Source organism: Streptomyces sp. NPDC026377 (assembly GCF_055567715.1).
In genome coordinates, this window is the sequence record NZ_JBVHPV010000001.1 from 888,516 (window position 1) to 944,783 (window position 56,268).

The following is a 56,268-nucleotide window of genomic DNA, read 5'->3' on the forward strand; positions in this document are numbered from 1 at the left end:
TTCTCACGTGTCTGACGTGCGGCGATCCCGGCCTACCGGCTGTTTTGGACTCATGCTGTTTCTCTCGGGTTTCCCCCGAGAAGCCTTTGTACAGCGGCGGGCATTGCATCGTGAAGCCCGGCCAATTGCGTCCGCGTGTCCGATCGTCGGGTACGTGGGCTGTTTTTTCCCGGGTTTTCCCGGGTTTTCCCGGGATTTTTTCCCACGTCCGGTCGGGGCCGAAACCGGAACGTGATCGGGCCTCTCCGATATCTACTCGCGTAGATTTTCCGGCCGGGTACTCTGAGGGAACCGCCTTCGCACCACACCACCACGGGAGTGCCAGTGGCACGCGTCGTAGTCGACGTCATGCTCAAGCCGGAGATCCTCGACCCGCAGGGACAGGCGGTGCAGCGCGCACTGCCCCGTCTCGGCTTCGAGGGGATCGCCGACGTCCGCCAGGGGAAGCGTTTCGAGCTGGATGTGGAAGGGCCCCTCGACGAGGCCGCCCTCGCCCGCATCCACAAGATGGCCGAAACGTTCCTCGCCAACACCGTCATCGAGGACTTCACCGTGAAGGTCGAGGAGTCCAGGTGACCGCTCGCATCGGTGTCGTCACCTTCCCCGGGACGCTCGACGACCGCGACAGCCTGCGGGCCGTGCGGATCGCGGGTGCCGAGCCGGTGTCGCTGTGGCACCGCGACAAGGACCTCAAGCAGGTCGACGCGGTCGTCCTGGCCGGCGGCTTCTCCTACGGCGACTACCTGCGGGCCGGAGCCATCTCCCGCTTCTCGCCGGTGATGGAGACGGTCATCGACCAGGCGAAGGCCGGCATGCCGGTGCTCGGCATCTGCAACGGCTTCCAGATCCTCACCGAGTCCCACCTGCTGCCGGGCGCCATGCTCCGCAACAACCACCTGCACTTCATCTGCCGCGAGCAGAAGCTGCGGGTGGAGAACGCGCGGACCGCGTGGACCGCCGACTACGAGGCGGGCCAGGAGATCCAGGTCCCGCTCAAGAACATGGACGGCCGGTACGTCGCCGACGAGCGCACGCTCGACGAGCTGGAGGCCGAGGGCCGCGTCGCCTTTCGCTACCTGGCCCACGGCGCGGCCGCCGATGGATACGGCAACCCCAACGGCTCGCTCCGCGACATCGCCGGCATCACCAACGCCGCCGGCAACGTCGTCGGCCTGATGCCGCACCCCGAGCACGCCGTGGAGCCGCTGATCGGTACGGGTCGTACCGATGGTCTCGGATTCTTCACTTCGATCCTCAAGAAGCTGGTCAACGCCTCATGAGCCTCGACACCGTCAAGCACGCCGCCGAGACGCCCGACGTCGAGCAGCCGTGGAAGGAGCTCGGCCTCAAGGAGGACGAGTACGCGCGCATCCGGGAGATCCTCGGCCGCCGCCCCACCGGCGCCGAGCTCGCCATGTACTCCGTGATGTGGTCGGAGCACTGCTCGTACAAGAGCAGCAAGGTCCACCTGCGCCAGTTCGGCGAGAAGGTCCCCCAGAACGACGCGATGCTGGTGGGCATCGGTGAGAACGCGGGCGTCGTCGACGTCGGCCAGGGCTACGCGGTCACCTTCAAGGTGGAGTCCCACAACCACCCCAGCTACATCGAGCCGTACCAGGGCGCGGCCACCGGTGTCGGCGGCATCGTCCGCGACATCCTGGCGATGGGCGCCCGCCCGGTCGCGGTCGTCGACCCGCTGCGCTTCGGCGCGGCCGAGCACCCCGACACCAAGCGCGTCCTGCCGGGCGTGGTCGCGGGCATCGGCGGCTACGGCAACTGCCTCGGTCTGCCCAACATCGGCGGCGAGGTCGTCTTCGACGAGTGCTACCAGGGCAACCCGCTGGTCAACGCCGGCTGCATCGGTGTGATGAAGCACGAGGACATCCACCTCGCCAAGGCGTCCGGTCCCGGCAACAAGGTGATCCTGTACGGCGCCCGTACCGGCGGCGACGGCATCGGCGGCGTCTCGGTCCTGGCCTCGGAGACCTTCGAGTCGACCGGCCCGGCCAAGCGCCCGGCCGTCCAGGTCGGCGACCCCTTCCAGGAGAAGCTCCTCATCGAGTGCACCCTGGAGATCTTCAAGGAGAAGCTGGTCGCGGGCATCCAGGACCTGGGCGGCGCGGGCCTGTCCTGCGCCACCTCGGAGCTGGCCAGCGCCGGTTCCGGCGGTATGCGCGTGGACCTGGAGACGGTCCCGCTGCGCGACGCCACGCTCTCGCCCGAGGAAATCCTCATGAGCGAGTCCCAGGAGCGCATGTGCGCGGTGGTCGAGCCGCGTCACGTGGACCGCTTCATGGAGATCTGCGAGAAGTGGGACGTCATCGCCACGGTCATCGGTGAGGTGACGGACGGCGAGCGCCTGGAGATCTTCTGGCACGGCGAGCAGATCGTGGACGTACCGCCGCGGACCGTGGCGCACGAGGGCCCGGTGTACGAGCGCCCGTACGCCCGTCCGTCCTGGCAGGACGCGCTCCAGGCGGACGACGCGGGCAGGCTGCCGCGGCCGCGCTCGGGCGAGGAGCTGCGCGAGCAGGTCCTGAAGCTGGTCGGCTCCCCGAACCAGGCGTCCAAGGCCTGGATCACGGACCAGTACGACCGTTTCGTGCAGGGCAACACCATCCTGGCGCAGCCCGAGGACGCGGGCATGGTCCGCATCGACGAGGAGTCGAACCTCGGTGTCGCGATGGCGACGGACGGCAACGGCCGGTACGCGAAGCTCGACCCGTACACGGGCGCCCAGCTCGCGCTGGCCGAGGCGTACCGCAACGTGGCCGCCTCGGGCGCCAGGCCGCTGGCCATCTCGGACTGCCTGAACTTCGGCTCCCCCGAGGACCCGGACGTGATGTGGCAGTTCGCCGAGGCCACCCGCGGTCTCGCGGACGGCTGCCTCCAGCTGGGCACCCCGGTGACCGGCGGCAACGTCTCGCTCTACAACCAGACCGGCGACACCGCCATCCACCCGACGCCGGTGGTCGCGGTCCTCGGTGTGATCGACGACGTCACGCGCCGTACGCCGATCGCCTTCGCGGAGCAGGGCCAGTTGCTGTACCTCCTCGGTGACACCCGTGAGGAGTTCGGCGGTTCGGCGTGGTCCCAGGTGGTCCACGACCACCTGGGCGGGCTGCCGCCGCGGGTGGACCTGGACCGGGAGAAGCTGCTCGGCGAGATCCTGATCTCGGCCTCGCGCGACGGGATGATCGACGCGGCGCACGACCTGTCCGACGGCGGTCTCGTCCAGGCCGTGGTCGAGTCCTGCCTGCGCGGCGGGAACGGGGCGCGGCTGGTGGTGCCGGACGGTCTGTCCGCGTTCACCTTCCTCTTCAGCGAGTCCGCCGGGCGGGCGGTCGTCGCGGTGCCGCGCAGCGAGGAGCTCCGCTTCACGGACATGTGCGGGGCGCGGGGGCTGCCGGCGACCCGTATCGGTGTCGTCGACGGGGACGCGGTCGAGGTGCAGGGCGAGTTCGTCGTGGGGCTGGCGGAGTTGCGTGAGGCTCACGAGGCGACGATTCCGGGGTTGTTCGCGTGAGGTGACCTGTCGGTGACCTGTCCCCCCACCCGGGGGAGGGGCCCAGGGGCTCGGGGGGTTCTGCCCTCCGGGCCCTTTTTGCTCTGGCTGCTGCTTTGTCTGCGGACCGTGGTGGGTTGTTCGCGCAGTTCCCCGCGCCCCCGGACAGTGGGGGCGCGGAGGACTGCGCGCTCGGCGCGCCACGGGTTGTAGCCGGACTGCGGGCGGTCGTAGCCGGGGCCGCGGGCCGCGGGGGATCAGCCCACCTGGCGCGGCAAGCGGGTTGCCAGGAGTGCTGCCACCGCCATCAGCGCCGCCCCCACCACGAACACCACGTCCATCCCGGTCGTGAGCGCCTGGACCCCTGACGCGTGTGACGGTCCCCGCAGAGTGCCGAGCGCGCTCGTGGAACCGCCCGGGCCCTTCGCCTCGTACACCCGGCTCAGCAGGGTGCCGAACAGGGCCGCGCCCAGGGCGTTTCCGAGGGTCTGGAAGAAGCGGGTGCCCGTCGTCGCGACGCCCAGCTGCCGGGGCGGGGCGGCCTGCTGGACGACGAGGACGAGCTGGCCGATGAGTAGGCCGAACCCGACGCCCATCAGGAGCAGTTCGGCCCGGAGCTGCCACAGGCCGGTGGACACCCCGGTGGTCGCCAGTAGGGCCAGGGCCGCCGTCGCCGCCGCCGAACCGGCCAGGACGAACGACTTCTGGGACCAGCCGCGCGCCGCGAGCCGCTCCGAGGCGAGGCCGACCGCGGTCATGCCGATCGCCATCGGGATGAGATAGAGGCCCGCCGAGGTGGCCTCGATGCCCCGGACGACCTGGAGGTAGATCATCACGTACACCAGGGTGCCCATCATGGCGGCCCCCACCAGCCCCTGGATGGCGAAGCCGAGCCGCACCGCGGGGACCTTGAACATCGACAGCGGCAGGATCGGTTCGGCCGCCGTGGTCTGGCGGCGCAGGAACAGCGCCAGGGACACCGCGCTCGTCGCCGCGAGGCCGAGGATCTGCGGCGAGGACCAGGCGTAGTCCTTGCCGCCCCACTCCGTCATCAGCAGCAGGGACACCGAGAACGCCGCCGCGAGCACCGCGCCCGCGTAGTCGATCCGGTGGCGTACCGGCGTGACCGGCAGCCGGAGCACCACGGCCGCCGCGACCAGTACGGCGATGCCGACCGGCAGGTTGACGTAGAAGATCCAGCGCCAGTCGGCGTGGTCCGCGAGCGTGCCGCCGAGCCACGGGCCGAGCGCCATCCCGGCCCCGGCCACGATCCCGCCGATGCTGCCGCCCTTGCCGCGCCCGCCGCCCGCGCCGCCGTTGCCAGGGGTCTGGAGCTGGGCGAGGACCACTATGGTCACGCTCATCAGGCCGCCGCCGCCGACGCCCTGCACGGCGCGGGCCGCGATGAGTTGGCCCATGGACTGCGCGGCCCCGCACAGCGCCGAGCCGAGCAGGAAGGTGGCGATGGCGCCGACGAACACCTTCTTGGCGCCGATGGTGTCGCACAGCTTCCCGTACAGCGGCAGCACCGCCGCCGAGGCGAGCGCGAACGCGCTGATCAGCCACGGGATCTTGTCCACCCCGTGCACCGGGTCCAGGTCCCGGACGATCGGGACGGTCGCGGCCGACACGATGTTGGTGTCGAGCACCGCGAGCAGGATCGTCACCAGGCAGACGGCGGACGCGATCTTCGTACGGGCCGGGGACATCGGGGTGGCGGTGGCGGGGTCCGGGCTGCGGGTCGGCGGGACCGTTCGCGCCGGTTCGGGCATGGCGTCGGGCATGGCTTCAGGCATGGCTGTGCTCGGGGTTCTGGACATGGTGGCTCCCCCTCCGGGGCGTCGGTCGGGCGGTCGGCCGGTACGGGCCGAACGCCTGGTCGTCGTCTCCGGCACCACTGTGGAGCACTTACCTATACTCAGTCAACATTTAATCCGGGATAAAATTTCATCCTGATACAGTGATGGGTATGGCGGAGTACGAGGAGTCGTCCGCGCCGGCCGGTCTCGGCCTGCGGGAGCGCAAGAAGTGGCAGACCCGGAACCGGCTCATGGCCACGGCCGTGGAGCTCTTCACCGAGCGGGGGTTCGACAAGGTCTCGGTGGCGGAGATCGCCGATGCGGCAGACGTGTCGAAGATGACCGTCTTCAACCACTTCGGCAGCAAGGAGGACCTGGCGCTGGGGCCGGTGGAGGAGCACACCGACGACGTGGTGCGCGCTGTCCGCGAGCGGGCCCCCGGGGACTCCGTGACCACGGCGGTGCGCCGCCACTACCTGGCGGCGGTGGAGGCCCGCGACCCCGCCGTGGGCCTCTGCGACCAGCCGCTGGTCGTCAAGCTGCTGCGGCTCATCATGGAGACCCCGGTGCTGTTGACCCGGGCCCACGCGGCACTCGTACGCAGCTCCGACCTGGTGGCGGAGGCGCTCCACGAGGAGACCGGGGATCCGGTGCTCGCGCGGGTCGCGGCGGCCCAGCTGATGGGGACGCGCGCGACGCTGATCAGCGAGAATCATCGGCGGCTGTTGTCCGGTGAACCGGCCGAACGGATCGTCCCGGACGCGGTGCGGTTGGCTGGGCGGGCGTTCGACCTGGTGGAGTTCGGCCTGGGCGACTACGCGACGAGGCCGAACCCGACGTAACGGCTCCACCCGGTGCGCTCCCGGGCCGGCGGCCGCCCATGCGTCTTCCCCGCGCCACTTCTCTGCCCGGTGTTCGTCTGCGGCCCGGCGGTCGGCTGGTCGCGCAGTTCCCCGCGCCCCTGACCCCCTGTTCGTCTGCGGGCCGTGGTGGGCTGGTCGCGCAGTTCCCCGCGCCCCTAGGTAGTTAGGGGCGCGGGGAACTGCGCGCTCAGCCACAGACAACCCGCAGACAACATCCGGCCCCGAAGGGGCGCGAGGAACTGCGCGACCAGCCACCCACCGTCCCGCAGTCGAAGTCCGGGCCGATAGGGGCGCGGGGAACTGCGCGAGCAACCCACCACCGGCCCGCACACGAACCCCGGGCCGAACAGGGGCGCGGGGAACTGCGCGAGCAACCCACCACCGGCCCGCACACAACCCCCGGGCCCCACACCCCCCGCCCCCGCCCCCCCCATAAGCTCCCCCCATGCCCCCCGCCAAAAAGCGCCCCCGCACCTACGACCCGGTGAAGATCCGCCCCGCCGTCCTCGGGCAGTTCGCGCACGTGCGGCGCGCCGTGGCGGCGCTCGGGCCCGATGTCCTGGCGCGGCCGACCCGGCTCGCGGGCTGGACCGTGCACGACCTCGCCGCCCACCTCGCGGAAGCCGTGGACGTGGTCGCCCGCACCCTGGCCGAGCCGCAGCCGGCCCCCGCCCGCCCGGATCTCTCCCTGCTGGAGTGGCCGTTCGCCGAGGCAGTACACCCCACCGGCCCCCCGAAGGACGCCCACCCGGACCTCGGCCCGCTCTACGACGACATCGCCGCCCGCACCGCGCGCCTCCTGCCCGAGGCTCAGGACGCCCGGCTCGTGACGACCCCCGTCGGCACCATGGCCCTCGCCGACTGCCTGGTCACCCGTACGGTCGAGCTCTGCGTCCACACCGATGACCTGAACGACGCCGTCCCCGGCCTCGGCATCCCGTACGAGCGACAGGCGCTCGCCGCCTGCACCCGGCTGCTCGCCGACGCGCTCGCGGTGAAGGCTCCGGGCGGCTCGGTGGAGGTGCGCGTCCCGCCGTACGCGGTGGTGCAGTGCGTCGAGGGGCCCCGCCACACCCGGGGCACGCCCCCGAACGTCGTCGAGACCGACCCCCTCACCTGGCTCCGGCTCGCCACCGGCCGCCGGACATGGGCGGAGGAGGTGGACGCGGCCCGGGTCTCGGCCAGCGGCGAGCGGGCGGACCTCTCCGGGCTCCTGCCGCTTCTCCCCCGGGACCGGGAGAAGAAGGAGTGAAGGCAGGCAGGGTCGAGTGAAGCAGCCATGAAGTGGGTCAGGAAGCGGCTCGCGCGCCGACGCGACCAGCAGGTCGAACTCCAGCGGGGCATCCAGCGGCCATGAAGCGGTCGTGAAGCGGTCGTGAAACGGCCATCAATCGGTCGTGGAGTGGTCGTGCAGGTGGTCGTATGGCTACGGCACGTGACACGCCCGGTCCCCCCGTCCCCGCCCCTCGCGCGACCTCCGTCACATTCCCCGGACGCCCCGCTTCCGGGGCATTTCCCGCCCTGCGGGGAAAACCCCTGCTCCACCCCGTCCGGCAGATGCCACAAACCGCCCACCACCCTCCTCTCGTCCGTATCCCCAATTCGGACCAGTGGTCGATCTCGCCTACACTCGAAGGCGTGCCACGTGGTGACGGTCGACTCAATCATGATCTGCTCCCCGGCGAGAAAGGCCCCCAGGACGCTTGCGGCGTCTTCGGCGTCTGGGCTCCGGGTGAAGAGGTCGCCAAGCTCACTTACTTCGGGCTTTACGCCCTCCAGCATCGGGGCCAGGAATCCGCGGGAATCGCGGTCAGCAACGGCTCCCAGATCCTCGTCTTCAAGGACATGGGACTGGTCTCCCAGGTCTTCGACGAGACCTCCCTCGGTTCCCTCCAGGGCCATATCGCGGTCGGTCACGCCCGCTACTCGACCACCGGTGCCTCCGTGTGGGAGAACGCGCAGCCGACGTTCCGGGCGACCGCCCACGGCTCGATCGCGCTCGGCCACAACGGCAACCTGGTGAACACCGCCCAGCTGGCGGAGATGGTCGCCGACCTGCCCAAGGAGAACGGTCGCGCGACCCAGGTCGCCGCCACCAACGACACCGACCTCGTCACCGCCCTGCTCGCGGGGCAGACCGACGACGACGGCAAGCCCCTGACCGTGGAGGAGGCGGCCGCCAAGGTCCTTCCCCAGGTGCAGGGCGCGTTCTCGCTGGTCTTCATGGATGAGCAGACGCTCTACTGCGCCCGTGACCCGCAGGGCATCCGCCCGCTGGTGATCGGCCGCCTGGAGCGCGGCTGGGTGGTCGCCTCGGAGACCGCCGCCCTCGACATCTGCGGCGCCAGCTTCGTCCGCGAGATCGAGCCGGGCGAGCTCGTCGCCATCGACGAGAACGGTCTGCGCACCTCTCGATTCGCAGAAGCGAAGCCCAAGGGCTGTGTCTTCGAGTACGTGTACCTGGCCCGCCCCGACACCGACATCGCCGGGCGGAACGTCTACCTCTCCCGCGTGGAGATGGGGCGGAAACTCGCCAAGGAAGCACCGGCCGAGGCCGACCTGGTGATAGCGACTCCCGAGTCCGGCACCCCCGCCGCCATCGGCTACGCGGAGGCCAGCGGCATTCCGTACGGCTCGGGCCTGGTCAAGAACGCCTACGTCGGGCGCACCTTCATCCAGCCCTCGCAGACCATCCGCCAGCTGGGCATCCGCCTCAAGCTGAACCCGCTGAAGGAAGTCATCCGCGGCAAGCGCCTGGTGGTCGTGGACGACTCGATCGTCCGCGGCAACACCCAGCGCGCGCTGGTGAAGATGCTCCGCGAGGCCGGGGCCGCCGAGGTCCACATCCGGATCTCCTCGCCGCCGGTCAAGTGGCCGTGCTTCTTCGGCATCGACTTCGCGACCCGCGCCGAGCTGATCGCCAACGGGATGACGATCGAGGAGATCGGCACCTCGCTCGGCGCCGACTCCCTCGCGTACATCTCCACGGACGCGATGATCGAGGCGACCACCATCCCCAAGGACAACCTCTGCCGCGCCTGCTTCGACGGGGTCTACCCGATGGAGCTCCCGGACCCCGAGCTGCTCGGCAAGCAGCTCCTGGAGACCGAGCTCGCGGCCGGTCCCGCCGCCACGGCCGCGGCCGACGCGCTGCGCCGCCCGTAGGCGCCCGCACGAACCCTGCAGTACGACACGAAAGTTCTCCAGAGCCATGTCATCTGCTGAATCCACTGGTGCCAGCTACGCAGCCGCGGGCGTCGACATCGAGGCGGGCGACCGCGCGGTCGAGCTGATGAAGGAGTGGGTGAAGAAGACCAAGCGCCCCGAGGTGCTCGGCGGCCTCGGCGGTTTCGCCGGACTCTTCGACGCCTCCGCCCTCAAGCGCTACGAGCGTCCGCTGCTCGCCTCGGCCACCGACGGCGTCGGTACCAAGGTCGACCTCGCCCGCCGCCTCGGCGTGTACGACACGATCGGGCACGACCTGGTCGGCATGGTCGTGGACGACCTCGTGGTCTGCGGCGCCGAGCCGCTGTTCATGACCGACTACATCTGCGTCGGCAAGGTGCACCCCGAGCGGGTCGCCGCCATCGTGAAGGGCATCGCCGAGGGCTGTGTCCTCGCGGGCTGCGCGCTGGTCGGCGGCGAGACCGCGGAGCACCCGGGCCTGCTGGGTCCGGACGACTTCGACGTCGCGGGCGCCGGCACCGGCGTGGTCGAGTACGACCAGCTGCTCGGCGCCGATCGCATCCGCACGGGTGACGTCGTCATCGCCATGGCGTCCTCCGGACTTCACTCGAACGGGTACTCACTCGTCCGGCACGTGCTCTTCGACCGGGCGAAGATGTCGCTGGAGAGCCACATCGAGGAGTTCGGCCGGACCCTGGGCGAGGAGCTCCTGGAGCCGACCAAGATCTACTCGCTGGACTGCCTGGCCCTCACCCGTACCACCGAGGTGCACGGTTTCAGCCATGTCACCGGTGGCGGCCTCGCCAACAACCTGGCTCGGGTCATCCCCGACCACCTGCACGCCGTGGTCGACCGCTCGACCTGGGCGCCGGGCGCGGTCTTCGACCTGGTGGGCACGGCCGGCAAGGTCGAGCGGCTGGAGCTGGAGAAGACGCTGAACATGGGCGTCGGCATGATCGCGATCGTCCCCGAGGGCTCGGTGGACGTGGCCCTGACGACGCTGGCGGACCGGGGCGTGGACTCCTGGGTGGCCGGCCGGATCACCGAGCGCGGCGGCCGCGCGACCGGTGCCGAGCTCACCGGCGACTACGCCCGGTAATTCCCGCGGACAGCACAGAACCCGGTCCGGAGCGTGAGCTCCGGACCGGGTCGGTACTGCCTTGAGCAGCTAAAACGATTGCTGCGAAAAGCCGAAGGCCCTGAAAGACGAGCGCGCGTCAAGCACCGCGCCGCTGGGACGACGGACCGGACTCCTCGTCCTCGTCGTCGTCCTCGTTGTACAGCTCCGCATAGCGGGCGTACGGGTCGTCTTCCTCGTCGTCGTCCTCGAACGGCTCGCCATTCGGCGGCTGATTCGAGATCGGCTGCGAAGTCGATGCGCCCAGCTCGTTGGCCAGACGCGACAGGTCAGTCCCGCCGCTGCTGTACTTCAGCTGGCGGGCGACCTTCGTCTGCTTGGCCTTTGCCCGGCCGCGCCCCATGGCTCGACCCCCTCGGTGACGGGGCTCGACGGCCCCAGAGTCTTGACACGCGTTCATGGTTCGGAGCGGGCTCTCCGTGGAGAGACCGTGTCCGTAGGGCTTCAACGGTACCTGCTTCCGCGGCCATACGGTACGCCGCCCGCATGACGTGCCACTTCACAGAACCCGCAAGGAGCCCTTTCCTCGCTGGTCAACCGCGATTTTAACCTCTTCTCGGCGTCCGACCCGCCGACCGGCGTGAGTCTTGTCTCCCCGGTCGCCGGATCGGACGCCGCAGGCGTCAGCGTCGACGCGCCTCGGCCATGCGCTGCTCGGCGATCCGGTCGGCCGCGGCGGCAGGCGGAATCCCGTCTTCCTTCGCACGTGCGAATATGGCCAGCGTGGTGTCGAAGATCTTCGCGGCCTTCGCCTTGCAGCGGTCGAAGTCGAAGCCGTGCAGCTCGTCGGCGACCTGGATCACGCCACCGGCGTTGACCACGTAGTCGGGCGCGTAGAGGATCGCGCGGTCCGCGAGGTCCTTCTCCACACCCGGGTGCGCCAGCTGGTTGTTGGCCGCGCCGCACACGATCTTCGCGGTGAGGACCGGCACGGTCGTGTCGTCGAGCGCGCCGCCCAGGGCGCACGGGGCGTAGATGTCCAGCCCCTCCACCCGGATCAGGGCGTCCGTGTCGGCGACCGCGGTGACGCTGCCCGGGTGCTTGGCGAGGACGCGGCGCACCGACTCCTCGCGCACATCGGTGATCACGACCTCGGCGCCGTCCGCCACCAGGTGCTCCACCAGGTAGTGGCCCACCTTGCCGACGCCCGCGACGCCGACCTTGCGCCCGCGCAGCGTCGGGTCGCCCCACAGGTGCTGGGCGCTGGCGCGCATGCCCTGGAAGACACCGAACGCGGTGAGCACGGAGGAGTCGCCCGCGCCGCCGTTCTCGGGGGAGCGCCCGGTCGTCCACCGGCACTCGCGCGCCACCACGTCCATGTCGGCCACATAGGTGCCGACGTCGCACGCCGTCACATAGCGGCCGCCGAGCGAGGCCACCATCCGCCCGTAGGCGAGCAGGAGTTCCTCGCTCTTGTCGGTCTCGGGGTCACCGATGATCACGGCCTTGCCGCCGCCGTGGTCGAGGCCGGCCATGGCGTTCTTGTACGACATGCCGCGCGAGAGGTTGAGCGCGTCGGCGACGGCCTCGGCCTCACTGGCGTAGGGGTAGAAGCGCGTTCCGCCGAGGGCCGGGCCCAGGGCGGTGGAGTGGATGGCGATGACGGCCTTGAGGCCCGTGGCGCGGTCCTGGCACAGCACGACCTGTTCGTGTCCGCCCTGGTCCGATCGGAACAGGGTGTGCAGAACATCCGCTGAGCTGACGGCGTCGCCGGTCACATCGGTCACGGTGGTGACTCCCAAGTACGAAGCGGCGTTTTGCGGTCCGCCTGTGGGTGGGGCGGGCCGCGTCGCGGCCCGCCCGGGGCCGCGCTGGGAGCAGAGTAAGTCCTACGCGCGCGTAGATCAGGCGCAGTGCCGAGGATCACCCTCCCGTCCGTGAACGCGTGGGACGATGCGACCCATGGCGGTGGTGTCCTCGGTGATCGTCCCGTACGCGTCCTATCTGCGGGTGTACGAGCCGCTGGCCGCCTTCCCCGAAGCGGAGCGCGCCCACTGGGCGCGGTACGCGGAGCGCGGGCGCACCCCCGACGCCCAGGACGAACACCGGCGCGCGCTGGCGGATCTGGTGCCGACGCCGCCGGTGGCGGTGCCGGTCCACGAGAGCGCGGACGCCTTCGTGGCCGAGGTGGACGGGGTGGTGTGCGTCTGCCCGTGGCGGACCCGGCTGCGCGGCTGGCAGGCGCTGGAGGTGCTGGCGGACCAGTTCCCGGCGCCGGTGCTGGACGCGCTGCTGCCGCCGGTGGTGCGCCGGCAGGCGGCGGCGGACTACGAGCGGTGGCGGGAGGCGAACCCGGACGCCCGGCCGTGGATCCTCACGGCGGTCTGGCATGTTCCTGTGAGCTGGTTCACAGTCTTTTCGGACGAAGACAGGGAGTATGTCCGGGCGGAGGGCGGAGCGGCGCCCGTGCTGCGCTACCGCACCCCGATGGTCCAGGCCCGCCGCCGCCTCGCGTGGGCGCTGCGGACGCTGCGCGACCACCTCGACGAGGGTCCTCTGACGGAGGGGCTGGTCGACGTGGGGCGCTGGCTGGAGGAGTTCCACCCCCGCTCGCTGGTCGAGCTGGACTACGGCGGGCTCGTGCACGCCCTGCCGCGGGCCCGGCTGGAGGAGGACCGCTCGGCGGCCGACGTGGCCGAGGGGATCGCCGCGCTGCGGGCCGGGGACGGCGCGGGGGCGGCGAGGGCGTACGAACGCTTCACGGAGCGCTGGCGGACCGTACGGGAGCGCCGGATGGCGAACTGACGGCCTGTCGGACTGAGGAAGCGTCCGAACGCGCCGTGCGCTTCCCCGTTCGGGTGAGCGCTCTCGTACGCCTGAGTGACATGTTCGGGCGGGTGCTCGGGACGTAGGTCCTGATCCGGGCCTTTGCCTCAAGCGTGATGGACCGCACTTACTGGGCCCTTGCGTCGATCCCCCACCCTCGTGCCAAAATAGGACAAGGAGTCCGGAGAGGGCTCCTTCCGTCCAACTATGGGCGGATTGCTTGGTATTGCCTGCTATGAGGGGTCTGATGACTCCTGATCGCTCTGTGACTGATCGTCACTGTGGCGTGACTGTCCGCTATGGCATGGTCCATCGGCTTCCGTCGCTGATGAACACCTGGGAGGGCAATTCCATCGGTTTGGCCGACGTGGCTGGACAGATGGTGTAGTTGTAGTGCCGAGGACAAGCCGTTCGTCCTATAACCGACTCGGCTCGCGTCCGCCATTTCGGGCAACGCGGGTCAAGGTGCAGAATTTAGAGGAAAGAACCGAGAAGGTTCGGTTCTCCCGAGGAGGCCGCTCATGACCGCTCGCACCCCTGATGCCGAGCCGCTGCTGACCCCGGCTGAGGTTGCCACGATGTTCCGCGTGGACCCGAAGACGGTCACCCGCTGGGCGAAGGCGGGCAAGCTCACGTCCATCCGCACGCTGGGTGGACACCGCCGGTACCGCGAAGCAGAGGTCCGTGCGCTGCTTGCGGGTATTCCGCAGCAGCGTAGCGAGGCCTGAACAACACCCCGATAACGGGCATTCCGGGGCCCCCACCCCGGCCGCCCACCCCATAGCTCCACTGACGCCCTGCCCGCCCCAACGGGCTCGCCGTCATCGGCCGCGCTGGACTCCGCCGGGTCCAGCGCGGTCTTTTTTATGTCCCGGTCCGGGACTGTCCGGGCCGTCTGGGGGTACTTCGAGGGGCAACCCCGGCGCCCTCCGAGGGGTGGTGCAATTGCACATATTAAATTGGGGGGTTGTAGGCACGGCGTAAGTTCCCCGGTTCCCAAAACTTGTTCGGTGACTCCCGTCACACCCTTGGGAGGCCTCTCAGGGGAGAGCCTGCCACCGCCGGGGGGCCGGCCAACCCGCCGTCGGTCACCGCTCGGCGGGACTTTCGTCCTCGGCCGGGGCGGTGCGGGGCGGGGTCTCTCCCGGCGTCTCGGGGAGGGCGAGAAGGGGGTCGGGCTCGGCGGAGGGCTCCATGGCGAGCCGCAGGAGGCGCGAGCAGACGGGACAGTGGCGAGTGACGTGCCGATAGCCGCTCGCGGCCGACAGATGGGCGCGCAGCAGCGCCCGTGTCTCGTGCCTCGCGGACGACGCCTTCATGCGCCACCTCCGGAGTGGGGCCCGCTGTGCCTCCTCCTTGGGTACCGGCGCCGGATGACCGCGTCAAGACGGCCGGAAACGCCAAGTGGGCCCGGATCCTTGCGGATCGGGCCCACTTGTCGCAGGGGTGAACAGCATCGAAGCCCGCATCCACGAGGGATGCGGGCTTCGAATTCACTGCGGTCCTGACGGGATTTGAACCCGCGGCCTCCACCTTGACAGGGTGGCGAGCACTCCAAACTGCTCCACAGGACCAGGTTTCGCAGCCTGCGCTTGCTCCTTGGCTGCGAGAGAGACTCTACAGCAGGTCAGCTGGTCAGGTCGAACTCACTCAGGGCGATGGGGCCGTCACGGGGTTCCCGAGGCGTCGGCCGCGGCGTTCCTCACGGGGCCGCCGCGTCGATGGCCTTCACGATCCGCTTGTCCGAGACCGGGAACGCCGTGCCCAGCGCGTGCGCGAAGTAGCTCACCCGCAGCTCCTCGATCATCCAGCGGATGTCCAGGACCTCCCGCGGCACCGGCCGCCCCTGCGGCATCTGCTCCAGGAGCCAGGCGTACTCGTCCTGCATCTCGTGGACCTTCTCCATGCGCGTGGTGTCGCGCTGCACCGACGTCGGCATCTGCTGGAGCCGCCGGTCCACCGCCACCAGATAGCGCATCAGGTCCGGCAGCCGCCGCAGCCCCGTCAGGGTCACGAACCCGGCCGGCATCAGCGCCGCCAGCTGCTCCCGTACGTCCTGGAGGTTGTTGATCAGGACCAGGCTGTTGGTGGCCTTCAGACGGCGCTCACAGGCCTGCCAGGCGGCCAGGATCTGCTGGACCTGCCCGACCGTCCGTACGGTCGCGTCCACGAGGTCCGCGCGCACCTTGTCGAAGAGCTTGCGGAAGGCCTCCTCGTCCCACGCCGGGCCCCCGTGGTCCGCGATCAGCTTGTCGGCGGCGGCCGTGGCGCAGTCGTCGAAGAGCGCCTGCACCGAGCCGTGCGGATTGCGGGACAGGGCGAGCTTCTGCTGGTTCGTCAGCTTGTCCGAGGCGAACTTCGCCGGGTTCACCGGGATGTTCAGCAGGATCAGCTTCCGGGTGCCCCGCCACATCGCCTGCTGCTGCTCGGCCTCGGTGTCGAAGAGCCGTACGGAGACGCTCTCGCCGGAGTCCACCAGCGCCGGGTAGGCCTTCACCGGCTGCCCCGCGCGCTTGGTCTCGAAGACCTTCGTCAGGGTGCCGATCGTCCAGTCGGTCAGGCCCGTGCGCTCGATGGAGACACCGCCGGAGGGGGCGGCCGCGGCGGCGGCCTGGGAGAGCGCCTGGCGGGCCTTGGGGCGCAGCTGGAGCTTGAGCGCCTCCAGGTCCTTGTCCTCGGCCAGCTTGCGGCGCCGCTCGTCGACGATCCGGAACGTGATCTTCAGGTGGTCCGGGACGCGCGTCAGGTCGAAGTCCTCGGCCGTGACCGGCACCCCGACCATCCGCTGGAGCTCGCGCGCCAGTGTCACCGGCAGCGGCTCCTGCAACGGCACCGCGCGCTCCAGGAACTTCGTCGCGAAGTTGGGCGCGGGCACGTAGTGGCGGCGGATCGGCTTGGGCAGCGAGCGGATGAGCTCGGTGACGACCTCCTCGCGCAGGCCCGGGATCTGCCAGTCGAAGCCCTCGTCGGTGACCTGGTTGAGGACCTGGAGCGGGACGTGGACGGTGACGCCGTCCGCGTCCGCGCCCGGCTCGAACTGGTAGGTGACCTTGAACTTGAGCCGGCCCTGGCGCCAGTTGTCCGGATAGTCGTCCTTGGTGACGGCGAGCGCCGACTCCCGGATGAGCATCTCCCGCTCGAAGTCCAGGAACTCCGGCTCCTCGTGGCGCTTGTGCTTCCACCAGGAGTCGAAGTGCGCGCCCGACACCACGTGTTCGGGCACCCGCTGGTCGTAGAAGTCGAAGAGCGTCTCGTCGTCCACCAGGATGTCGCGGCGCCGCGCCCGGTGCTCCAGCTCCTCGACCTCGGTCAGCAGCTTGCGGTTGTCGGCGAAGAACTTGTGGTGGGTGCGCCAGTCGCCCTCGACCAGCGCGTTGCGGATGAACAGCTCGCGCGAGGCCTCCGGGTCGATCCGGCCGTAGTTCACCTTGCGGTTGGCGACGATCGGCACGCCGTACAGCGTCACCCTCTCGTACGCCATCACCGCGGCCTGGTCCTTCTCCCAGTGCGGCTCGCTGTAGGTGCGCTTGACCAGGTGCTGGGCGAGCGGCTCGATCCACTCGGGCTCGATCTTCGCGTTGACCCGGGCCCACAGCCGCGAGGTCTCCACGAGCTCGGCCGACATCAGGACCTTGGGCTGCTTCTTGAAGAGCGCCGAGCCCGGGAAGACGGCGAACTTGGCGTTGCGGGCGCCCAGGTACTCGTTCTTGTCGGTGTCCTTGAGCCCGATGTGGGAGAGCAGACCGGCGAGCAGGGAGGTGTGCACCGACTGCTCCGGGGCGTCCTCCTCGTTGAGGTGGATGCCCATGGTCTTGGCGACCGTGCGCAGCTGGGAGTAGATGTCCTGCCACTCCCGGATGCGCAGGAAGTTCAGGTACTCCTGCTTGCACATCCGGCGGAAGCTGGAGGAGCCGCGCTCCTTCTGCTGCTCGCGCACGTACCGCCACAGGTTGAGGAAGGCGAGGAAGTCGCTGGTCTCGTCCTTGAAGCGGGCGTGCTGCTGGTCGGCCTGCTGCTGCTTGTCGGAGGGGCGCTCGCGGGGGTCCTGAATCGAGAGCGCGGCCGCGATGACCATGACCTCGCGGACACAGCCGTTCTTGTCGGCCTCCAGGACCATCCGGGCCAGGCGCGGGTCGACCGGCAGCTGCGCCAGCTTGCGGCCCATCGGGGTGAGCCGCTTGCGGGGGTCCTTCTCCGCCGGGTCCAGCGCGTGCAGCTCCTGGAGGAGCTGGACGCCGTCGCGGATGTTGCGGTGGTCCGGCGGGTCGATGAACGGGAACTTCTCGATGTCGCCGAGCCCGGCCGCGGTCATCTGGAGGATGACGGAGGCCAGGTTGGTACGGAGGATCTCCGGGTCGGTGAACTCGGGCCGGGAGAGGAAGTCGTCCTCGGAGTAGAGCCGGATGCAGACGCCGTCGCTGGTCCGGCCGCAGCGGCCCTTGCGCTGGTTGGCGCTGGCCTGCGAGATCGCCTCGATGGGGAGGCGCTGCACCTTGGTGCGGTGGCTGTAGCGGGAGATACGGGCGGTGCCGGGGTCGATGACGTACTTGATGCCCGGCACGGTCAGGGACGTCTCGGCGACGTTGGTGGCGAGCACGATCCTGCGCCCGGTGTGCTGCTGGAAGACGCGGTGCTGCTCGGCGTGGCTCAGGCGCGCGTACAGCGGGAGCACCTCGGTGGACCGGAGGTTCCTCTTGTTGAGGGCGTCCGCCGTGTCGCGGATCTCGCGCTCCCCGGAGAGGAAGACCAGGATGTCGCCGGGACCCTCCGCCTGGAGCTCGTCGACGGCGTCGCAGATCGCGGTGATCTGGTCCCGGTCGGCGTCCGCCGCGTCTTCGTCGGCCTCTTCCAGCAGGGGGCGGTAGCGCACCTCGACCGGATACGTACGCCCGCTGACCTCGACGATGGGCGCGTCCCCGAAGTGGCGCGAGAAGCGCTCGGGATCGATGGTCGCCGAGGTGATCACGACCTTGAGGTCGGGGCGCCTGGGCAGCAGCTGGGCCAGATAGCCCAGCAGGAAGTCGATGTTCAGGGACCGCTCGTGGGCCTCGTCGATGATGATCGTGTCGTAGGCGCGCAGCTCGCGGTCGGTCTGGATCTCGGCGAGCAGGATGCCGTCCGTCATCAGCTTCACGAAGGTCGCGTCCGGGTCGACCTGGTCGGTGAAGCGGACCTTCCAGCCGACCGCCTCGCCGAGCGGGGTCTTCAGCTCGTCCGCGATACGGTCCGCGACCGTACGGGCGGCGATCCGGCGGGGCTGGGTGTGCCCGATCATGCCGCGCACGCCCCGGCCCAGCTCCATGCAGATCTTCGGGATCTGGGTGGTCTTGCCGGAGCCGGTCTCACCCGCGACGATCACGACCTGGTGGTCCCGTATCGCCTCCAGGATCGCGTCCTTCTTCTGGCTGACCGGGAGCTGTTCGGGGTACGTGACCTCGGGCACGCGGGAGGCCCGCCGGGCGACGCGCTCGGCGGATTTCGCGGCCTCGGCGGCGATCTCGTCGAGCACGGCCTGCCGGGCGTCGGGCTTCTTGATACGGCGTGCGCCGTCCAGACGGCGGCCGAGCCGATGGGCGTCACGCAGGGAGATCTCGGCCAGCAGGGTCTGGAGATCGGCAAAGGAAGTAGACATACCTGCTTCAGGATCTCACCCGCCGCGCGGCAGTGGCGAACGCATTTCGGAAGGGGCCCGCCCCGCCCGTACCATTTCGGGCATGTCCCGCACCGCAGCCCCGCACCGCCGCCTCGCGGCCGTGCTGCTGATGGTGCTCGGCCTGGCGACGGTGCTGCTGTGCGGGCCGTCCCCGGCGGCGGCCTCCCCAACCGAGGCCCCGCACACCCGGATCTCCGCGCCCCTGGACCGCTCGCCCGGCTGTGAGCAGGGCGGCAAGCAGGACCGGGGCGGCGACCCGGCCGCGCCCGTGCGGGCCCGCACCGCCTGCGACCAGGCCCCGGCCCTGGGGGAGCGGCTCGCCCCCGCGGCCCTCGCCACGCGGGCCGCGGAGCACCGCGACCCGCCGGTACGCGGCCCCGCGCTCTGCGCGCCCACCCCCGTCGAGCTCTCCGTACTGAGGGTCTAGACGGCCGGTCCTTCGACCGGCCGTCCCTTTCCCCTTCCTTTTCCGCCGCCCTCTCGCGGTGGCGGTACGTACACGGAGACCCGTATGTCCAAGCCCCAGGGCACCCCTGCGCCCAAGCCCAAGTCCAAGCCCAAGTCCACGTCCAGGCCCCGGTCCGCCTCCGGCCCGAGGTCCAGGAAGCCCTTCGTGATCGGGGCGGCCGTCGTCGCGGCGGCGGCCCTCCTCGGGGCCGTCTCGTACGGCGCGAATTCTTCCGGCGACGGTCGCGGGAGCGCCTCCGCCGAGGCGGTCGAGCCGCCCGCCGGGACCTTCCCCGAGCTGGAGAAGCTGGCCCGGCGCGACCACGGCGACGCGCTGGCCCAGGGCCGCCCGGACGCGCCCGTCGTGCTCATCGAGTACGCCGACTTCAAGTGCTCCTACTGCGGAAAGTTCGCCCGGGACACCGAGCCCGCGCTGGTGAAGAAGTACGTCGACGCCGGGACGCTGCGCATCGAGTGGCGCAACATGCCGATCTTCGGTGCGGAGTCGGAGGCGGCGGCGCGGGCGGCCTGGGCGGCCGGGCGGCAGGGCCGCTTCTGGCAGTTCCACACGGCCGCCTACGCCCATGGCTCCAAGGAGAAGGGCTTCGGCAAGGACCGGCTGCGCGAGCTGGCGAAGGAGGCGGGCGTGGGCGACCTCGACCGCTTCGCCCGGGACGCCGACAGCGAGGCGGCGAAGGCGTCGGTGAAGAAGGACCAGGACGAGGCGTACTCGCTGGGCGCGAGCTCCACGCCGTCGTTCCTGGTCAACGGCCGCCCGCTGGCCGGCGCCCAGCCGCTGGACACCTTCGCGCGGGCGGTCGACGAGGCCGCGAAGTACCGGGCCGCCCGCACCGCCGCCTCGAAGGACGCCGCGAAGTGACCCCGGACATCGGTTATCTCGCCGCGTTCCTGGGCGGGCTGCTGGCGCTGCTCAGCCCGTGCAGCGCCCTGCTGCTGCCGGCCTTCTTCGCGTACTCGATCGACTCCGCCTCCCGGCTACTGGCCCGCACCGGCCTCTTCTACGCGGGCCTGGCCACCACCCTGGTCCCGCTGGGCGCGGCGGGCTCGTACGCCGGCCGCCTCTTCTACGGCCACCGCGACCAGCTGGTCCTCTTCGGCGGCTGGCTGATCATCGCGCTCGGCGCCGCCCAGATCCTCGGCATGGGCTTCGCCAGCCGCCGGATGACCGAGCTGTCCGGCCGCATCCGCCCGACCACGGCAGCCTCCGTCTACGCCCTGGGCGCGGTCTACGGGCTCGCGGGCTTCTGCGCCGGACCCATCCTCGGCAGCGTCCTCACCGTGGCGGCGGTCAGCGGCAGCCCGGCCTACGGAGGGCTGCTCCTGGCGGTGTACGCGCTGGGCATGGCGGCCCCGCTGTTCCTGCTCGCGCTGCTGTGGGAGCGCTTCGGGCTCGGCCGCCGCCGCTGGCTGCGCGGCCGGGCGGTACGGCTCGGCCGCTTCGAGCTGCACACCACCTCGCTGCTCTCGGGCCTGTTCTTCATGGTCCTGGGCGGCCTGTTCCTGGCGTTCGACGGGGCCACGGCGCTGCCCGGGCTGCTGGACGTCGACGACTCGTACGCGGCCGAGCAGTGGGCCCGCTCGGTCGGCGACGCCGTTCCGGACTGGGCGCTGCTGGTGGCCGTGGTGGCGACGGTCGCGCTGGTCCTCGGCGTACGGGGTCTGCGGGCGCGGCGGCGCGAGGCGGCGCGGAGGAGTTGAGCACAAGGAAGGCCCCGTCCAGGGGACGGGGCCTTCCGGTTGTGGCTGGGGCCGGGGTCGAACCGGCGACCTATCGCTTTTCAGGCGATCGCTCGTACCAACTGAGCTACCCAGCCACGGTGTTTCACGTGAAACACCAGCGGTCCTGACGGGATTTGAACCCGCGGCCTCCACCTTGACAGGGTGGCGAGCACTCCAAACTGCTCCACAGGACCATGCAATGTGCGAGCACTAGTCTCGCACACGGTGATGCGTGCCCCCAACGGGATTCGAACCCGTGCTACCGCCTTGAAAGGGCGGCGTCCTGGGCCACTAGACGATGAGGGCTAAGGGCCCACCTGGGCGCTTCGCAGCGCGTCGGGGACGTGAGAAGCATATGGGATGGAAGGAGCTATCGCCAAAACGGTTTCCCGGCGGCCCGTCGGTGCCCCCGCGCGGGCCCTTGGGGCGGCCCGGACCCGGGCCGGGGGCGCGCGCCCGGGGCGTCTCCGCGCCCCATGCGTGACAATGGCCGCGTGCTGGAGATGACGCGCGAGGAGTTCGAGGAACTGGTCGCCGAGGCGCTGGACCGCATCCCGCCGGAGCTGACGCGGCTGATGGACAACGTCGCCGTGTTCGTCGAGGACGAGCCCGCCACCGACGACCCCGAGCTGCTCGGGCTCTACGAGGGGACCCCGCTCACCGACCGCGGCGAGTGGTACGCCGGTGTGCTCCCCGACCGGATCACCATCTACCGGGGCCCCACCCTGCGGATGTGCGAGTCCCGGGAGGACGTGGTCGCCGAGACCGAGGTCACCGTCGTCCACGAGATCGCCCACCACTTCGGCATCGATGACGAGCGGCTGCACGCCCTGGGCTACGGGTGAGCGCGCCCGAGCGGCCGGAGGCGATCGACCCGGACGTCGACCTCCACGTTCCCGCCCAGCGCGCCGAGACGGCCGGCGGGGCGAAGTGGCCGGTGCTCGCGGTGATCTCGGCGGGCGGGGCGCTGGGGGCGAGCGCCCGGTACGGCCTGGCGCTGGCCTGGCCGGTGCACGGCGGCGGCTTCCCCTGGTCGACCCTGCTGGTCAACGTCCTGGGCTGCGCCCTCATCGGCCTGCTGATGCCGCTGATCGGCGAGGGCGGGCGCGGCGCCCACCCGCTGGCGCGGCCGTTCCTCGGGGTCGGGGTGCTCGGCGGCTTCACCACCTTCTCGACCTACGCCGTGGAGGTCGCCCGGCTCCTCGCCCGGCAGCAGCCGGGCCTCGCGGCGGCCTACGCGGCCGGGACGCTCCTCGGCGCGCTCGGCGCGGTGTGCCTGGCGGCGGGGGCGACCCGGCGGGTGCTGGCCGCGCGGACCGGGGCGGAGCGGGTGGCGCGGACATGACGTGGCTCCTGGTGATCGTGGGCGCGGCCGTCGGCGCGCCGCTGCGGTACGTGACCGACCGCGCGGTGCAGGCCCGCCACGACTCGGTGTTCCCCTGGGGAACGTTCGTCGTCAACGCGGCCGGAAGCCTGCTGCTCGGCGCGCTCGCGGGCGCGACCGCCTCCTCCGGTACGTACGCGCTGCTCGGCACCGGGCTCTGCGGCGCGCTCACCACGTACTCGACGTTCTCCTACGAGACGCTCCGGCTGGCCGAGCGGGGGTGGCGGTTCCTCGCGGCCGCGAACGTGGCGGCGTCGGTGCTGGTCGGGCTCGGCGCGGTCTTCCTCGGGGCGGGGCTCACCGGCGGCACACCGGCGTAAAGGCCCGTCTTCGAGCCCCCGCCCGCGCCCCGGCGCGCCCGGTGCGTGCGCCCTCCGGGCGGACGGCGGAGGTGCGCGGACCGGCGCCAACACGACCGGGTCCGCCCCGACCTGATCGGGTGGGACCGGATTCGCCACCGCGGGACCACCCGTCGGAATCCCGTTCGTACCGGCGGCGCCCCGGGCGTGTCCCCGGCAGGGGAAAGGGAGTTGGTCAGGGCGACCCTGCCCCGCCCGCGCTCCGGAGGCCCCCCGTGCGCCAGTTGCCCGCCCCCGCCCGTCTGGCCGTGACCGCCCTGGTGGTCGCGGCGTCGGCGGGCTGCATGAGTGTGAGGGACGACGGAAAGGCTCCAAAGCCGTCGGTGTCGGTCGGGCGCGACGGAGCGGTGGTCGAGTCGGAGGGGGTCGCCGCGGTCTCCGCCGGGGGCGGCAAGGGGCGCTCCGGCAAGCACGGCGCCAAGCCGTCCCCGGGCGCGTCCTCGGCCGCAAGCCCGAGCGGTTCGGCGCCCGGCGCGCCCGCCGTCTCGCCCGGCGGCCGCCCCCGGGCCCAGAACCCGGCTCCGCCCGGCGGCGGCAGCGCGGGCGGCCCCTCCGCGCCCCCGCCGCACCCCTCCCCGCCGCCGGCCTCGCCGAGCCCGCCCGCGCCCCCCACGAGCCAGCCGCCGCCGGACCCGCCGGTGACCCCGAAGCCGAGCGACTCGCCGTCCGCCTCCCCGGCCGCCGACACCCGCACCACGGCCCTGCGCGACCTCGGGGGGAGCCCGGCCTCACGGGCCGAACCGGCGGCGTCTCCGCAGGTCGGGCCGGTGTAGCGGGGGCGGGGGAGGGGCGATGTGAGGTGGATCGCAAGGGAGCGGTTTGCGCTCCTGCGGGGGGAGTGCGTATGGTGGTAGATCGTTTGATCCCATTGCCCGGCGCCGACACAGAAGAGCGCCGTGTGGCGCGTACTCTCCCTAGCCGTGGCTGACCGCATCGAGGCGGTCGAATTGCGAATCACGGAGTTGACGGGCGCGTGCCGAGACTCCGGAAGGTTTCGCATTTCGCATGTCCATTTCCAGTACTGACAACACCGTCATGCCCGAGAACGACGAGATCGTCGTCGCCGAGGCCGTCGTCACCCAGGCCCCCGAGGTCACCGAGACCGCCGAGGTCGTCGAGGTCCTCGCCGCGGGCGAGGCCGTCGAGGCCCAGTCCGCCGACGTCACCGAGGCCGCCGAGCCGACCGTCACCTTCGCGGACCTCGGTCTGCCCGAGGGCGTCGTGCGCAAGCTCGCCCAGAACGGTGTGACCAGCCCCTTCCCGATCCAGGCCGCGACCATTCCGGACGCCCTGGCCGGCAAGGACATCCTCGGCCGTGGCCGCACCGGCTCCGGCAAGACCCTCTCCTTCGGTCTGCCGACCCTGGCGCAGCTCACCGGCGGCCACACCGAGAAGAAGAAGCCCCGCGCGATCATCCTCACGCCGACGCGTGAGCTCGCGATGCAGGTCGCGGACGCCCTCCAGCCGTACGGTGACGTGCTCGGCCTGAAGATGAAGGTCGTCTGCGGCGGCACCTCGATGAGCAACCAGATCTACGCCCTGGAGCGCGGCGTCGACGTCCTCGTCGCCACCCCGGGCCGTCTGCGCGACCTCATCAACCGCGGCGCCTGCTCGCTCGCCAACGTCCAGGTCGCCGTCCTCGACGAGGCCGACCAGATGTCCGACCTGGGCTTCCTGCCCGAGGTCACCGAGCTGCTCGACCAGATCCCCGGCGGCGGCCAGCGCATGCTCTTCTCCGCCACCATGGAGAACGAGATCTCCACCCTGGTCAAGCGCTACCTGACGAACCCCGTCACGCACGAGGTCGACAGCGCGCAGGGCAACGTCTCGACGATGACCCACCACGTCCTGGTCGTGAAGCCGAAGGACAAGGCGCCGGTCACGGCCGCCATCGCCGCCCGCAAGGGCCGCACGATCATCTTCGTCCGCACCCAGCTGGGCGCGGACCGCATCGCCGAGCAGCTGTGCGAGTCTGGCGTGAAGGCCGACGCGCTGCACGGCGGCATGACCCAGGGCGCGCGCACCCGCGTCCTGGAGGACTTCAAGAAGGGCTACGTCAACGCCCTCGTCGCCACCGACGTCGCCGCCCGCGGCATCCACGTCGACGGCATCGACCTGGTCCTCAACGTGGACCCGGCCGGTGACCACAAGGACTACCTGCACCGCTCGGGCCGTACCGCCCGCGCCGGCAAGTCCGGTGTCGTCGTGTCGCTGTCGCTGCCGCACCAGCGCCGCCAGATCTTCCGGCTGATGGAGGACGCGGGCGTCGACGCCTCGCGCCACATCATCCAGAGCGCCGGCGCGTTCGACCCGGAGGTCGCCGAGATCACCGGCGCCCGTTCGCTGACCGAGGTCCAGGCCGACTCCGCGAACAACGCCGCCAAGCAGGCCGAGCGCGAGGTCGCCGAGCTCACCAAGGAGCTGGAGCGTCTGACGCGCCGCGCCGCCGAGCTCCGCGAGGAGGCCGACCGCCTGGTCGCCCGCTCCGCCCGTGAGCGCGGTGAGGACCCGCAGGCCGCCGTCGCCGAGGTGGCCGTGGCCGCCGAGGCCGAGGTCGCCGCCGCCGTGGTGGCCGCCGAGCCGGTCGCCCAGGAGCGCCCGTACGAGCGCCGTGACGACCGGGGCAACTTCGGCCGTCGTGACGACCGCGGGGACCGTGGCGACCGTGGTGGCTTCCGCCGCGACGACCGCCGTGACGACAACCGTGGTGGCGGGTTCCGTCGCGACGACCGTCCCTCGGGCGGTTTCAACCGTGACCGCAACGACCGTGGCTTCGAGCGTCGTGACGACAACCGTGGTGGCGGGTTCCGTCGCGACGACCGTCCGTCCGGTGGCTTCAACCGTGACCGCAACGACCGTGGCTTCGAGCGCCGTGACGACCGCCCCTCGGGCGGCTTCAACCGCGACCGCAACGAGCGGGACAACCGTGGTGGCGGCTTCCGTCGCGACGACCGTCCCTCGGGCGGTTTCAACCGTGACCGCAACGACCGTGGCTTCGAGCGCCGTGACGACAACCGTGGTGGCGGCTTCAACCGCGACCGCAACGAGCGTCCCACCGGCGGCGGCTTCCGCTCCGGTGGCGGCGACCGCCCGTTCAACCGCGACCGCAACGACCGTCCCTCGGGCGGCTTCCGCTCCGGCGGCACCGGTGACCGTCCCTACGGCCGCCGTGACGACCACCGCGGTGGCACCGGTACCGGCACGAACACCGGCTCCTTCGGCCGCCGCGACGACAAGCCGCGCTGGAAGCGCAACGGCTGATCCGTCGACTGAGTGAGTGAAGGGCCCGTACGGCACCCCAGGGGTGCGGTACGGGCCCTTCCGCATACCGGGGCTTCTTTGGGCCGGAGGTGGCGCATGCCGGCCCTCCCGCGAGGGAATCGCTGGGGGCATGACAAGCGACGCGGGTACGAATCCGGACGCCCACGGGGCGCCGGAGGATCTCGGTCCGGCGGGCGGCGGCGCGGTGCACACGACCGGCGCGGCGACGTCCGACGAAGAGCGGCTGGCACAGCTCGGCTACACCCAGGTGCTGGCCCGCCGGATGTCCGGCTTCGCCAACTACGCCGTCTCGTTCACCATCATCTCGGTACTCTCCGGCTGTCTGACGATGTACGCGTTCGGCATGAACACCGGCGGCCCGGCCGTGATCACCTGGGGCTGGGTCGGGGTGGGCCTGATGACGCTGCTGGTCGGCCTGGCGATGGCCGAGATCTGCTCGGCGTACCCGACCTCGGCGGGCCTGTACTTCTGGGCCCACCGCCTCGCGCCGGAGCGCGGCGCCGCGGCCTGGGCCTGGTTCACGGGCTGGTTCAACGTGCTGGGCCAGGTCGCGGTGACGGCCGGGATCGACTTCGGCGCGGCGTCGTTCCTGGGCGCGTATCTGAACCTCCAGTGGGACTTCGGGGTGACCCCGGGCCGTACGATCGCGCTCTTCGCGGCGATCCTGCTCCTGCACGGCCTGCTGAACACCTTCGGCGTACGGATCGTGGCGCTCCTCAACAGCGTGAGCGTGTGGTGGCACGTGCTGGGCGTGGCGGCGATCGCGGGCGCGCTGGCGTTCGCCCCGGACCACCACCGCTCCACCGCGTTCGTCTTCACCCACTACGTGAACAACACGGGCTGGGGCAGCGGCCTCTACGTCGGCTTGCTCGGCCTGCTGATGGCCCAGTACACCTTCACCGGCTACGACGCCTCCGCGCACATGACGGAGGAGACCCACGACGCGGCGACGGCGGGCCCACGCGGGATCGTGCGCGCGATCTGGACGTCGTGGATAGCGGGCTTCGTGCTCCTCCTCGGCTTCACCTACGCCATCCAGTCCTACGACGACGAGCTCGGCTCGGCGACCGGCGCGCCCCCGGCCCAGATCCTCCTGGACGCGTTGGGGGCGACGGCGGGCAAGCTCCTGCTGCTCGTCGTGATCGGGGCGCAGCTGTTCTGCGGGATGGCGTCGGTGACGGCCAACTCCCGCATGATCTACGCGTTCTCGCGCGACGGCGCGCTTCCGTTCTCCCGCGTCTGGCACTCGGTGAGCCCCCGCACCCGCACCCCGGTGGCGGCGGTGTGGCTGGCGACGGTGGGCGCGCTGGCGCTGGGCCTGCCGTATCTGATCAACGTGACGGCTTACGCGGCGGTGACATCGATCGCGGTGATCGGCCTGTACATCGCGTATGTGATCCCGACGCTGCTGAGGCTGATCAAGGGCGACGCGTTCACGCCGGGCCCCTGGCACCTGGGCCGCTGGTCCCGCCCGGTCGGTGTGGCGGCGGTGGCCTGGGTGGCGCTGATCACGGTCCTGTTCATGCTGCCGCAGCTGTCCCCGGTGACGTGGGAGAACTTCAACTACGCGCCGGTGGCGGTGCTGGTGGTGCTGGGCTTCGCGACGGCGTGGTGGGCGGCCTCGGCCCGCCACTGGTTCCTGCGCCCGCCGGCCCCGCTCCCCACTGCCGCACCCGCGCCGCTCCCCACCGAAGCGCCGGACTCCGGTCCCCGCTGATACGCCCGCCCACGCCGTCCGACGTGACCTGCGCGTATCGGCCACGAAGGCACCCGAACGGGCCGCAACGGGCCCGGCACCCGATACCCGATCGGCTGCCGGGCCGGGTCGGGCTATGCTGCGGGGGTGCGGTATGCCAGGGGCCATTAGCTCAATTGGCAGAGCAGCGGACTTTTAATCCGTTGGTTGTCGGTTCGAGTCCGACATGGCCTACCGGGCGCGGGACGGGGCTTCGTAGCCTCTGACCTGCGAACGAACGCCCCAGCCGGGGATCTTCGGCTGGGGCGTTCTGCTGTCTCGGGGGGATCGCGGCCGCCCAGCAAGGAGTTGAGGGGAGGGCGGGACCGGCTTCCCGCACGGACGGCGGAGCCCGTACGCACACGCCCGGCGCCGTGGGTCCGCCCAAGGGAGCGGCTCCACGGCGCCGGCCGTCTCAGCCCCGGCCCGCATGCCGGGGCTGGCCGGAGACGGGGGAATGCTGCTCTCCGGCGCGCCGCGGGCGGCCGGTGTCGAGGACGCGACGTCGTGGCGATTGTCGACACCGGCCGCTGTTCTGGGTGCGTCTACGCCGGTCGTCCCCGCGGCACAGGGACAGCCGCCGCGCCCCTGGTGGACGGCGTTCGATGAAGCACACCGAGCAACCGCTTTCACCTGGGTCGATACGCACGAAGCCCCTGGGGACTTCGTGCGCAACAGTGTGGAGGGGCACCCCGCCCCCTTTCCAGGGGGCCGAATTGCAGATAATGATCCAGCCATCAACATCCGGCCCCGGGGCGGGGAGGGAGGGGAGCGCCCGCCACACGCCAGAGCCCCCGCAAGCTGCGTCAGCAGCACCAAATCGCGTCAGCCGGCTGCGCCGGCCCCATCAGCCAGCGGCACCAAGCCGCATCACCCGCACCAAACCCGCATCAGGTCGCCGTCACGTCACAACATGTCGCAACACGTCGCCCCGGGCCCCCCACGCCCCCGCCCCGCCGTCCCGCCACGGCGACAGCCGTTCGTCCCCGTCTCCCCGTGAACGAAGGTCCCGCCTTGCCGCCGCTCGCCGCACGTGACCGTATGGCCCTCAAGACGCTCCTGCGGGAGCGGCGCGCCGCCATCCACCCGGAGTCCGCCGGGTTTCCGCCGCGCCAGGCGGGGCCGGGCCGACGGGTCGCCGGGCTCAGCCAGGAGCAGATGGACCTGCTGCTGGAGCGCACCCCGGGCACGTACAACCGGTTCGAGAACGGGCAACTCAACCCCACCGCCGAGTTCCTGACGAACGTGGCGCGCACCCTGCGCCTCAACGAGCAGGAGTGGACGTTCCTGTGGCGGCTCACCCGGCGCGAGTACCCGCCGTACACCCTGCACCGCGACTCCGGGATGTCGGTCCCGGGCGTCTGGCAGCGGGTCGTCGAGCAGATCGACGGGGTGATGGCCTACATCACCGACGCCGCCTGGAACCTGCTCGCCCACAACACCGCGTTCGCCGAGCTCTTCCCGGGCGGTGAGGTTCCGGCCAACACCATGCGCTGGATGACCCTCGACCCCCGGGCGCGCGAGGACGTCCTCACCGACTGGGCGGACCGCTGGGCGCCACTGGTGCTGCCGCAGCTGCGGCACGCCGTGGAGATGCGGCCCAACCACACGGAGCTGCGGCACCTGGAGGCCGATGTGCAGGCCGACCCGGTCGCCGGCCCGCTCTACCGGGAGGCGGGGGACACCCCGGTCCCGTACCCGGACGGCTCGGAGCGGCCCATCCGGCACAGCCGGTACGGGCCCGGCTGGGTCACCACCTGTGTGGCCGAGCCCGTCACCTCGCCCGGGGCCCGGGTGATGCTGCTCCTCTACAGCCCGGGCGCCTCTCTCGTGAGCCGCCATCCGGTGCTGAGCGCGCCGCTGACGAGCTGAGCGCGCGACCGGCGTGGCCGAGGGACGGGGGCCGCGCGGAATGACTCCTTCCGGCTGAGCTCCGTGCACCTTTCCAGGGACGAATTCCAGCCGTCTCAGTTAAGTTGAGCTCTCGCCCGCCGGCCCTTAGAGGGAGCCCACCCGTGCCCGCTCACATAGCCCTCCCCGCCGTCGCCCTGCCCGACCACGTCATCGCCACGGACGAGATCTGCGAGGACATCCGGCGGGCCAACCCCGACCGGCCCCGGCTGGAGGCGCACCTGCGGATCGCCCGGGCGACCACCGTGCGGACCCGCCGTTTCACCCGGCCGCTGCACGCCCCGACCGTGGCCGGAAATGCCACCGTCGAGGAGCGGAACAGAGCGGCATACGAGGACGCCCTGGAACTCGCCGTCCGCTCCGGACGACAGGCCCTGGCCCACGCCGGCCTCGCCCCCAGCGACATCGACTGCCTGATCACCAGCCACACCACCTCCTGGACCGTGCCGTCCCTCGACATCGGCCTCGTCCGCGCGCTCGGCCTGCGCCCGGACGTGCGCCGCGTCCCCATGGCCACCGTGGGCTGCGCGGGCGGCGCGCACGGCCTGGTCAGGGCGGACCAGGACATCGCCGCCCACCCCGGCTCCCACGTCCTGGTCGTCGTCGCGGAGTGCCTGTCGACGGCCACGTACAACCACACCGACACCAGCCGGGAGTCGATGATCTACAAGGTGCTCTTCGGGGACGGCTCGGGCGCGGTCGTCGTCTCGGGCGCCCCGGCCTGGAGCGGGCCCAGCTTCGTCATCGAGGACACCTTCGAGTACGTCCTGCCCGACAGCCTCGACCGCTACCGGGGCCGCCTCTCGGGGGCCGGGCTCCACTTCGACTCCACGACCGCCGCCACCGCCTCGCTGGGCGACAGCCTCCCGGCGGTGCGCAGCTGGCTCGGCGGCAGCGGCAAGGCCCTGGACTTCGCGGTCGTCCACCCCGGCGGACCCCGGGTGCTCCAGGACGCGGCCGCCGGGTTCGGCCTGGACGGCGACCGCGACAACGGCGCGCTGCGGCACGCCTGGGCGAGCCTGGCCGTCAACGGGAACCTGGGCGGCTCGGCCGTCCTCGACGTGCTGGCCCGCACCTTCGCCCAGGCCCCCGCCGACGGGCAGTCCGGCCTGATCATCGGCTTCGGTCCGGGCTTCGTGCTGGCCGCCTCGCGCGGCCACTGGTCGGCGTGAGCGCGGTGCGGTCCGTAAAGCGGTACGGAGCACCGTCCCGCATGCCGTACAGTTGTGTTTACCGACGCGGGGTGGAGCAGCTCGGTAGCTCGCTGGGCTCATAACCCAGAGGTCGCAGGTTCAAATCCTGTCCCCGCTACTGAAGTCCTTGGGCCCGGCACATGCGAATGTGCCGGGCCTTCGGCATTTCCCCGCCCCGCCGCGCGAGCGCGTGCGCGTACAGTAGTCTCGCGTTTGCTATGCGCGACCATGCGGGCGGACCGCCGCGGGCGGCGACGCGGCGCAGAGCGCCCGCGGTGCCGCTCTTCCTCGCCCTGTGCGCGCTGCTGATGTGTCTCTCCCTGCCGCTCTCGCTGCCCCTGTCGCCCGCCGCGCCCTGGATCTCCGCGCCCTCGCACGCCAAGGGCGGCGTCCCCACCGCCCACGGTGGCCCGGCGGCGGCCCGCCGCCACGCCCGGGGGACCTGTGTGCACGGCCGGGCCGGGCCCCGCCGGTGCCGGGCTCGGCTGATCGCGACCGGCGCCGACCGGCACTGAGGGGCCGCGGAGCGCACCCGGTTGGCGGAGGAGCGTTCGCGGCCGGCGGCCCGGCCCGGCACCCTGGGTGGGGCGCGAGGGAACGGCGGCGCCCCTGCGGACGGGCGGGAGACCACAGGTGCGGCAGCGAACGGACGGCGGCGGCCGGGAGGGCTCCCGGCGTCCGGCCCTCGTGCGCGCCCTGCCCGCGCTGCTGCTGGTCGCCGGGGTCGTCCTCGACGTGACGACCCCGCCCGACCTCACCGCGGCGGCCCTGTTCGCCGCCGCCCCGCTGATCGCCGCCCCCTTCTTCGGCCCGCGCGGCACCGCCGCCGCGGGCGCCTCGGCGGTCGGGGCGGTGCTGTTCACCGAGTACTTCCACGACATCCCCAGCACCGGGGAGGCGGTCAGCGAGCTGTTCACCGTCACCACCGTGGGCGTACTGGCCCTGCTCACCAACGGCATGCTGCGCCGCAGCGGCGAACGCCTGGCCTCGGCACGGGTCATCGCGGAGACCGCCCAGCGCGCCGTCCTGCCGACGCCCGCCGAGCGGATCGGCGGCCTCCAGGTGGCCGCGCGGTACGAGGCGGCGCAGGCGGACGCGTTCATCGGCGGGGACCTCTTCGCCGTCCAGGACACGCCGTACGGGGTGCGCCTGGTCGTCGGGGACGTACGCGGCAAGGGGCTTGAGGCGGTCGAGGCGGTGGCCGTGGTGATCGGGGCGTTCCGGGAGGCGGCCGAGCAGGAGGAGACGCTGGAGGCGGTGGCCGGGCGGCTGGAGCGCGCGCTGACCCGGGAGGGCACCCGGCGCGACGGCCTGGACGCCGTCGAGGGGTTCACCACGGCCGTGCTCGCCGAGATCCCGCGCGACGCCACGGCCGTACGCCTGGTGAACCGGGGCCATCCCGAACCGCTGCTGCTCCACGCCGACGGGGCACTGGACGCGCTCGCCCCCTTTGATCCCGCGCTGCCGCTGGGGATGGCGGAGCTGGGGGTGTGGCCGGACCGGGCGGACACGTACCCCTTCCCGCTCGGGGCGACGCTGCTGTTCTACACCGACGGCCTCTCCGAGGCGCGTTCGGCCCGGCCGCCCGGGGTCTTCTACGACCCGCACGAGCGGCTGCGCGGCCGGATCTTCCCGGGGCCGCAGGAGGTCCTGGACGCGCTCGTCGACGATGTGCGCAGACATACGGGCGGGGGCGCGAGCGACGACATGGCGCTGCTGGCGGTGGGGCGGCCCGGGGCGCGACAGCCGGAGCGGCGGCGGACGATGCCGGTGGTGCCGTGACGGGCCGTGGCCTAACGACGCCCGAGCGCATGCCTTATGACGGAACGTCAGTTACTGTCGCCGGCGATTAGGGGGAACGGCTTGGAATCCGGTCCGCCTGTCTATTAACGTTCGATAACGCAGCGCGGTCGTCCCAGCCGTCGTAGAGGCGGCACCGTGCGCACGCGCCGAATTCCGCAAGGGAACCGGGGAACCACCACCTTGGGGTGAATCGAGCACCTTCGCACCGCCGAAGAGTGCCCGTAGGAGACCTTCCTGCTCCGAACCCTCCCCCGAACTCTCAAGGAGCAGGGGGGGACCCCCACCGCCAACCCGGTAGGCGATAGGAAGGAAAGGAGCACGCCGCCCCGTGGCGTCCAACGAGCCTGCCCTCGGCACCCCGCCGCTTCCCCCCGTCACCCTGTACGGGACCGCGCCCAGCGACACCGAGGTGTGGGAGGAGTGGAACCCCACGGAGGAATCCGTGTCCTCGGTGCGCGGCCGCCACCGCGTGATCAAGCAGCGCGGCGGGCTCGCCCGCAGCTCCACCGTCCTCGGCGTCGGCGTCATCGCGGCCGTCGGCGCGGGAGGCATGGCCACCGCGCAGAGCAAGCCGCCGGTCTCCATATCCCTGCCCGACTCCGTCGCGGACAATCTCCCCGATGTGAAGTCCCTGCCGGGCGTGGGCGCGCTGATCACCGGTATCGCGGGCGACGACAGGCCCGGCGCCGCACCGCAGGCCCAGGCGGACCAGGCCGTCGCGAACGCCCCCCTCACCATGGCGGGCGTCTCCCCGGCCGCGGCCGAACAGGGCGCCACCGGTGCCGGCGAGGCCCTGCGCGCCCGTATCCTCCAGCAGGCCGAGCAGCAGCGCAGCAGCGCCGACGCCGAGGCCAGGGCGGCCGCCGAGAAGGCCGCGGCCCAGCAGGCGGCGGCCGAGGCGAAGGCCGCGCAGAGCGCCGCCCAGCAGAAGGCGGCGGCGGAGAAGAAGGCCGCCGAGGAGGCCGCCGCGAAGAAGGCCGAGCAGGAGCGGCTGGCCGAGCTCGCCAGGAGCTACTCGCTCCCGGTCGCCTCGTACACGATCACCTCCACCTTCGGCGAGGCCGGCTCGATGTGGTCCTCCGGCCACCACACCGGCCTCGACTTCGCCGCCCCCACCGGCACCCCGCTCAAGGCGGTCCACGGCGGCACGGTCAAGTCGGCCGGCTGGTCCGGTTCGTACGGCTACCGCACGGTCGTCGAGCTGGAGGACGGCTCGGAGGTCTGGTACTGCCACCAGTCCTCCATCGCGGTCAGCGCCGGGCAGAAGGTGACGACGGGCGAGACCATCGGCCGCGTCGGCGCCACCGGCAACGTGACGGGTCCGCATCTGCACCTGGAGGTGCACACCCCGGGCGGCTCGGGAGTCGACCCGATGGCGTGGCTGCGGTCGAAGGGCCTGAATCCGTAGGGCGCCCGCCCGGCGACGGGGGGCGCGGAATAGGCGTGCACCGTCAGCCCGTTCACCCCCCATGACCACTCTGCGCCCCCTGGGCTCCTCCGACCTGTCCGTCTTCCCGCTCGCCCTGGGTGGCAACGTCTTCGGCTGGACCGCCGACGAGGCCGCCTCGTTCGCGGTGCTCGACGCGTACACGGAGGCGGGCGGCAACTTCGTGGACACCGCCGACGTCTACTCGGCGTGGGTCCCGGGCAACGAGGGCGGTGAGTCCGAGCGGATCATCGGCAAGTGGCTGGCGGCGCGCGGCAACCGCGAGGACGTCGTCATCGCCACCAAGGGCGGCGCGCACGCCTCCTTCAAGGGCCTCGCGGCCCCCACCATCAAGGCCGCCGCCGAGGAGTCGCTGCGCCGCCTGGGCACCGACTACATCGACCTGTACTACACGCACTTCGACGACGAGTCCGTCCCCGTCGAGGAGATCGTCACCGCCCTCGACCAGCTGGTCAAGGACGGCACGGTGCGTGCGGTGGCCGCCTCCAACATCTCCCCGGAGCGGCTCCAGGACTCGCTGGACTTCTCCGACCGCGAGGGCCTGGCCAAGTACGTCGCCCTCCAGCCGCACTACAACCTGGTCTCGCGCGACACCTACGAGGGCGCCCTCCAGGACACCGCGGGCCGCTCGGGCCTGGCCGCCGTGCCGTACTACTCGCTCGCCTCCGGTTTCCTCACCGGCAAGTACCGCCCCGGCCAGGACGTCGAGAGCGCCCGGGCCGGGAGCGCCGCCCAGCACCTCGGTACCGAGCGGGGCGTGAAGGTGCTGGCCGCGCTCGACCGCGTCGCGCGGGCGCACGGCGTCGAGCCCGCGAGCGTGGCCCTCGCCTGGCTCGCCGCGCAGCCGACCGTGGTCGCCCCGATCGCCTCGGCCCGGACCGTCGAGCAGCTGCCCGCGCTCCTCGCGGTCGCGGACCTGGAGCTCACGGACGCGGAGCTGAGCGAGCTGAAGACCGCCTCGGCGTAGACCTCGTAGATCCCGTAGATCCCATAGGCCCCGTAGACCTCAGCGCCGGTAGGGGTTGTACGGGGAGGGGGCCTGGCCGTAGCCGTACGGGGGCCGGCTGCCGTACGGGGTCCGGGGGTAGCCGTACGGCGGCTGGTTCCCGTACGGACTCTGGTTCCCGTACGGGGCCTGGTGGCCGTACGGGTAGGGCTGCGACGGGATCCAGACGCGGCCCGCCGCGCCCGCCGCGTACAGCAGCGCGGGGCCGGCCACCTCCCGGCGCGCCCACAGGTGGTGCAGCAGCTCCTGCTCGCGGGCCGTGAAGTCCGGCCCGGCCTGGGAGTGGCGGGCCCGTCGGCGCAGGAACGCCAGGGCCGTCGCGAACGCCTCGTACTCCGCGACCGTCCGGGCCGCCCGCTTGCCCCCGAAGGTGCGGTGGGCGAAGTCGCGGGCCATCGAGCGGGCCCGCATCGAGGAGAGCGCGAGCGGTTCGGCCGGGCCCAGCCAGCCCGCCGCCGCGTACGCCGGCAGCTCCGCCGCGACCGTGCGCAGCTCCCGCTGGCGACTCCAGACCGCCAGCCAGGTGAGCAGACCGAAGACCGGCACCATGAACGCGGCGTACACCAGGTAGAAGCCGTACGTCCCGAACGAGGACGAGCCGTTCCACAGCGCGTGCATCCCCATCGCGGACAGCAGGCCGAGCACCGGCAGACAGATCCGGCGCCTGCGGCGGCCCGGGGCCGCGAGCGCCGCGGCCCCGAAGCCTATGCCGGTGCAGACCGTGAAGAGCGGGTGCGCGAACGGCGACATCACGATCCGGACGAAGAACGTCGCCGCCGTCGTCGAGGCGAGCCCGGCGGTATGGCTGACCTGGTCCTCGCCGAAGGCGTTGCCGATGTACAGGATGTTCTCGGTGAAGGCGAAGCCGGTCGCGGTGAAGCCCGCCACGACGACGCCGTCGACTATCCCCTTGAAGTCCCGTCTGCGGAAAAGGAACAGCAGCAGCACGGCCGCCGCCTTGGCGCTCTCCTCGACGACCGGCGCGATCACGGTGGCGCCCAGGTGGTCGGCGGAGGACGGGTCGGCGGTCGCGGTGGCTATCCACTTGGTCGCGAACGAGTTGGCGATGATCGCCACAAGGGCGGCGGCGCACGCCCCCCAGGCGAGGGCGAACAGCAGGTTGCGCCAGGGGCCCGGGTCCACCCGGTCGAGCCAGCGGAACGCGGTGACCAGCAGCGGCACCGGCAGCACGGCGAGCGCGAGCCCCACCAGGAACCCCTCGGTGCCGGTCTGGTCCCGCACGATCGCGAAGATGACCAGACCGCACAGGGCGAGCAGGGTGATCAGCGCGCCGGCCCGCAGCGCCCTGGAGCGCCAGAAGTCGCGCCGCGGCCGGTAGCGCCACTTGGCGCGCTCCGGCACGGCGTCGAACCGGGGCTCGGCGCCGCGCTCCGGGACCGGCTGGAGCGGGCCCGGCGGCTGGCGTTGCGGAAGCGACTCGGACGACACCAGACGACCCTAACGAGGGGTAGGGACAATCCGCGACGGTGCGTGGGGTCGCCGTCAGGCGGAGGGGAGCTCGGCCGCGCGGGTGAAGAGCAGGTCGTGGACCACATGGCCCTTGTCCAGGCCCTGCCCCTCGAAGCGGGTGAGTGGCCGGAACGCGGGCCTGGGCGCGTATCCGCCGTCCGCCTGGGTGTTCTCGAACGCGGGGTGCGCGGTCAGCACCTGAAGCATCTGCTCGGCGTACGGCTCCCAGTCGGTGGCGCAGTGCAGCAGGGCGCCGGGCTTGAGCCGGGGCGCGGCCAGGGTGAGGAAGTCGGGCTGGATGATGCGGCGCTTGTGGTGGCGCTTCTTGGGCCAGGGGTCGGGGAAGTAGACGCGCAGCCCGTCGAGGGACTCGGGCGGGAGCATCTCGCGCAGCAGGATGATCGCGTCGCCGTTGGCGACCCGGACGTTGGTGAGGCCGCCGCGCTCGGCGAGGCCGAGGAGGTTGCCCTGGCCGGGGGTGTGGACGTCGACGGCGAGGATGCCGGTGCCGGGGTCGGCGGCGGCCATCTCGGCGGTCGCCTCGCCCATCCCGAAGCCGATCTCCAGGACGACCGGCAGCCCGCCGAACATCTCGTCCAGGTCGAGCGTGCCGTGCCCGTCGATGTCGAGGCCCCACTGGGGCCACAGCCGCTCCAGGTACTCGCCCTGGCCGGTGGTCACCCGGCTGCGGCGCGGCTGGAAACTGCGGATGCGCCGTTCGTGGTGGGACCCGGCGGGGTCGGCGACGGGACCCCCGGGGAACCGGGGCTCGCCCTTGGGGCGACGGGCGGGGGCGGGGGGCGGCAGCTCAGACACAATGAGCCGATTCTACGTGCCGCGGCCCGACGACGGCCCGCTACACCCGCGCCGCCCCCAGCACCCCCAGCGCCCGCCGGGCCACCTCGCGCCCGATCGGCAGGGACGCGGTGGCCGCCGGGGACGGGGCGTTCAGGACGTGGATCGTGCGGGGCGCCTCGCGGATGAGGAAGTCGTCGACCAGGGTGCCGTCGCGCAGCACCGCCTGGGCGCGCACCCCGGAGGGGGCGGGGCGCAGGTCCTCGTCCCGGACGTCGGGGAGCAGTCGGCGGACCGCCTCGGTGAAGGCGCGGCGGGAGAGCGAGCGGTGGATCTCACCCGCCCCGTACCGCCAGTGGCGGGCGGCGATGCGCCAGGTCCCGGGCCAGCTCAGGGTGGCGGCCAGCTCGGCGGGGCGGACCGTGCGCCAGTCGTAGCCCTCGCGGGCCGCGGCCGGGACCGCGTTCGGCCCGACGTGGACGCCGCCGCCGATCCCCCGGGTCAGATGCACCCCGAGGAAGGGGAAGGCCGGGTCCGGCACCGGATACACCAGGCCCTTGACCAGGCCGGGCCGCGCCAGGTCGTAGTACTCGCCCCGGAACGGCACGATCCGCATCCCCGGGTCGTCCCCGGCCAGGCGTGCCACCCGGTCGCAGTGCAGCCCCGCGCAGTTCACCAGCGCCCGGGCCCGGATCACCGCCCCGGTCGAGGTGCGCACGGCCACACCCGAGTCGGGGCGGCGCGATATCCGGAGGACTTCCGTCCCGTACCGGATCTCGGCTCCGGACAGCTCGGCCAGGCGGGCCGCCACCGCCGGGTAGTCGCAGACGCCGGTCGTGGCGACGTGGATCCCGGCGAGGCCCTGGACCTCCGGCTCGTACTCCGCGATCTGGGCGGGGCCCAGCTCGCGCACCGGGATGCCGTTCTCCCGGCCGCGCTGGACCAGGGCGTGCAGCCTCGGCAGCTCGGTGCGGTCGGTGGCCACGATGAGCTTGCCGGTCACCTCGTACGGCAGACCCTGCTCGGCGCAGAACGCCACCATCTCGGCCGCTCCCCGCACCCCGTACCGCGCCTTGAGGGAGCCGGGACGGTAGTAGATGCCGCTGTGGATCACCCCGCTGTTGCGCCCGGTCTGGTGGCGGGCGGGGCCGGGCTCCTTCTCCAGGACGGTCACCCGGGTGCCGGGCGAGGCCTGGGCCAGGGCATACGCCGTCGACAGACCGACGATCCCGCCGCCGATCACCAGCACGTCACAGTCGTACGCGGTCACCACCACACCTCCCACCCCAGATAGTGCACTGGCCCACTGACAATGCCGGTAAACCCGTGGCGGAAGTGATCTACGCCGGGGCCACCAGGAGCGGCCGGGCCCGCTCCCGCAGCTCCACCACGCGCGGCTCGTCCCCGTAGGGCTCCAGGCGGTGCAGCAGGTCCCGTACGTACTCGGTGGTGCGTGCCGAGGAGATCCGTCCCGCGACCTCCACCGCGCGCGTGCCCGCGGCGCAGGCGGCGTCCAGATTGCCCGACTCCAGCTCGGCCACCGCCGAGACCACGAGCCGCAGGCCGTGCGAGCGCACGAACTCCTCGGTGGGACGCGACAGCGCCTGCTCGGTGAAGCGGCGCACCTGGCGCGGGGCCTTCAGGTCGCGGTAGCACTCGGCCGCGTCGGCGGCGAAGCGGTCGTAGGAGTAGAAGCCCAGCCAGGAGGGGTCCGCGTCGCCGTCCCGGGAGCGCTCCAGCCACGACTCGGCGGCCTTGAGCGCGGCGCCGGCCGCGAGCGCGTCCCCCGCCTTCGCGTGCGCGCGTGCCTCGACGAGCCGGAAGAAGCTCATGGTGCGGGCGGTCGCCAGGCCCCGGTTGCGCTCGACGGCCGCCTGCGCGAGGTCCACGCCCTCGTCGGCGAAGCCCCGGTAGGTGGCCTGGAGCGACATGGAGGCGAGCACATAGCCGCCCAGCGGCACGTCGGCCGCCGCGCGCGCCAGGCGCAGCGCCTGGATGTAGTAGCGCTGCGCGGCCTCCTGCTGGCCGGTGTCGAAGGCCATCCAGCCGGCCAGTCTGGTCAGCTCCGCGGTCGCCCCGAACAGGCCCCGGCCGACCTCGTCCGAGTACGAGCCGAGCAGCAGAGGGGCCGCGTCCACCCGCAGGCACTCGGGAACCATCGACGAACGCCAGTCCCCGCCCCCGTACTTGGAGTCCCAGCGGCGGGCGTCCTCCGCCGCCTCGCGGAGTTTGGCCACATCGCTGTGGCCGACCTTCAGCGGTGTCCCGGCCGCCCCGTCGTGGTCGCGCGCCACCGACGAGTCGGCGGGGGTTATGAGCCAGCGGGAGGCCGGGGTCGCGTACGCGGTGACCGCGAAGGATCCGGCCAGCGACTGCCAGATGCCGCCGCCCGCCCGCCGCCCGGCCAGATCGAGCCGGTAGAGCTCGGTCGCGGAGCGGACCGCCTCGCCCACGTCGCGCGGGAACGCCAGACCGACCTCGGGCGCCGGGTCGGCGTCGGCGAGCCCGATCTCGTGCAGCGGCACCGGGCGGCCGAGCTTGGCGCCGATGGCCGCCGCGATCAGATGGGGCGCGGCGCCCTGCGGCACCATCCCCTTGGAGACCCAGCGGGCCACCGATGTCTTGTCGTAACGAAGCGTCAGACCGCGTTGCGCACCGAGGTCGTTGACCCTTCTGGCCAGTCCGGCGTTGCTGATTCCCGCGAGGGCGAGAACGGTGCCGAGCTTCTCGTTCGGCCCGCGTTGCTCCCTGGACATGCGCCACCCCTCGACACAGACGGCGTCCCCCGGGGCCGCGCCCCGGGGTCCGTCCGGCCGCACAAGCGTGTGGCCGTGCCCCCAGGAATATGCCGCCCGCGGAGAACAGCAGTGCACCCAGCGTAGTTCGCCGCCTCCCTACCGTTAAGGGGCGGCGTTCCGGATGGCGGGATTGCTGTCCGTACGGACCCGTCGGGGCCAGGGGTGTGTGCTCCGGGTGTGTGGCCGTGCGCGGTGCGTGCGCTCTGGCCCGCCGAGGGCGGACAGCGCTTCCATGTCAGGTGCGTGGGTCGGCCCGCTGAACTGGATCCAGTGGGCTGGGGGACACCGCCGCCTCAATCCCCGCGGGCGGCGGACCGGTCCGGGAGGCGGACAGCGCCTCCCGGACTGGGGGTCCCGTGGGCCGGCTCCGCTGCCGGTTTCATGCCCGCTCCGAGGCGTCCGCCACGCGCGCCCGGGGTGAAGTTGGCCGAAAAGCGACGGTCCCGCACCACCCGGAAACGCCGCGTGCGCGCGGCTGGGGAGCTGTCAATCGGCCATTCATGGGAGCGCGTTCACTTTTTGCGCGCGCTACCCCGAGGCCCCTCCCGCACGCCATTGTCATGGCAGCATGGTCCCGAGCGACCTCAGAACCGCAGGCCTGTATCTTGTCCCGGTTCTGTCGGCGCGGGCGACGGGTTGTCCACAGGCTGTGGAGGCGGCGATGCGGTGGCTGGTGGGCTGGAGCAGTGTCGCCGCGCGGTTCGGCGCCGCCGGGACGGCCGGTGCCCTGGGCGCGCCCGAGGAGGGGCGCACGGTGCATCCGGTCGGCTCGCAGCTGCTGTGGGGCGACCCCGACCCGCTCTGGGCGGTCGGTGACTGGCGCCCCGACGAGATCCGCGTGGTCAGCGTGGGGGCGGACACCCGGCTCGCGGTGCTCGGCTGCTGCGCCGCCAGCGACGAGGAGCTGCGGGTGGGGCTGTTCGCGGCACGCGGGGGCGCACTGCGGCACCTGTCGGCATGGCCCGGCAGCTATACGGCAGTTGCCCAGGTCGGCCGCAGGGTCACTGTCGTCGGTGACCTGGCCGGTGCCCGCCCCGTCTTCTACACGCCCTGGGCGAGCGGCACCGCGTACGCCACGGCCGCCCTCCCGCTCGCCGACCTCATCGAAGCCCAGCTGGACATCGGCCACTTGGCGGCGCTGCTCGCCTGCCCCGACGTACCCGAGGCGCTCGGCGACTCCACCCCCTACGTGGGGGTGCGGCGCATCCCGCCCGGCCACGCGCTCGTCCTGCGCGAGGGCTCGCGGGAGATCACCGGGTACGAGCCGATGGCCTCGCTCGCCGTCGCCGCCGCCCAGGTGGACGAGGAGAGCGCGGTGAACGGCGTACGGGAGGCCCTGGTCGCGGCCGTACGAGCCCGGCTCACCGCGCCGCGCCACGCCCCCGAGACCCTCCCGCCGGACCCGGGGCCGGTGCCCGGCATGGGCCCTGCCGAGCGGCGCGCCGCCCGCGGGGGCCCGGCCCCCGGCATCGGCGCCGACCTCTCGGGCGGCCCCGCGTCGGCCACCCTCGCCCTGCTCGCCGCCGGGCTGCCCGGCAACCCCGGCACGGTGCTGGGCCACGGAACCGGCGCGGGCGAACGGCTCCTCGCGGTCACCTTCAACGACCTCGCCGTTCCCGGCAGGCGCGGCGAGGCGGAGGTGGAGCGGGCCGGGGCGATCGCGGCCAACCCCCGGCTGCACCACGTGGTGGTGGCGGGCGACGAGGAGGCCCTGCCCTACGCGGAGCTGGCCGGACCGCTCACCGACGAGCCGGGCCCCTCCCTGGTCATGGCGGAGCGCCACCGGCGCCGGCTGGCGGCGGGCAGCGCGGACCACTTCACGGGAAGCGGGGCCCGCCAGGTCCTGGACGCGCACCCGGCGCGGCTGGCCGACCTGCTGATGGACCGTCAGCGACGTCATCTGCTGCGTCCCGCCGCCGCGCTGGCCAAGGCGGGCGGCCCCTCCGCGCACTCCCTGTTCGTCCCGCTGACCGTGTACCGGGCGGCCCGCAGACTCGCCCGTACGCCGTACCGGGCGGGCATCGAGTCGGCGGCCGAGCGGCTGCGGCGCGACGCCGACCTCGTCGACGCGGCGGCCGAGACCCCGCTGGACGCCTCGCTGGCCTCCCTGGCCTGGACGCGGCCCGGACCTGCGGCGCGGTGGCTCACCGGGGAGGCGCTGGCTGAAGTATCGATCCGGCTGATGGCGTCGGCGACGCGTCCGGCGACGGTGCTGCGGCCGGGCGAGGCACGGGCCCGCGCGGCTCTCGCCCGCTACGCCGCCGACCACCGCGTCCTGGAGCAGGCCGCCGAGATCCGCAGCCAGCGGCTGCACGCGCCGTTCCTGGACAACCAGGTGGTACGGGCGTGCCGCGCCCTGCCCGAGGCCCTGCGGGTACAGCCCGGGGCGCGGGCGGCGATCCTGCGGGCGGTCCTGGCGGGCTCCGGGGTGCGGGACCTGCCGTCCGGCTGGGGCGCGAACTCCCACGCCTCGTCCACGGCGGCGGTCCGCGCGGGTCTGCGCCGCGCCGCCGACCCCCTGATCGCGCTCTTCGAGGCCCCGCTGCTCGCGGACGCGGGCCTGATCGAGGCCCGCACGGTCCGCCGCGCCCTGCGGGCCGCCGCCGCGGGCGAACGCCTCCCGCTGGACGGCCTGGCGGACCTGGTCTCCACGGAGCTGTGGCTGCGGCGGCTGCTGGCGCGGCGGGGTACGTGCTGGACGGGGGCGGCTGCGCCGAAGCAGCGGGCGGTGGCGGGAGGAATAACCCGCTCCCGCCCACCCCTACGGGCGTAGGCCCCACCCCGCCCCTTCCCTGAACCCTCCGGGGCCGGGGGACGGCCTGGGGCCCACCCCAACCGGGGAGGCGGGGCGCCTGCGCCCCGACCCCGACCCCGATGCCGGGGCCTGCGGCCCCCAACCCCCATATCGGGGCCTGCGGCCCCCAATCCCCATGGCGGGGCCTGCGTGCCCGATTCCCATGGAGGGGCCTGCGGCCCCCCAACCCCCGTGCGCGCTTCTTTCGGCTGCGGACCGTGGTGGGTTGCTCGCGCAGTTCCCCGCGCCCCCAACTACCCAGGGGCGCGGGGAACTGCGCGCTCAGCCACCCACGACCCGCAGCCGAAGGCCGGCCCCGACCAGCCCACCACCGACGCGCACCCAAAGTCCAAGCCCTGAAGGGGCGCGGGGAACGGCGCGAGCAACCCACCACCGGCCCGCGGACGAACCCCGGGCAGAAAGGGGCGCGGGGAACTGCGCGAGCAATCCCCCACCCACCCGCAGCCGAACGGGAACTGCGCGAGCAGGCACCCCGCCGCCCGCAGGCGAACCCCCGGCCGCCCGCCCAGGGCTTTCGGGAAGGGGCGGGGTGGGGAAAAAGCCCGCCGCAGGCGGATCGAGGCCGAGACACAATGACCCCGTGCGGTACCGAATCCTGGGCGCCACAGAGGCGCAAGACGACCAAGGCAACCCCCTCCCCCTGGGAGGCCCCCGCCTACGCGCCCTCCTCACCACCCTCACCACTCACGCCCACCACCCCACCCCCATCCCCCCCACCACCCTCATCGACGAGATCTGGCCCGAAGACCCCCCGCACGACGCCCCCGCCGCCCTCCAGGCCCTCATCGGCCGCCTCCGCCGCACGATCGGCCGCGACGCCGTCGTCTCCGAGCCCGGCGGCTACCGGCTCGCCGTGGACGCGCCGGAAAGGAACATCGACCTCTTCGCCTTCGAACACCTCACCCGCACCGGCGAACGCCGGCTCGCCGAAGGCGACCCCGAGTCCGCCGCCGAGACCCTGCGCGCCGCCCTAGCCCTGTGGCGCGGCCCGGCCCTCGCCGACCTCCCCGACCGCACCGCCGCGGCCGCCCGCCCGGAGGCGCGGCGGTTCGACGCCCTGCGCGCCCGCATCGAGGCCGACCTGCGGCGCGGCGCCACCGCCCACCTCCCCGCCGAGCTCACGGCGCTGATCGAGACCCGCCCGTACGACGAACCCCTGCACGCCCAGCTCATCCGCGCCCTGCGGGCCCAGGGGCGTACGGCCGACGCGCTCATGGCGTACGAGACCGCCCGCCGCACCCTCGCCGACTCCCTCGGCACCGACCCCGGCCCGGAGCTGACCGCCCTCCACCGGGAGCTGCTCGACCCCGTCCCCGAGGCGCGCGGCAATCTGCGGCCCCGGCTCACCTCCTTCGTCGGACGCGAGCCCGAACTCGCCGCCATCCGGCAGGACCTCGCCGCGCACCGGCTCGTCACGCTCACCGGACCCGGCGGCTCCGGCAAGACCCGCCTGGCGGAGGAGGCCGCCGCCCCCGGCCCCGCCTGGCTGGTGGAGCTCGCCCCGCTCGACCACCCGGACGCCGTCCCCGGAGCCGTCGTCTCCGCGCTCGGGCTGCGTGAGACCACCCTGCTCGGACGGGACGGGCAGCCGCACCCCGACGACCCCCTCGCCCGGCTCGTCGACCACTTCGCCGGCGCCCCCGCCCTCCTCGTCCTCGACAACTGCGAGCACGTCGTGGACGCCGCCGCGCGTGTCGCGGAGACCCTGCTGACGCGCTGTCCGGCGCTGCGGATCCTCGCCACCAGCCGCGAACCCCTCGGGGTGCCCGGCGAGCGGGTCCGCCCCGTCGAGCCGCTGCCGCCCGACCCCGCGTACCTGCTCTTCACCGAACGCGCCCGTACCGTACGACCCGACTTCGACCCGGCCGGCGACCCCGAGGCCATCGCCGAGATCTGCCGGCGGCTCGACGGGCTGCCGCTGGCGATCGAGCTGGCCGCCGCCCGGCTGCGGCTGCTCTCCCCGCGCCAGATCGCGGACCGGCTCGACGACCGCTTCCGCCTGCTGACCAGCGGAAGCCGGACCGTACTGCCCCGCCAGCAGACCCTGCGCGCGGTCGTCGACTGGTCGTGGGAGCTGCTCGACGAGCGCGAGCGCGCGGTGCTGCGCCGCGCCTCCGTCTTCGCCGGAGGCTGGGACCTGGCCGCCGCCCAGGCGGTGTGCGGCTCGACCGACGACCTCGCCGCCCTGGTGGACAAGTCCCTGGTGGTGGCCGCCCCCGAGCCGGACACCGGCCAGATGCGCTACCGGCTTCTGGAGACCATCCACGAGTACGCCGCCGAGCGCGCGGCCCAGACCCCCGGCCTCCTCGACGAGGCCGCCCGCGCCCACACCGCGTACTACCGCGACCTGGTCCAGGAGGCCGACCCGCTGCTGCGCTCGCACGGGCAGCTCGCCTGGATCCGCCGTCTGGAGCGCGAGCTGGACAACATCCGGGCCGCGCTGCACCGCACCGCCGCCGGTCCCGACCCCGTGGCCGCCCGGGACATCGCTCTGGCCATGGGCTGGTTCTGGTGGCTGCGCAACTACCGCGGCGAGGGGGTCGCGTGGGTGGACCGCGTCCTGGCGTGCGAGGAGGAGGCCGAAGGGCCCGACGACCCGCGCTACTGGCCGCGGATGCGGCTCGCGCTGCTGCGGATCTTCCTGCTGGAGGAGTCCGGCGCGGGCGAGCGGCTGCGCCGGGCCGAGACCCTGGCGGAGATGGAGCGGCTGCGCGACGCGTTCGGGCGCGGCGGCCCGCAGGCGGCGAGCTTCCCCGGGCTGCTGTGGCCGTTCGCCGCGTTCCTCACCCGCACCACCGCGCAGGTGCGCGACAGCGTAGACGCCGTGGTCGCCAACTGCCGTGCCCACGGCGGCGAGTGGGAGATCGGCGTCAGCCTCATGTTCCGTACGCACATGGTCATCGACATGCCCGGCGGTGTCTGGGACGTCGACGCCGACCTCGCGGAGCTGCGGGCCCTGAGCCGTCGTGTCGGCGACCGCTGGATGCGCGCCCAGGTGGCCAGCGCCGCCGGGGAGGCCGCGATGATGCGCGGGCTCCCGGCGCTCGCCCGGCCCGAGTACGAGGAGGCGCTCGGTCTCGCCCGCGAGGTGGGCGCCAACGCCGAGGCGCCGTTCCTGCTGGCCCGTATCGCCGAACTCACCTATCGCGCGGGCGACCTGGCCGGTGGCGCCAAGCTCCTCGAAGAGGCCGAGGCGGAGGCCGTCCGCTACCGCGTCTTCGACACCCGCTCCTACATCCACTATCTGCGCGGCTGCATGGCCCTGGACACCGGTGACCCCGCCACCGCGCGCGCCGAGTGCGACGCCGCCCTCGCGGAGAGCGCCCGCACCACCCCGCCGCCGCACTTCAGCGCGATCCTGGAGGGCCTCGACGCGCGGATCGCGGCCGAGGAGAGCGGCCCGGCCACCGGCGTACGCGGGCTGGCCTCGGCGCTGCGCCACGCCGACGCCGCGGGTTGCGCCGAGATCCTCCTCGCCCACTTCGCGGAGGGCGCTGCCCGCCTCCTGCCCGACCTCGGGGAGCCCGCGCCGGCCGTACGGGTGCTGGCCGCAGCCGGGGCCTGGCGCGCCGGGATCCCGCTGTGGGTCCCGGACCGCACCGCCCTGGACGCCCTGCGCATCCGCCTGCGCGACGAACTCGGCCAACCCGCCTATGAGGAGCGGAGCGCGGAGGGCGCCGCACTCACCGCCCTGGGGGTCGCGGAGCTGCTGGAAGGCATCGTCGACGGCCGGTGAGCCCTGCCGGGGGCGGATGAGCCCTGCCGGAGGCCGGCGAGCGCGGCCGACGCGCCTCAGGTCTGGGCTCGTGCCGGTCAGGTCTGGGCTCGCGCCGGGCATGTCTCGGCTCGCGCCGGTCGGAAGTCGACCCGCGCCGGTCGGAAGTCGACCCGCGCCGGTCGGAAGCCGACTCGCGTCGATCGGCCATCGTCTAGTGGCAGTTGATGACCGATTTCGCCCAGTCCGCCAGCGCCACCGAACCGAACGGCGTGTGCGGGTCGACCACCAGGTGCAGGGTGCGGTGGCCGGTGAGGTCGGCGTGGACCGGCACCGCCGGGTCCCCGCCGTGCATCACGGGCGAGCGCCACAGCAGCGTCCGGTCCCCGTACACCGAGAACCGCACCGCGCCGAGCCCCATGGTCAGGTCGTCGACCCCGGCGAAAGCGTCATAGCTGGAGCACTTCCGGTTGAGGTCGATGGTCACGGCGGAGCGGGCGTGCACGGTCACTCCGTGGCTGTACGGCTTGCCGTCGATCGCCAGACCCCAGCGCTGCCAGAGCCAGCTCGACGAGCCGAGCCGCACCTCGGGCTCGGTGTGGTCGCCGAACGTGCCGTACTGGAGCCGGTTGATCTGGTAGGCCGCCGCCGGGGGCGGTGGCGGTACGGGCTTCGGTGTCGGCCTGGGCGGCGCGGGCTTCGGCGTCGGCTTCGGCGCCGGGGGCTTCGGTACGGGCTTGGGCTTCGGCCGGGGCTTGGGCGGCGCGGGCTTGGGCGGCTTGGGCGCGGGCTTGGCCTGCGCGGGTACGGGCGCGGGCGGCGCCGGGGGCTCGGGCGCGGGGGAGGGCGGCGGCTTGTGGGGGACCATCGGCACCACGGCCGGCGGCTTGGCCACGGGCTTCGCGGCCGGCTTGCCGTCGCCGCCGGTGAGCGCGAAGACCACCCCGGCGGCCACCGCCACGGCGACGGCCGCCGCGATGCCCGCCTTGGCGGGGGCGCCGAGGCCCTCGGAGGCGGCGGCCCCGCCGGCCGCACCCCCGGACGAACTCCCTCCGGCGCCCGCCGCGGCGGCACCGGCACCCGCCGCACCGGCGGCGCCTCCCGCCACGAGCCCCGCGGCCTTGAGCGAGTACCCGGCGGCGAACCAGCCGACCACCGCGACCGGCAGCAGCGCGGGGATCCCGGCGTTGACGTCGTTGAGCTCGACGACCGCGACCCGGCACTTGGCGCACTCCTCCAGGTGCTTGCTCAGGCCCCGTTCGGCCCGCACCCGCAGCCCGCCGCGCGCGTACGCCCCGAGGCGGTCGGCGTAGCGGGCGCAGTCGCCGCCCTCGGTGAGCGCGGTGGAGACGTGCGCCTGGAGGTACGCCTGCTTCAAGCCCTCGCGGGCCCGGCTGGCAAGGACCGCCGTGGCGTTGGCGGAGAGCCCGAAGAGCGGGGCGATCTCGCTGGGCGACTCCTCCTCGACGGTGGTGTGCCACAGCACCGCCTGCCACCGCTCCGGCAGCGACCGGAACGCCTGCATGGCCAGCGACCGCTCGGCCTCGTGCATCGCCCGGACGTCCGCGCCGAGGTCGACCGTGTCGTCGTCCCTGCCGTCCGAGGTACGGGCGGCCCGGTCGGCGAAGAGCGCGAAGTCCTCGACCAGTTGCTCGCGCTTGGCCGTCTTCGTCCAGGAGGCGGCGACGCGGCGCACGGTGGTCATCAGATACGCGCGCACGGCCTGCTCGGGCCCGGCGCCGCCGCGCACCGCCTGGAGCGTCCGGGCGAAGACCTCGGCGGTGAGGTCGTCGGCCGTGTACGCGTCCCGGCAGCAGCTGCGGGCGTACCGGCGCACCGCGTCCGCGTGGCGGCGGAACAGCTCCTCGTAGGCGCTGTCGTCACCTCCGCGCATCCGCTGGATCAGCTCGGCGTCGGCGACGGCGGCCCCGGCTCCGGCGACCCGCTCGCGCTGCTGCGGAACACCGGGCACGGCCTCGGTGGGGACGGTGGTCAGGATGGCTTGATTGGCTTGGTCGGCCTGGTCGGCCTGGTCGGTCGGGGCGGCGGCCTGATCGGCCGAGTCCTCGACCGGGGCCTCGCTCTGCGGGGCCGGGCCCCACGGTCCGGGCAGCACGGTGCCGCCCTGCTCGCTGTCGGGCTCGACGCCGGTGTCCGGCCGGTGGGCCGGGCCCGCCTGGCCCGGCACCTGCGCGGAGGGCGCGCCCTCCGGCTCCGTGCCGCTGCTGCCGCCGAGCTCGTCCCGCCCCTCAACGTTCATCGCGGAAAGCCCCCGTCAGCACGCTCAGACCCGACCACGCGCCAAGCGTCCCACAGAGCCCCACGCCGAAGGAGCCCGCCCGCTGCCAACCACCCGTTAGGGGAACCCGCCCCGCACCGGAGCGGGTCCGCACCCACGGGCCGCGCCTCACACCGGGCGCGAACGCAGCCCTTCGAGCAGGATGTCCAGGAGCCGGGCCGAGGCCGCGGCCTGCTGGTGGGGATCGGGCAGCGACGGCGCCGCGGTGGCTATCACCAGCAGTACGTCGGCCACGGTCACATCGCCCCGCAGCTCACCCGCCTCGCGCGCCCGGTCCACCAGCTGCCCGACCACCGCGAGCAGCTCGGCCGCCCCCGGGTCGTCCAGCTCGTCCGCCGGGGCCGTGCGCGGCTCGACGACCCGCAGGTCGGGCACGCCGATTGCGCCGGGCATCCCTGCCTGGCGCTGCTGCGGCACCCGTACCTCCGGAGCGGAGCCCGCCGGGTCCAGCGACTCCACCGGTTCCAGCACCGGCACGACGCCGCCGACGCCCGCGACGACCGTCGACTCCTCGGCGTCCACGTCCACCCCGACGCGCAGCACCTGCGGCGGCAGCAGTCGCCCGGCGCCCGACGCCACCGAGGTCCGCAGGAACCGGGAGAGCGCCGACCACGGCTCCTCCTCCTGGCCCAGCGCGGTGCGCGCCTGGTCGGTGAGGCGCGCGGTCTCCTCCTCGGCTATCCGCCGGACCAGCACGTCCTTGCTCGGAAAACGCCGGTAGACCGTGCCCACGCCGACGCGCGCGCGACGGGCCACGTCCTCCATGGGAGCCCCGTACCCCAGCTCACCGAACACCTCGCGCGCGGCGCGCAGCACGTGCTCCAGATTGCGCTGGGCATCCACCCGCAGCGGCGCGGAGCGGGAAGCGGAAGCGCTCCCACCACCGCCCACACGACCATTGCCGTCCGCCGACGCTACGACAGCGGACTGCCAATGAGAGTCCTGAATATGCATAACCGTTCCCCCGGTAATGACGTCTCCCCCCGGAGACTCCCCGCCCTGACAGTCGGGTGGCCGGACCCGACACCCCGACGAGGTACGAACATAGTTGAGCCGGAGTCAATTCAGAAGGGGGTTGTTCCGCACGGTGTGCCCCCCGATCGGAGCAAGGGCCGGAACCTTCCCGATTCGGCCCCCTCCGCCCCCCCCATCTCCCCGCCCTGACCTGCGCATTCACGCCGAACGGCGAGAAATGGCCCGACCTGTTCCGGCCACATCCGTCAGTCACACAATTTGCCGGGCCTGTGGACAAACACCCGCGTCCGTTGCCTCATGGGATGGTGAAGGCTGCGATCAATCGGGGGTCGAGCCCCGAACCACCGCCCGGCACCCGCATTCTCGTCGTCGGCGGCGGCTACGTCGGGATGTACACGGCGCTGCGTCTCCAGCGCGAGCTCAAGGCGCACCTGCGCGACGGCCGGGTGGGCATCACCGTGGTCGCCCCGGACCCGTACATGACGTACCAGCCGTTCCTGCCGGAAGCGGCCGCCGGGTCCATCTCACCGCGCCATGTCGTCGTACCGCTGCGCCGCGTCCTGGACCGCTGCCACATCGTCATCGGCGAGGCCCAGCGCATCGACCACGCCGCGCGCACCGCCACCGTCGCCACCCTCGCCACCGAGGAGGAGGGCGGCGGCCCGGTCGAGATCGGCTACGACGAACTGGTCCTGGCGCCCGGTTCGGTCTCCCGCACCCTGCCGGTCCCGGGACTGGCGGACTACGCCATCGGCTTCAAGACCGTCGAAGAGGCGATCGGCCTGCGCAACCACGTCATCGAGCAGATGGACATCGCCTCCTCCACCCGCGACCCGGCCGTCCGCGACGCGGCCCTCACCTTCGTGTTCGTGGGCGGCGGCTACGCGGGCGTGGAGGCGCTCGCCGAGCTGGAGGACATGGCCCGCTACACCGCGCGGTACTACCACAACATCAAGCCCGAGGACCTGAAGTGGATCCTCGTGGAGGCCAGCGACCGCATCCTGCCCGAGGTCGGCGAGGAGATGGGCCAGTACGCCATCCGCGAGCTGCGCGGCCGCAACATCGACGTACGCCTCCAGACGCGCCTGGACTCCTGCGAGAACCGGGTCGCCGTTCTCAGCGACGGCTCCCGCTTCCCCACCCGTACGGTCGTGTGGACCGCCGGCGTCAAGCCCGCGCCCCTGCTCGCCGCCACCGATCTGCCGCTCAACGAGCGCGGCCGCCTCAAGTGCACCGCGAAGCTCCAGGTGGAGGGCGCCGAGCACGCCTGGGCGGCCGGGGACGCCGCCGCCGTGCCGGATGTGACGTCCGAGGAGAAGGACAAGGAGTGCGCGCCCAACGCGCAGCACGCGGTGCGCCAGGCCAGGACGCTCGCCGAGAACGTCGCCGCGTCCGTCGAAGGCCGCCCGCCGCGCGAGTACGCGCACAAGTACGTGGGCTCGGTCGCCTCGCTCGGCCTGCACAAGGGCGTCGCCCACGTCTACGGCCGCAAGCTCAAGGGCTACCCCGCCTGGTTCATGCACCGCGCCTACCACCTGAGCCGGGTACCCACCTTCAACCGCAAGGCCCGCGTGCTCGCCGAGTGGGCGCTGGCGGGCCTGTTCAAGCGGGAGATCGTCTCGCTCGGCTCGCTGGAGCACCCGCGCGCCGAGTTCGAGCTCGCGGCGGGCGGCGCCCCGGCCGGACCGGGCCCCGGGCCGAACCCGAACCCGAACCCGAACTCGAAACCGAACCCCGAGCCGAGCTCCGAACCGGGACCCGAGGACCCCGGCGCCAAGGAGAACTGACGGTTGTCAGTGCGGTCCGTCACACTGGACGTGTGACCATAGGTGGGCCCACACCTGCACAGAGTGACCCAGCAGCCAGCGACACACGAGGCCAAGAGATCCGTGAACTTCACGCGTTGGAGCGCCCGGCTCCCCGGTACGCAGCGCCGCGCCGCCGCACGGAGCGACCGGGGCTCCGTGCCCGCCGCGCGCGGTGAGTCCGGCCCGGGGACCGACACCTGGCCGGACGGGGACGGGGCGGACGGCCCCGCGCCCCTCCTGGAGGAGCTGTCGGTGCGCGGCCTCCTCGCCCAGATCCCGGCCCTCGCCGCCCTGGTGTACGGACCGGAGCACCGCGTGGCGTTCGTGAACGACGCGTACGCCGCCGCCTTCGGCCCCCGCCCCCTGGGCGTGCCCGCCGCCAAGGCGCTCCCCGAGCTGGACGAGCTGGGCCTGCTGCCCCTGATGGACCAGGTCCTGCGCAGCGGCAAGCCGCGTACGGTCAAGTCCCGCAAGGCCCAGGGCGGCGGGTCGTACACGGTCACCTGCACCCCGGTCGAGATCCCCGCGCGCGGGGAGGGCGGCGGCGGGGTCCTCGTCTTCGCCGCCGACGTCACCGACCACGCCGAGGCCGCCGAGCGGCTGCGCGCCAGCGAGCGCCGGCACCGCGAGACCGCCGTGACGCTCCAGCGCTCCCTGCTCCCGCAGGAGCTGGAGCAGCCCGACGACCTGCGGGTCGCCTGCACGTACCAGCCGGGCGGCACGGACGCGGCGGTCGGCGGCGACTGGTACGACGTGATCACCCTGGGCGCCGGGCGCACGGCGCTGGTGATCGGGGACGTGATGGGGCGCGGGGTGCGCGCGGCGGCCGTGATGGGCCAGCTCCGCACGGCGGTGCGGGCGTACGCGCGTCTGGACCTGCCCCCGCACGAGGTGCTCCAGCTGCTCGACGGCCTGGCGGCCGAGATCGACGCCAGCCAGATCGCCACCTGCGTCTACGCGGTCCACGACCCCAACGAGGGCCGCCTGGAGTACGCGTCGGCGGGCCATCTGCCCCTCCTCGTACGCCACGCGGACGGCAGTGTGCACCGCGCGGCGGATCCGACCGGGCCGCCGCTGGGCACCGGCGGCTGGGTGCACACCTCCGGCACCATCGCCCTGCCGCCCGGCGCGACCGCCGTCCTCTATACGGACGGCCTGGTCGAGCGCAGGGGGGAGGACATCGACGAGGGCGTCGCCGCCCTGGAGCGCGCGCTGTCCGGCGCGGACGGCACCCCGCAGGTCGTCTGCGACCGGCTGATCCGCTCGCTGGGGGTGACCGCCGAGCACGACGACGACGTGGCGGTCCTGGTCCTCCAGCACCCGGCGCGCACCGGCCCGGACGCCGAGCTGTTCCACAACGCGGCGCTCGACCTGCTCGGCGGCGTGGAAGCCGCGCCACGCGCGCGTGCCTTCGCCTCCGGGGTCCTGGCCTCCTGGCGCTTCCCGGTCGAGCTGCGCGACCTGGGAGTCCTGGCGGCCAGCGAACTGGTGGCCAACTCGCTCCAGCACGGCACCCCGCCGATGCGGCTACGGCTGCGCCGCACCGACCGCCGTCTGATCATCGAGGTGACGGACGGCGACGACCATCTGCCGCGCCGCCGCCGCGCCGAGCCCGGGGACGAGTCAGGACGAGGCATCTCGATCGTCGCGACGATCGCCTCGTCCTGGGGTTCGCGCCGCACACCGGGCGGCGGCAAAGCGGTGTGGTGCGAGTTCGCCCTGCCGCACTGAGTCCGGCCGGCGGCTCAGGCCGTCGCGCCGACCTGCTCGCTCCTGTGCACCGCGACCACCCGGGACGGGGCCGCCGCGAGCGCCGGCTGGTCCTGCGCGGGCGTCAGCCCGCGGCCGAGCCGCAGCGCCAGGACGGTGATCCCGAGCGAGAACAGGATGAAGGTGACGATGTACGGGCCGTGCAGCGTGGCCCCCATGGGCCCGCCCACGAACGGTCCGAGCGCCAGCGCCATCTGCTTGACCAGCGCGAACGCCGAATTGTACTGACCGACCATCGCCTCCGGCGCCAGGTCCGCGACCAGCGGCGCCACGGTCGGCGACAGCATCGCCTCACCGAGTCCGAAGAGCGCGTACGTGGAGACGAACGCGGCGGTCGCCATGGTCTGGCTGCCGTGGCCGAGCCCCGCGTACCCGGCGAAGAGCCAGGCCACGGTCCAGATGAGCCCCACGGCCGCGATGACGCGGCTACGGCGCCGGCGCTCGACGAAGCGCAGCACCAGGAACTGGGCGACCACGATGACGGCGGTGTTGGCGGCGAGGGCGAGGCCCAGGGCCGACGGATCGATCCCGGCGGCCTCGGTGCCGTACGCCGCGAGACCCGACTCGAACTGCCCGTAGCAGGCGAAGAACAGCACGAACCCGAGAACGCAGAGCTGGAGCATGGCGCGGTGCCGGAGCACGGCCTTCAGACCGCTGCCGTTCTTGGCGTCCCCGGGGCGGGCGTCGGCGATGGCCGCGTTGCGCGGCAGCTTCACGGACAGCGCGATCGCGGCGAGAACCAGGAACATCCCAGCCTCGATGGCGAAGAGCAGGGTGAAGGACGCCGGACGGCTCTCGTCGACGATCTGGCCGCCGAAGAGGCCGCCGATGCCGAGCCCGAGGTTCTGCAGGAAGAACTGCGTGGCGAAGGCGCGGGTGCGGGAGGCCGGCCCCGAGGACCACACGATCATGGTGGCGAGCGCCGGCTGCATGACCGCGGTGCCCGCGCCCAGCAGAGCGGCGGAGGCGAGGACGGTCACCAGGCTGTTCGCGAGCCCGAGGCAGAGCGCGCCCACGGCGGACGCCACGGCCGCGCCGACCAGGACGGGCAGGGGGCCGCGCCGGTCGATGACCCGGCCGGTGAAGAGCAGCGCCACGAGCGCGGCCAGGGCGAAGACGCCGAGGACGATCCCGGCCCAGAAGGAGCCGAGGTCTCGCACCGTCGCCACGTAGAGGTACAGATACGGAACGGTGAACCCGAGTCCGAACGCGCTCAGCGCGTTCCCCGCCTGGATCCGGCGCATCGCCGCGCCCATCACCTTGGTCACACTCACCACCTTGAGGTCTCGAAGTGGAAGTACTCGAACCTGAAGGTCTCAGGTACGAAGACTTCAACACTAAAGTTAGAACCTCAACAATACACACTCAAGGACTTAGATGCCAACGCGTCCCGTGCGATACTCGCGGCATGGCTGAGACCACCGAGCGCGGCGGGCCCACCGGCCCCGCCGACCCCGAGGAGCCGACCCTCGACGAACAGATCGCGGCGTACCAGCGCGAGTTCCGCGACCTCGACCCCCAGGTCGAGAAGGTCGTCTCGGCCCTGGGGCGGCTGAACCGGCGGATGAACGTGGCGTACGGACGCCAGGTCGCGGCCCTCGGCATCAGCAACGCCGAGTGGGAGGTCCTCAAGACCCTCGTCCTCGCGGGCAAGCCGTACCGGCTGGGCCCGGGCGAGCTGGCCAAGCGCCTCGGCCTCACCCCCGCCGCGATGACCCACCGCATCGACCGCATGGCGGGCGAGGGCCTGGTCACGCGCGACCGCGACGAGAGCAACCGGGTGCGGGTCATCGTCGAGCTGACGGACGAGGGGCGTACGAAGTGGCTGGAGGCCATGCAGATGGCCACCGACTTCGAGGAGGACCTGCTCCAGGACCTCACCCCGGACGAGCGGGGGGCGCTCGGCGAGATGTTGATCCGCCTGCTGCGCCGGGTGGAGCACGCCCAGCCCGACGCGGGCGGACGCCTCACCGACCTGGACTGATGCCGGACTCGACGGGGGTTGACACCGCCTTCCCCCGTGCGTAAGGTTCTTCGAGTTGTCACGGAGCCGGAACGGTTCTGCGACAGCCGTCCGCCGCAGATCCGCGGCAACCCAACTCCGTACGACCTCCCGATCGGGATGAATTTCGGCATGCCGAATTCTTTTCGAAGGGGGCTGCATGGACTGGATGGATCGGATGGCTCGATTAGGAGCCGCCCGGGAGATCCGCTAGGGTTTGGGACGTCGGAACGGCCCAACAGCCGGGAAGACAAACCGACTTGACCCGGGAGACCGGAAATCAGGCCCGAAAGGATCTGATAGAGTCGGAACCGCCGGAAAGCCGAAAGGCCGGAAAGCGAATCCCGCCGACAGGGAAATCGGACACGAAAGAGTCTGATAGAGTCGGAAACGAAGGAAGCGCCCGGAGGGCCCGGAAACGGGAACAAAGGAAGCGTCCGTACCTTGAGAACTCAACAGCGTGCCAAAAGTCAACGCCAGATTGACAACCCCGGCCTGCCAGTGATGGTGGGTTGGAGGTTCCTTTGAAAAGTCCTGCCGGCCCTTGTGGCGGGTAGGCAACGAACACAGCGAGGACGCTGAGGACGACTGGTCTTATTCCGAC

The 56,268-nt window shown here is 72.6% G+C and carries 41 protein-coding genes, 6 tRNA genes and 1 riboswitch; of the genes, 31 read left to right on the plus strand and 16 right to left on the minus strand.

Annotated elements, in window-relative coordinates; translation table 11 throughout:
* Nucleotides 1–318 precede the first annotated feature (318 nt).
* The 3 genes from purS to purL are packed head-to-tail and all read left to right on the plus strand — an operon-like array spanning nucleotide 319 to nucleotide 3,526.
* On the plus strand, nucleotides 319–576 hold the full coding sequence (purS, locus tag ACZ4MU_RS03915) for a phosphoribosylformylglycinamidine synthase subunit PurS (RefSeq protein WP_467870473.1): 258 nt from the start codon (nucleotides 319–321) through the stop codon (nucleotides 574–576).
* Entirely contained in the window at nucleotides 573–1,280 is a 708-nt protein-coding gene (gene purQ / locus ACZ4MU_RS03920) for a phosphoribosylformylglycinamidine synthase subunit PurQ (protein WP_467870475.1), read from the plus strand. The genes purS and purQ overlap by 4 nt, the downstream gene beginning before the upstream one ends.
* Nucleotides 1,277–3,526, plus strand: coding sequence for a phosphoribosylformylglycinamidine synthase subunit PurL (gene purL / locus ACZ4MU_RS03925; RefSeq protein ID WP_467870477.1), 2,250 nt, complete (start codon nucleotides 1,277–1,279; stop codon nucleotides 3,524–3,526). The genes purQ and purL overlap by 4 nt, the downstream gene beginning before the upstream one ends.
* Nucleotides 3,527–3,762: 236 nt before the next feature.
* Here purL and ACZ4MU_RS03930 read toward each other — a convergent pair whose 3' ends face one another.
* Complete coding sequence (locus ACZ4MU_RS03930; RefSeq protein ID WP_467870656.1) at nucleotides 3,763–5,214, minus strand: MFS transporter; 1,452 nt, start codon at nucleotides 5,212–5,214, stop codon at nucleotides 3,763–3,765.
* A gap of 260 nt (nucleotides 5,215–5,474) precedes the next feature.
* Between ACZ4MU_RS03930 and ACZ4MU_RS03935 the strand changes: the two genes are divergently transcribed.
* The 4 genes from ACZ4MU_RS03935 (at nucleotide 5,475) to purM (ending at nucleotide 10,452) form a co-directional block, all read left to right on the plus strand.
* A complete protein-coding gene (locus ACZ4MU_RS03935) occupies nucleotides 5,475–6,146 on the plus strand; it encodes a TetR/AcrR family transcriptional regulator (RefSeq protein ID WP_467870479.1) in 672 nt (223 codons plus the stop codon).
* Between the two features lie 466 nt (nucleotides 6,147–6,612).
* Nucleotides 6,613–7,419: a maleylpyruvate isomerase family mycothiol-dependent enzyme gene (locus ACZ4MU_RS03940; protein WP_467870482.1), complete on the plus strand. Its 807-nt coding sequence runs from the start codon at nucleotides 6,613–6,615 to the stop codon at nucleotides 7,417–7,419.
* Nucleotides 7,420–7,805: 386 nt separating this feature from the next.
* Nucleotides 7,806–9,332: an amidophosphoribosyltransferase gene (purF, locus tag ACZ4MU_RS03945; RefSeq protein ID WP_467870484.1), complete on the plus strand. Its 1,527-nt coding sequence runs from the start codon at nucleotides 7,806–7,808 to the stop codon at nucleotides 9,330–9,332.
* A 46-nt stretch (nucleotides 9,333–9,378) separates the two neighbouring features.
* A complete protein-coding gene (gene purM / locus ACZ4MU_RS03950; protein WP_467870486.1) occupies nucleotides 9,379–10,452 on the plus strand; it encodes a phosphoribosylformylglycinamidine cyclo-ligase in 1,074 nt (357 codons plus the stop codon).
* Nucleotides 10,453–10,570: 118 nt separating this feature from the next.
* Here purM and ACZ4MU_RS03955 read toward each other — a convergent pair whose 3' ends face one another.
* Nucleotides 10,571–10,834, minus strand: a complete 264-nt coding sequence (locus ACZ4MU_RS03955; RefSeq protein ID WP_358836007.1) for a DUF3073 domain-containing protein — start codon at nucleotides 10,832–10,834, stop codon at nucleotides 10,571–10,573.
* Between the two features lie 280 nt (nucleotides 10,835–11,114).
* On the minus strand, nucleotides 11,115–12,218 hold the full coding sequence (locus ACZ4MU_RS03960; RefSeq protein WP_467870488.1) for a Leu/Phe/Val dehydrogenase: 1,104 nt from the start codon (nucleotides 12,216–12,218) through the stop codon (nucleotides 11,115–11,117).
* A 175-nt stretch (nucleotides 12,219–12,393) separates the two neighbouring features.
* Here ACZ4MU_RS03960 and ACZ4MU_RS03965 point away from each other — a divergent pair, with 175 nt between their 5' ends.
* Both ACZ4MU_RS03965 and bldC read left to right on the plus strand, forming a co-directional pair.
* The gene (locus tag ACZ4MU_RS03965) at nucleotides 12,394–13,236 is read left to right on the plus strand and encodes a DUF8083 family protein (RefSeq protein ID WP_467870490.1); all 843 of its coding nucleotides are present in this window, start codon (nucleotides 12,394–12,396) and stop codon (nucleotides 13,234–13,236) included.
* 542 nt (nucleotides 13,237–13,778) lie between these two features.
* Nucleotides 13,779–13,985 (plus strand): developmental transcriptional regulator BldC, encoded by a 207-nt coding sequence (gene bldC / locus ACZ4MU_RS03970; protein WP_003949541.1) that lies wholly within the window; start codon nucleotides 13,779–13,781, stop codon nucleotides 13,983–13,985.
* A 360-nt stretch (nucleotides 13,986–14,345) separates the two neighbouring features.
* Here bldC and ACZ4MU_RS03975 read toward each other — a convergent pair whose 3' ends face one another.
* The 3 genes from ACZ4MU_RS03975 to hrpA form a co-directional block, all read right to left on the minus strand.
* Nucleotides 14,346–14,576, minus strand: a complete 231-nt coding sequence (locus tag ACZ4MU_RS03975) for a DUF6274 family protein (protein ID WP_467870492.1) — start codon at nucleotides 14,574–14,576, stop codon at nucleotides 14,346–14,348.
* Nucleotides 14,577–14,756: 180 nt separating this feature from the next.
* Nucleotides 14,757–14,831, minus strand: a tRNA-Asp gene (locus ACZ4MU_RS03980).
* Nucleotides 14,832–14,959: 128 nt separating this feature from the next.
* Nucleotides 14,960–18,889: an ATP-dependent RNA helicase HrpA gene (gene hrpA / locus ACZ4MU_RS03985; protein WP_467870495.1), complete on the minus strand. Its 3,930-nt coding sequence runs from the start codon at nucleotides 18,887–18,889 to the stop codon at nucleotides 14,960–14,962.
* A gap of 82 nt (nucleotides 18,890–18,971) precedes the next feature.
* Here hrpA and ACZ4MU_RS03990 point away from each other — a divergent pair, with 82 nt between their 5' ends.
* From ACZ4MU_RS03990 to ACZ4MU_RS04000, 3 genes are all read left to right on the plus strand, one after another.
* Nucleotides 18,972–19,337 carry a hypothetical protein gene (locus ACZ4MU_RS03990; RefSeq protein WP_467870497.1) on the plus strand — a complete coding sequence of 122 codons (366 nt, stop codon included), beginning with the start codon at nucleotides 18,972–18,974 and terminating at the stop codon, nucleotides 19,335–19,337.
* Between the two features lie 84 nt (nucleotides 19,338–19,421).
* Nucleotides 19,422–20,237, plus strand: coding sequence for a DsbA family protein (locus tag ACZ4MU_RS03995; RefSeq protein WP_467870499.1), 816 nt, complete (start codon nucleotides 19,422–19,424; stop codon nucleotides 20,235–20,237).
* A complete protein-coding gene (locus ACZ4MU_RS04000) occupies nucleotides 20,234–21,076 on the plus strand; it encodes a cytochrome c biogenesis CcdA family protein (RefSeq protein WP_467870501.1) in 843 nt (280 codons plus the stop codon). Before ACZ4MU_RS03995 ends, ACZ4MU_RS04000 begins: the two co-directional genes overlap by 4 nt.
* A gap of 42 nt (nucleotides 21,077–21,118) precedes the next feature.
* Here the strand turns inward: ACZ4MU_RS04000 and ACZ4MU_RS04005 are convergent.
* From ACZ4MU_RS04005 to ACZ4MU_RS04015, 3 genes are all read right to left on the minus strand, one after another.
* A tRNA-Phe gene (locus ACZ4MU_RS04005) sits at nucleotides 21,119–21,192 on the minus strand.
* A gap of 24 nt (nucleotides 21,193–21,216) precedes the next feature.
* Nucleotides 21,217–21,291: transfer RNA gene (locus ACZ4MU_RS04010), tRNA-Asp, on the minus strand.
* Nucleotides 21,292–21,330: 39 nt separating this feature from the next.
* Nucleotides 21,331–21,403, minus strand: a tRNA-Glu gene (locus ACZ4MU_RS04015).
* Nucleotides 21,404–21,591: 188 nt separating this feature from the next.
* Here ACZ4MU_RS04015 and ACZ4MU_RS04020 point away from each other — a divergent pair.
* From ACZ4MU_RS04020 to ACZ4MU_RS04085, 14 genes are all read left to right on the plus strand, one after another.
* Nucleotides 21,592–21,942: a metallopeptidase family protein gene (locus ACZ4MU_RS04020; protein WP_358836015.1), complete on the plus strand. Its 351-nt coding sequence runs from the start codon at nucleotides 21,592–21,594 to the stop codon at nucleotides 21,940–21,942.
* Nucleotides 21,939–22,442 carry a fluoride efflux transporter FluC gene (locus ACZ4MU_RS04025; RefSeq protein WP_467870504.1) on the plus strand — a complete coding sequence of 168 codons (504 nt, stop codon included), beginning with the start codon at nucleotides 21,939–21,941 and terminating at the stop codon, nucleotides 22,440–22,442. The genes ACZ4MU_RS04020 and ACZ4MU_RS04025 overlap by 4 nt, the downstream gene beginning before the upstream one ends.
* The gene (locus tag ACZ4MU_RS04030) at nucleotides 22,439–22,801 is read left to right on the plus strand and encodes a fluoride efflux transporter FluC (RefSeq protein ID WP_467870506.1); all 363 of its coding nucleotides are present in this window, start codon (nucleotides 22,439–22,441) and stop codon (nucleotides 22,799–22,801) included. Before ACZ4MU_RS04025 ends, ACZ4MU_RS04030 begins: the two co-directional genes overlap by 4 nt.
* Before the next feature lie 254 nt (nucleotides 22,802–23,055).
* Nucleotides 23,056–23,613 (plus strand): hypothetical protein, encoded by a 558-nt coding sequence (locus tag ACZ4MU_RS04035; RefSeq protein ID WP_467870507.1) that lies wholly within the window; start codon nucleotides 23,056–23,058, stop codon nucleotides 23,611–23,613.
* A gap of 232 nt (nucleotides 23,614–23,845) precedes the next feature.
* On the plus strand, nucleotides 23,846–26,101 hold the full coding sequence (locus ACZ4MU_RS04040) for a DEAD/DEAH box helicase (RefSeq protein ID WP_467870510.1): 2,256 nt from the start codon (nucleotides 23,846–23,848) through the stop codon (nucleotides 26,099–26,101).
* A gap of 130 nt (nucleotides 26,102–26,231) precedes the next feature.
* Nucleotides 26,232–27,839 carry an amino acid permease gene (locus tag ACZ4MU_RS04045; protein WP_467870512.1) on the plus strand — a complete coding sequence of 536 codons (1,608 nt, stop codon included), beginning with the start codon at nucleotides 26,232–26,234 and terminating at the stop codon, nucleotides 27,837–27,839.
* A gap of 140 nt (nucleotides 27,840–27,979) precedes the next feature.
* Nucleotides 27,980–28,052, plus strand: a tRNA-Lys gene (locus ACZ4MU_RS04050).
* A gap of 801 nt (nucleotides 28,053–28,853) precedes the next feature.
* Nucleotides 28,854–29,729, plus strand: coding sequence for an MmyB family transcriptional regulator (locus ACZ4MU_RS04055; RefSeq protein WP_467870514.1), 876 nt, complete (start codon nucleotides 28,854–28,856; stop codon nucleotides 29,727–29,729).
* 143 nt (nucleotides 29,730–29,872) lie between these two features.
* On the plus strand, nucleotides 29,873–30,940 hold the full coding sequence (locus ACZ4MU_RS04060; protein WP_467870516.1) for a PhlD: 1,068 nt from the start codon (nucleotides 29,873–29,875) through the stop codon (nucleotides 30,938–30,940).
* A 65-nt stretch (nucleotides 30,941–31,005) separates the two neighbouring features.
* Nucleotides 31,006–31,079 (plus strand) — tRNA-Met (locus ACZ4MU_RS04065).
* Nucleotides 31,080–31,179: 100 nt separating this feature from the next.
* Nucleotides 31,180–31,476, plus strand: coding sequence for a hypothetical protein (locus ACZ4MU_RS04070; RefSeq protein WP_467870517.1), 297 nt, complete (start codon nucleotides 31,180–31,182; stop codon nucleotides 31,474–31,476).
* A 118-nt stretch (nucleotides 31,477–31,594) separates the two neighbouring features.
* Entirely contained in the window at nucleotides 31,595–32,743 is a 1,149-nt protein-coding gene (locus ACZ4MU_RS04075; protein ID WP_467870518.1) for a PP2C family protein-serine/threonine phosphatase, read from the plus strand.
* A 155-nt stretch (nucleotides 32,744–32,898) separates the two neighbouring features.
* A riboswitch (cyclic di-AMP (ydaO/yuaA leader) is annotated at nucleotides 32,899–33,080 on the plus strand.
* A 12-nt stretch (nucleotides 33,081–33,092) separates the two neighbouring features.
* Nucleotides 33,093–34,172: a M23 family metallopeptidase gene (locus tag ACZ4MU_RS04080; protein WP_467870521.1), complete on the plus strand. Its 1,080-nt coding sequence runs from the start codon at nucleotides 33,093–33,095 to the stop codon at nucleotides 34,170–34,172.
* Nucleotides 34,173–34,233: 61 nt separating this feature from the next.
* Nucleotides 34,234–35,178, plus strand: coding sequence for an aldo/keto reductase (locus tag ACZ4MU_RS04085; RefSeq protein WP_467870523.1), 945 nt, complete (start codon nucleotides 34,234–34,236; stop codon nucleotides 35,176–35,178).
* Nucleotides 35,179–35,217: 39 nt separating this feature from the next.
* Here ACZ4MU_RS04085 and ACZ4MU_RS04090 read toward each other — a convergent pair whose 3' ends face one another.
* The 4 genes from ACZ4MU_RS04090 to ACZ4MU_RS04105 form a co-directional block, all read right to left on the minus strand.
* Nucleotides 35,218–36,666: a PrsW family glutamic-type intramembrane protease gene (locus ACZ4MU_RS04090; protein ID WP_467870524.1), complete on the minus strand. Its 1,449-nt coding sequence runs from the start codon at nucleotides 36,664–36,666 to the stop codon at nucleotides 35,218–35,220.
* A gap of 54 nt (nucleotides 36,667–36,720) precedes the next feature.
* Nucleotides 36,721–37,503, minus strand: a complete 783-nt coding sequence (gene trmB, locus ACZ4MU_RS04095; RefSeq protein WP_467870526.1) for a tRNA (guanosine(46)-N7)-methyltransferase TrmB — start codon at nucleotides 37,501–37,503, stop codon at nucleotides 36,721–36,723.
* Nucleotides 37,504–37,543: 40 nt separating this feature from the next.
* Nucleotides 37,544–38,752, minus strand: a complete 1,209-nt coding sequence (gene lhgO / locus ACZ4MU_RS04100) for an L-2-hydroxyglutarate oxidase (RefSeq protein ID WP_467870528.1) — start codon at nucleotides 38,750–38,752, stop codon at nucleotides 37,544–37,546.
* 70 nt (nucleotides 38,753–38,822) lie between these two features.
* Nucleotides 38,823–40,238, minus strand: a complete 1,416-nt coding sequence (locus tag ACZ4MU_RS04105) for an MFS transporter (RefSeq protein ID WP_067162776.1) — start codon at nucleotides 40,236–40,238, stop codon at nucleotides 38,823–38,825.
* Between the two features lie 703 nt (nucleotides 40,239–40,941).
* On the opposite strand from ACZ4MU_RS04105, the gene ACZ4MU_RS04110 reads away from it, so the two are divergent.
* Together ACZ4MU_RS04110 and ACZ4MU_RS04115 are read left to right on the plus strand one after the other, a co-directional pair.
* Nucleotides 40,942–43,053 carry an asparagine synthase-related protein gene (locus tag ACZ4MU_RS04110; RefSeq protein WP_467870530.1) on the plus strand — a complete coding sequence of 704 codons (2,112 nt, stop codon included), beginning with the start codon at nucleotides 40,942–40,944 and terminating at the stop codon, nucleotides 43,051–43,053.
* A gap of 622 nt (nucleotides 43,054–43,675) precedes the next feature.
* Nucleotides 43,676–46,831: an ATP-binding protein gene (locus ACZ4MU_RS04115; RefSeq protein WP_467870532.1), complete on the plus strand. Its 3,156-nt coding sequence runs from the start codon at nucleotides 43,676–43,678 to the stop codon at nucleotides 46,829–46,831.
* A gap of 193 nt (nucleotides 46,832–47,024) precedes the next feature.
* Here the strand turns inward: ACZ4MU_RS04115 and ACZ4MU_RS04120 are convergent, their stop codons facing one another.
* Both ACZ4MU_RS04120 and ACZ4MU_RS04125 read right to left on the minus strand, forming a co-directional pair.
* Entirely contained in the window at nucleotides 47,025–49,070 is a 2,046-nt protein-coding gene (locus ACZ4MU_RS04120) for a sigma-70 family RNA polymerase sigma factor (protein WP_467870535.1), read from the minus strand.
* Between the two features lie 147 nt (nucleotides 49,071–49,217).
* A complete protein-coding gene (locus ACZ4MU_RS04125) occupies nucleotides 49,218–50,063 on the minus strand; it encodes a TetR/AcrR family transcriptional regulator (RefSeq protein ID WP_467870537.1) in 846 nt (281 codons plus the stop codon).
* A gap of 323 nt (nucleotides 50,064–50,386) precedes the next feature.
* On the opposite strand from ACZ4MU_RS04125, the gene ACZ4MU_RS04130 reads away from it, so the two are divergent.
* Together ACZ4MU_RS04130 and ACZ4MU_RS04135 are read left to right on the plus strand one after the other, a co-directional pair.
* On the plus strand, nucleotides 50,387–51,871 hold the full coding sequence (locus ACZ4MU_RS04130) for an NAD(P)/FAD-dependent oxidoreductase (protein WP_467870539.1): 1,485 nt from the start codon (nucleotides 50,387–50,389) through the stop codon (nucleotides 51,869–51,871).
* A gap of 102 nt (nucleotides 51,872–51,973) precedes the next feature.
* On the plus strand, nucleotides 51,974–53,623 hold the full coding sequence (locus ACZ4MU_RS04135) for an ATP-binding SpoIIE family protein phosphatase (RefSeq protein ID WP_467870541.1): 1,650 nt from the start codon (nucleotides 51,974–51,976) through the stop codon (nucleotides 53,621–53,623).
* Nucleotides 53,624–53,637: 14 nt separating this feature from the next.
* Here the strand turns inward: ACZ4MU_RS04135 and ACZ4MU_RS04140 are convergent, their stop codons facing one another.
* Nucleotides 53,638–54,918: an MFS transporter gene (locus ACZ4MU_RS04140; protein WP_467870659.1), complete on the minus strand. Its 1,281-nt coding sequence runs from the start codon at nucleotides 54,916–54,918 to the stop codon at nucleotides 53,638–53,640.
* A 152-nt stretch (nucleotides 54,919–55,070) separates the two neighbouring features.
* Between ACZ4MU_RS04140 and ACZ4MU_RS04145 the strand changes: the two genes are divergently transcribed.
* Nucleotides 55,071–55,646 carry a MarR family winged helix-turn-helix transcriptional regulator gene (locus ACZ4MU_RS04145; RefSeq protein ID WP_467870543.1) on the plus strand — a complete coding sequence of 192 codons (576 nt, stop codon included), beginning with the start codon at nucleotides 55,071–55,073 and terminating at the stop codon, nucleotides 55,644–55,646.
* The last annotated feature ends 622 nt before the right edge of the window (nucleotides 55,647–56,268 follow it).

What these genes read in the sequence shown, in the direction of transcription:
- purL (WP_467870477.1), top strand. Translation starts at nt 1,277, where the DNA reads ATGAGCCTCGACACCGTCAAGCACGCCGCCGAGACGCCCGACGTCGAG.
- ACZ4MU_RS03930 (WP_467870656.1), bottom strand. Translation starts at nt 5,214, where the DNA reads ATGTCCCCGGCCCGTACGAAGATCGCGTCCGCCGTCTGCCTGGTGACG.
- ACZ4MU_RS03935 (WP_467870479.1), top strand. Translation starts at nt 5,475, where the DNA reads ATGGCGGAGTACGAGGAGTCGTCCGCGCCGGCCGGTCTCGGCCTGCGG.
- ACZ4MU_RS03940 (WP_467870482.1), top strand. Translation starts at nt 6,613, where the DNA reads ATGCCCCCCGCCAAAAAGCGCCCCCGCACCTACGACCCGGTGAAGATC.
- purM (WP_467870486.1), top strand. Translation starts at nt 9,379, where the DNA reads ATGTCATCTGCTGAATCCACTGGTGCCAGCTACGCAGCCGCGGGCGTC.
- ACZ4MU_RS03955 (WP_358836007.1), bottom strand. Translation starts at nt 10,834, where the DNA reads ATGGGGCGCGGCCGGGCAAAGGCCAAGCAGACGAAGGTCGCCCGCCAG.
- ACZ4MU_RS03965 (WP_467870490.1), top strand. Translation starts at nt 12,394, where the DNA reads ATGGCGGTGGTGTCCTCGGTGATCGTCCCGTACGCGTCCTATCTGCGG.
- bldC (WP_003949541.1), top strand. Translation starts at nt 13,779, where the DNA reads ATGACCGCTCGCACCCCTGATGCCGAGCCGCTGCTGACCCCGGCTGAG.
- ACZ4MU_RS03975 (WP_467870492.1), bottom strand. Translation starts at nt 14,576, where the DNA reads ATGAAGGCGTCGTCCGCGAGGCACGAGACACGGGCGCTGCTGCGCGCC.
- hrpA (WP_467870495.1), bottom strand. Translation starts at nt 18,889, where the DNA reads ATGTCTACTTCCTTTGCCGATCTCCAGACCCTGCTGGCCGAGATCTCC.
- ACZ4MU_RS03990 (WP_467870497.1), top strand. Translation starts at nt 18,972, where the DNA reads ATGTCCCGCACCGCAGCCCCGCACCGCCGCCTCGCGGCCGTGCTGCTG.
- ACZ4MU_RS03995 (WP_467870499.1), top strand. Translation starts at nt 19,422, where the DNA reads ATGTCCAAGCCCCAGGGCACCCCTGCGCCCAAGCCCAAGTCCAAGCCC.
- ACZ4MU_RS04030 (WP_467870506.1), top strand. Translation starts at nt 22,439, where the DNA reads ATGACGTGGCTCCTGGTGATCGTGGGCGCGGCCGTCGGCGCGCCGCTG.
- ACZ4MU_RS04040 (WP_467870510.1), top strand. Translation starts at nt 23,846, where the DNA reads ATGTCCATTTCCAGTACTGACAACACCGTCATGCCCGAGAACGACGAG.
- ACZ4MU_RS04045 (WP_467870512.1), top strand. Translation starts at nt 26,232, where the DNA reads ATGACAAGCGACGCGGGTACGAATCCGGACGCCCACGGGGCGCCGGAG.
- ACZ4MU_RS04070 (WP_467870517.1), top strand. Translation starts at nt 31,180, where the DNA reads ATGCGCGACCATGCGGGCGGACCGCCGCGGGCGGCGACGCGGCGCAGA.
- ACZ4MU_RS04085 (WP_467870523.1), top strand. Translation starts at nt 34,234, where the DNA reads ATGACCACTCTGCGCCCCCTGGGCTCCTCCGACCTGTCCGTCTTCCCG.
- ACZ4MU_RS04105 (WP_067162776.1), bottom strand. Translation starts at nt 40,238, where the DNA reads ATGTCCAGGGAGCAACGCGGGCCGAACGAGAAGCTCGGCACCGTTCTC.
- ACZ4MU_RS04110 (WP_467870530.1), top strand. Translation starts at nt 40,942, where the DNA reads ATGCGGTGGCTGGTGGGCTGGAGCAGTGTCGCCGCGCGGTTCGGCGCC.
- ACZ4MU_RS04120 (WP_467870535.1), bottom strand. Translation starts at nt 49,070, where the DNA reads ATGAACGTTGAGGGGCGGGACGAGCTCGGCGGCAGCAGCGGCACGGAG.
- ACZ4MU_RS04125 (WP_467870537.1), bottom strand. Translation starts at nt 50,063, where the DNA reads ATGCATATTCAGGACTCTCATTGGCAGTCCGCTGTCGTAGCGTCGGCG.
- ACZ4MU_RS04130 (WP_467870539.1), top strand. Translation starts at nt 50,387, where the DNA reads ATGGTGAAGGCTGCGATCAATCGGGGGTCGAGCCCCGAACCACCGCCC.
- ACZ4MU_RS04140 (WP_467870659.1), bottom strand. Translation starts at nt 54,918, where the DNA reads ATGGGCGCGGCGATGCGCCGGATCCAGGCGGGGAACGCGCTGAGCGCG.
- ACZ4MU_RS04145 (WP_467870543.1), top strand. Translation starts at nt 55,071, where the DNA reads ATGGCTGAGACCACCGAGCGCGGCGGGCCCACCGGCCCCGCCGACCCC.